Below are 55644 nucleotides of genomic sequence, written 5' to 3' on the forward strand. Positions count from 1 at the left end.
CTCGCGCCCACCAGACGGCTCGCGCTCATGGCGGTCTGGTGATCATCGCCACCTCTCCCCGCTCGTTCCAGACTGGCGAGGTCGCCGCGACCGATTACGGGCCGGTCGACTTCAGCGGTGTTCCTCCCGATCGTCTGCCTCCTCCCGGCCTCTGCCGCGTCTGGTTGGACGGCGTTCCCCCCGACCGGCAGCCTCCTCCCATGTCCTGTCCGGAGGCTTCCGCGTATCAGCGCCACTCCGGCGGACGGGTGCTCTTCATGCCCGCTTCGGACGTCTCACCGTAGGGCTCGTTCCTCGGGTTCTCGATCAGGGGGACGGATACCCTCACCCCGTCCCTCTCCCAGAGGGAGAGGGGAGGTGACTCGATCGGGTGACGGATGGTCCTCCGCGTGTCGTCGCGGCTTTCATGGGGACTCCTCTCGGCTCGGAGTCGCTGACCATGGTGCTGGCAGATCATCCGCGCCCGGCCCTCGGGAGGCTCCATCGCCTATGGCTCGAAGGCCATTCGTGAATGGACGGCCTTCCTCGACGCCAACCAGCGCACCCGGTTGCAGCCAGCGACCCGCCCCGCACCGTGGCCGTGGCTCCTCTTCACCCACGGTGAGAGTGGGTTCAAGCCTCATGCCGCGATGCGCTATACCGGCTCCTCCACGCTTCAACCCAAGAGGGGGACCTCGTGTCGACCGCCATTCAGCAGCGCCCGCGCAGTGATCTGGCCCCTGGCCGCTTCGGCCAGAGCCGCTACATGATCCGCAGGAAGTTCTTCAAGCTCTTCGGCGGCGCCTTCCACATCTACGACGACGCGGGCAACGTGGTCTTCTACTCGAAGATGAAGGCCTTCAAGCTGAAGGAGGACCTGCGCGTCTTCACCGGCGAGGACATGCAGGAGGAGGTCTTCAGCATCAAGGCCCGCAACATCCTCGACATCAGCGCCACCTACGACATCACCGAGTCGGCCACGGGCCAGAAGCTGGGCGCGCTGCGCCGCAAGGGCCTCAAGTCCATCCTGCGCGACGAGTGGCTCATCCTCGACGTGAACGACCAGGAGGTGGGGATGATCCAGGAGGACAGCATGCTGCTGGCGCTGGTTCGGCGCTTCCTGTCCAACCTGGTGCCGCAGACCTTCCAGGCCACGGTGGGCGGCGCGCCGGTCTTCACCTTCCGTCAGCGCTTCAACCCCTTCATCCAGAAGATCGACCTGGACTACTCCATGGACACGGGCGGGAAGCTGGACCGCCGCCTGGGTATCGCCGCGGCGGTGCTCCTGTGCGCCATCGAGGGCCGTCAGCAGGGCGGGTGAGCCCCGCGCGGTTCACGCCGCGGCGGACACGGGGACCGGTGGCTCGTCGAGCACGTGCGCCGGTACCTGGGCGAGGGCGTCCCGGAGGACCTCCATCCCCGCTCCGGCCCGGCACGCGCGCTCGCTCAGCACCCGCCGCCAGCCTCGCGCGCCCTGCTGTCCCGCGAAGAGCCCCAGGATGTGACGCGTGACGCGCGACAGGTGCACGTCGCGCGACAGCAGCCCCTCGACGTAGGGCATCAGCGCCTCCACCACCTGGCGCCGGGTGGGCGCGGGGGCCTCCTCGCCGAACACCCGCGAGTCCGCGAGCGCCAGCATGTAGGGGTTCTGGTACGCCTCGCGGCCGATCATCACGCCGTCAGCCCACTCCAGGTGCGCGCGCGTCTCCGCCAGCGACTTCACGCCGCCGTTGAGCACGATCGTCAGGTGGGGGAAGTCCGTCTTGAGCTGCCGCACCACGTCGTAGCGCAGCGGGGGAACCTCGCGGTTCTCCTTGGGGCTGAGGCCCTGGAGGAACGCCTTGCGCGCGTGCACGATGAAGGTGTCACAGCCCGCTGCGTGCACCGTGCGCACGAAGTGGGTGAGGAGCTCGTACGAGTCCAGGTCGTCGATGCCGAGGCGGTGCTTGACCGTGACGGGGAGGCGGGTGGCGCCGCGCATCGCCTCGACACAGCGGGCCACGAGGTCCGGTTTCGCCATGAGGCACGCGCCGAACATGCCGTTCTGCACCCGGTCCGAGGGGCAGCCGACGTTCAGGTTCACCTCGTCGTAGCCCCACTGCTCCGCGATGCGGGCGCACTCGGCGAGCTGCTCCGGCTCACTGCCTCCGAGCTGCAGGGCGAGCGGATGCTCCTCCGGGGAGTAGTCGAGGTGCCGCGCCTTGTCGCCATGGAGGATGGCGCCGGTGGTGACCATCTCGGTGTAGAGCCGCGTGCGCTTGGAGATGAGGCGCAGGTAGTAGCGGTCGTGGCGATCCGTCCAGTCCATCATCGGAGCGACGGAGAGGCGGTGGCTCGGCACGGGGGTGGGGCGGGGGCTCGAAGTCATCAATGGTTTCCCTACGGACTGCCCTGTCTACGGGCGGCCAGAGGATAACGTTCCCGAGGCCGCACGGCAGGTCCTCCGCGAGGCGGGGGAGCGCATCCTGTCACTTGGAGGAGTCGGGACGGAAGCGCCGCTCGATGCGCGAGCGCAGCAGCTCCAGGACTTCCTTCTCGGAGGTACCGGCCTCGGGCGCCAGCTTCAGCGTGATGGCGCCCCGGCCCACCCGCGTCTCCCCGTCGAGCTCCTTGCCTCCCTGGACGAGCCGCACGTGCGAGGGGTCCAACTCCACGCCATAGGGCTGGAGGTACAGGTCCACGAAACGCTGGCGCAGCTGGGCCACGGTGAGGGCCTCGCGCTCCTCGGGGAGGAGCTGGAAGCCGATGGTGGTGCCCGCGAGCCGCAGGCCCTGCTCGACGATGGTGCCGAGCCGCAGCGCATGGGGCAGCAGCGCCTCCTGGCCCTCGGAGCGGCTGTAGAGCCAGTAGCTCTTCTGCACGTGGGAGCACAGCGGGCACAGCATGCCGTTGAGCTCGTCGAGCCCGCGGGTGCGCAGCAGGTGCTGGAGGAGCACCTCCTCGCCACAGCGCTTGCACTGCTCCTGGGGGCCGATGACGGCGAGCACCGAGCGGCCCCGCTCGGCCACGTCCGCGCGCTGGAGCGCCAGCGGCACGGCGGCGAGCAGCTCGGCCTCGCGCAGTTGGAGGCCGAAGCGGATCTCCTTCTTCATCACGCGCATGCCGAGCTCCAGGTGGCGCGGCAGCCGCGTGAGGGCCTGGTCGAAGGAGGGGGCGTCCGGCATGTCGAGCTCGCGCAGCAGCTCGTAGCGCTCGGCCCAGGCCTCGCTGGTGTCGAGCCCCGGAGGCGGGCGGCCGGCGGCCTCGGCGAAGAAGGCCATGAGGGTGAGGGCGACCTGCCAGGGCTCCTGGGTGACGGCGTCCTCGAGGCGGCGGGCGAGCTCGCGCGCGGCGGGCGTGGCGCGCTGGCGCTCGAGGCGGAGCACGCCCTGGCGCACCAGGGGGCTCTCCTGCACGGGGTCGAAGGCGCGCAGCTTCCGGCCCTTGACGTTCTCGGCGAGCGTGGACATGCGCTTGTTCCTCAGGGAAGTGAGAGTGCGCGCGGCGCGCTCGAGCTGGCGCAGGCGGGCGCGCGCGTCCTGGGCGAGTCCGTGGACCTCTTCCTCCATCTCCGCGCGGGTCTCGGCGAGGTAGTCGCGGCCCTCGGCCTCGCGGCGTTTGGCCTCTTCGTGGAGGCGGGCGGTGGCGGTGGAGCGGAGGCTCTCGCGCTGCTGGCGCAGGGAGTGGGCGGCGGTGGAGAGGATGCGGATGCGGCGCTCGAGGTGCGCCAGGCGCTCCTCGTCGGTGAGCGAGTCCGCGGCGGTGTCGCCCGCGCCCACCCTGGCGGCGATCAGCTCCAGCGTGGTGCGATCTCCCGCCTCGTAGGCCACGTTGACGCGGGCCATGAGGGAGTCGAGCCGCGTGCGCTCCTCGTCCGACTGCGCGAGGTCCGGGTGGAGCAGCCGGGCCAGCCGGCGATGGAGCCGCTTGAGGACCACCGCCTCGTCCTCGCGCTCGGCCAGGACGTCCTCCTCGGAGGGCTCGTCGTCCTCGGGCGGGTCCTCGTCCTCGAAGGCGTCCGCGTCCTCGTCTTCGTCGTCGAAGGAGGCGCGCTTCGAGGAGTCGTCCCTGGCGGCGCTGGTTCGGCGCTCGGAGGCCGGAGCGGGGGCGGTGCGCGAGGACTGCTCGGGCGGAGTGGACGGGGGGAGCGCGGGCTGTTCGAGGAGTCGGGTGAGGGCGGAGGCGGCGTCCTGGAGGTTGCGGAGCCGGCGCAGCAGCCGCTCGGAGCGGCTCACCTCGTCGAAGGAGGCGGAGAGGGTGTCCTCGTAGGCGCGGGCGAATCGCTCCAGGTCCAGGCTGAGCGAGTCGAGCTCCGTGTCGAGCGAGTCGATCTCGGCGAGGAGCTCCTTGAGGCGCAGCTCGGCGCGGCGCACGGGCGACTCCTCGGGGGGAGGCGCGACGCGGAGCAGGGCCGACTCGGGAGCGAGCGGAGCTGTCGACGAGGAGGACATGCGAGGTGGCGGGGGCTTCCTGGTGCAGGGTACCCGATAGCGGGGTGATCGCTCGTAAATGCTCCGAGCGCAAGTGGACGCCCGCCTGCCTTGGGAACGACCTCTCGTCGCGGTTCCCGCTGACTGTCTGCCCGCCTCCCATGGAAGCCCGGGCCGGTCCGGCCTATGATCTCCCCCACACCCTGGAGGAGTGCCATGGCAGGTAGAGACCCTTACCGTCGCGTCTACGGCACCCAGTCCCTGCGTCGCGTGGGCGGTGGACAGGATCGCTTCGACAAGGAGGCCCACGAGGGCCCCATGGAGTCCCCCATCCCCTCGGTGCGCGAGCAGCGTCAGCTGAACGCGCCGCTCAACCCGGGCCGCAAGAGCTTCGCCTCGGCCCTTGAGAAGGTGTCTACGCCACCGAAGAAGTAGCTGCGGTCGTCCTGGCCGAGTCGCCGGCCAGTTGCCGCCACTGCTCCTCGTCGTGGGCGCAGAATACCCGCACCTTGCCGGCCTGCTCCCGCACCAGCTCGCGCAGCCGCTCCTGGTTGTGCAGCCGCTCCTGGCGGTTCATCTGGATGAGGTTCTGGAACAGGCGCAGTCCCGCGGGGCAGCGCGGGTGTTCCGTGTCCACCTCGCCGCGGAAGAAGAAGGCATCTCCCGCGTGCAGCAGCCACGTGTCTCCCCGGTCCACCGCCACCGCGCAGTGTCCTCGCGTGTGCCCCGTCAGCGGCACCAGGAGGATCTCCGGTGGCAGGCCCTCCAGTTGGCGCACGCACTCGAAGCCGAACCACCGCTCGCCCCGCGTTGCCTCGTACAGCTTCCAGTCCGCGCCGTGGGCCCACTGCACCTGCTGGTAGCGTATCCGCTCCGTGAAGGCCCGCCTCTCCGACGCCGCCACGTGCTCCTTCGCGTACACGTGCACCTTCGCTCGCGGGAAGTCCGCCAGGCCCCCCGCGTGGTCCGAGTCCAGGTGCGTCAGCACGATGTGCCGCACGTCCTCGCGCCGGTAGCCCAGCCGCTCCACCTGCCGCGCCATGGTCTCCTCCGGGTCCAGCTTCGGACGCAGCGGCGCCAGGCCCTTGCGCACGCTCCGGTGGGACTCGGCGTGGATGTCCTCCAGCCCCAGCGCCGTGTCCACCAGCACCAGTCCCGCGTTCGTCTCGATGAGCAGGCAGTGGCACACCATGCGCGCACCCGCGTGGCCCAGCACCAGCCCGCTGGCGGGAATGCACATCGTCGCACCGTTCAGATGATGGATTCGCATCGGCTCGCGAGCATGGGCCGCGGCTCGCCGATGTCAACACAGCCCGGTTCGAGAGTCCCGGCCACCCCCGCTGACAGCGGGCACTCGGGTGCGCCATGCTCCTCCGCCGGGAGGGGCCTGTCCTGACATGGGTTCCCACCCACTGGGGGGTGTATGACGAGGCTGTTCCCGCTCCGCGTCCTGCTGCCGCTATCCCTGGCCTCGCTGCTGCTGTTCGCGTGCGCTACCTCTTCGCTCGCCACGCATGCGGACGGGGAGCCGGCGCATGCCTCCGCGTGCGAGGAGCCGGAAGCCGACCAATGTATCGTGCTCGCGTGCGATGAAGGGGAGTGCGGCGTCTTCGGCTGCGAGGACGTGGACCCGGAGGCGGTGGCGCTGGCGCCGCCTCTGTCGCACGGTGTGGAACTGGCGCGTTATCGCCCTCCCTTTCGTAGCCCCGGCTTCCAGCGCAACTGGAGGCGTGCGGGGCTTCGGGATGGCGTCCGGCCCCGGCTGACGTTCCACTTCCAGTACCGCGAAGGCTTCCTCCCAGCCTTCCCGAGGCTTCAAGGCAAGCTGATCAGGCACCACCTGTTTCCCCAGGCCTCGGAGTTCAGGAAGTTCTTCAGGAACAGTGATATCGACATCCACGCGTGGACGATGGTCATTCCTGAGCACGTACACCTGCGCATTCACGGCGGTTCGGGACGCGGTGGCGCGTGGAACGCAGCGTGGCGGCAGTTCATGAATGCCAACCAGCACCGCAAGGTGTCTCAGGCGGAGATGCTCGGCAAAGCCTTCGAGCTGGCCTTTCGCTTCGACATCGTGGGTCCTATTTCACCCTACGGTCGTGCGCTTGTCCCAGAGGGTCCTCAACTCCTCGCCCCCTGAGTACCGAGCAGAACGGAGGAACAAGACACGTGAAGTTTTATCTGATGGAGAGGAACCTGGGGCCGCGTTACACGGGCTACCTGGACGCCGGACACAGATGGGGACTGCCGGGAGTGAAGGAGAAGTGCCCTGCCTGCGGTGCATCGGGTGGTGTGGTGGGGCTCCACTATCCCTGTGTGGACGTGTCGGGTCTCCCGGAGAGCGCGAAGTTCGATGAGGCGTGGCCGGTCTCGCTCGCGGAGTTCGACCGGTTGCGCGAGCTGGTGCGTCCATTGGCCCCCAAGGGGACCCCGTTGGAGCCGGGAACGTCCTTCGGCACGGTGGAGGGGTCGGCAACGGGCTATTTCGGCCAGCTCTACATGCAGAACCCCTGGACGCTCTTCATGCGTCGCGAGGCGTTGGCGCGGCTCCAGGAGGCGGGAATCCGAGGCCTCCTGGGGTGCCCCATCCACGTGCGCTTCCGGCAGAAGAGCCATCCGCAATTGCTCGAGCTTCAACTCGAACTGCACGGGCTCTATCACTCCGACTGCTTGCCTCCCGACTTCAAGCCGCGCTGCCCCACCTGCGGAGACGAGCCCCTCAAACGCCCGGAACGGATGATTCTCGACGCCGCCTCCCTGCCCGTGGATGTCGACGTCTTTCGTCTGAGGCAAGGGTGGACGAACATCCTCGCCAGCGAGCGGTTGGTGGATGCGGTGCACCGCCTGGAGCTGGACGGGGTGGTCTTCCAGGAATTGGAGATCCGTTGACGGTAGGCTTGGCCCATGGTCGGGCTTCTCCTGCTGTGCCTGGGCGCCGCGTCCGTGACCGTCTCCGCGGCGGGTGATCTGCACCTGGGTTCACCCTCCACCGAGGCGCACGTGGCGCCGCTGTCCCGGTTGCTCGAGGGCGACGTGCGCTTCGTGAACCTGGAGGGCCCCATCACGAAGTCCGGCCGCGAGTCCGGAGTCGCGGCCAGGGGCAGGCCCACAGGGCCGCTGCGCTTCAACGCGCCTCCCCTCGCGGCGAAGTGGCTGAAGGGCCGCGTGGACGTGGTCTCCCTGGCCAACAACCATGCCCTGGACCAGGGTGAAAAGGGGCTCGCGGAGACGGTGTCGCGGCTGCGCGAGCGGGGCATCCAGGCGGCCACTTCCTCCACGGACGCGGAGCTGGAGCGCGGAGGCCACAAGCTTCGCCTCATCGCGCGCGAGTTGCCCGAGCACTGGTCTCCGGAAGAGGAGTCCACACTGGAGTCCCGGGTGCGTCAGGCGCGCGAGGCGGGCCAGGTGGTGCTGGTGTCGCTGCACTGGGGCCTCACGGGCTCTCTGCTGCCCACGGAGGAGCAGCGCCGGCTGGCGGGGAAGCTCATCGACGCGGGAGCCACGGCGGTACTGGGACACGGTCCGCACACGCCGCAGGGAATCGAGCGGCACGGGCGAGGCATCATCGCGTACTCGTTGGGCAACCTGGCCTTCGCCTGCGGCTGCACGGACGAGCGTGACGCCTACGTGCTGCGCTTCCGCATCGACGACGCGGGGGCGGCGGTGGACGTGGAGGCCGTGCCCCTCCAGGCTGGTCTGCGCGAGCCTCCCCGGCGCTCGGACGACCTGGGCGTGGCACAGCTCCTCCAGAGCCTCTCCGAGGACCTGGGCAGCGAGGTGCGGCTCCAGGGCGGACGGGTGCTCATCCGCTGACCGGAGCCCGGTGCGGCGCGTGCTGTTCGTCTCTCTCGGTTCCGCCCACCCGGGGCGGTCAGGGGCTCATCAAGCCCCGGAGATGAAGCCGGGGTCGGGCGGGTCCTTGCGGTGCTCGGGGTTGGGGATGAGGAAGTCCTCGTCCTTCAGGGCTCCGCCGAGCTCCTTCTCCACGGACTGGATGAGCTTCACGTTGCGCTGGTCGTTCTTCGTGAGGCGCGCATCCGTGTAGTCCGGGTCCGCCTTGTACCAGGGCATGTGCGCGAAGTGCTTTTGCAGCACCGGCGACTTGAAGGGCCGTCCGCGCCGCGCGTAGAGGGTGTTGCGCAGCAGGCGCAGGTCGCGCAGCGACAGCTCGCGCAGCTCCTTGAGCGAGAGCACCTCGTCCAGGGACTTCTCCAGCTCTCCGCGCGAGGCGTCGTCCGAGGCGAAGCTCCCCATGGCGCGGCTGAGCAGGCCCAGCTCGATGCGCTCCTGGGGCTCGAGCTTCTTGAAGTCCGGCGCACGGGGGGCCGAGGGCTGGGAACTGGCCAGCGAGCGGTGGTACGTGCAGTCCTTGGAGCTGACGATCTCCTTCTCGACCTCGGAGAACTCGTAGCGAATGACCTTCTGCTCGGCGTCCGCCGCCATGAAGTCGTTCGGGTCGCAGGAGGGAAGGTCGCGGCCCTTTGCGTCCTCGTACGTCGGGGCATCGCCCCACCACTTGCCGGCCTTGGCCAGGAGGGTGTCCCGCCTCTCCTCCAGGTCCTGGTAGGTGAGGCTCATCTCGTGGCGGGCGATGGCCTGCACGTTCACGCGATCGACGTCCGAGAGCAGCTTGTAGGAGAAGCTCGGGTTGGGCTTGAACCAGGGCTGCTGTTTGAAGTGCTCGCGCAGCCAGGTCTTGCGGAAGCCCGCCCAGCCATAGCGGGCGAAGATGGTGTTGCGCAGGATGGACAGCTCGCGCAGCGACTTGCCGCGCAGTGCGGGGCAGTCCGGCTCGATCGACTCATCCTCCTCCGTGTCCGGGTCGTCCTCGACGCCCCTCGGGCAGAGGGGCTTCTCCGAGTACCCGGCGATTTCAATGGCCGCGGGGGGAACGTAGGGCTCCGCCGCCACGCCAAGGCCAGGCAGCAGGAGACTCACGAGCAGGGCCACGCGCATGGAAGGACCATACCCCACCACCACGGGGCACGCGGAGGCGCGGGTGTGCCACCATGGCGCCATGCCTTTCGCCGTCACGAATCGCCGGGTTCCGCGCCTCCCGTGCGTGCTGCTCTCCCTCGCGCTCGGAGGTTTCGCCCGGGCCGAGGAGGCTCCTCCTCGGGCGCTGGCGTGCCTGTCGAAGTGGTACCCGGTGGAGCCGGTGAAGGTGGACGGCGCGTGGCACTTCAAGCTCGGGGGGGCCACGTACCCGTGGGACGACGGACGACAGAAGTCCTTCGAGGAGAAGCTGGCCTCACCGGACCTGGAGGACACGTTCTCCATTCCCTACGTCCCCGGGCCCATCACTCCGGTGACGCGCGAGAACGAGGACCCGGGGCGCATCCGGTTCGACGCGCTCTTCCACGCGACCTACGGCGACACCCAGGCGCACGTGGACGTGGTGGACATCGACTTCCTGGGACAGAAGCTGAAGGTGCACCGGAAGGTGGCGCCGGCCTTCGCGCGCGTGGCGAAGCGGCTCGACGAGGCGGTGAAGCGGGAGCCCTCGCTGCGGCCGTACCTGATGAACCTGGGAGGCACCTTCGTGTGGCGGAACATCGCCCAAACCAACCGGCAGAGCGCGCACTCCTACGGCATCTCCATCGACGTGAACGTGAAGCGCTCGCACTACTGGGAGTGGGCGAAGCCGAAGGAGCCGGTGCGCTGGGCCAACCGGATTCCCCAGGCCATCGTGGACGCCTTCGAGGCCGAGGGCTTCATCTGGGGCGGGCGCTGGTACCACTATGACACGATGCACTTCGAGTACCGGCCCGAGCTGTTGGACCCGGCCTGCAGGTAGCTACTTCTCGGGCTCTCCCTTGGCGGGCTCGCGGGACTCGTCCGAGCTGGCGTGCTGGGGACGTCGATGGGCACCCTGCTCTTCGCGGGTGGGCTGCCCCTCCTCCTTCTCGTGCCGCGGATCCGTGGGACGTCCGAACATGTCCTCGGCGGGCTGCGGGGGAGGGGGTCTGTCCTGGTTGGCCATGGTGGAATGCCTCCTGAAGACCAACGGTCATGATGCCCCCGTCCGGCGGCAACGTGGCCCGGGAGTCCGGCAGGAGGGCAGGCGGGAAGGGGAGCCTCTCCCGTCACCCCTGCCTCAAGGCAAGGGGCTGGCGGCGGTGACCAGGACCGGGGGCCAGAAGCGCGCCGCGAGGGCCTTGTCGGCCGAGGCGAGCCACTTGTGCCGCTTCACGTCGTAGAGGCGCGCGGCCTCCTCGCTGGACACGAGGAGCACGTCCTCACGCAGGTAGAGCTGGAAGCAGGCCTCGGCGGGAAGCGCGAGGCGCTCGGGCTCGGTGATCCGGGAGCCCTCGTACCAGCTCAGGGGCATGCAGGAGTCGGGCTGCCCGGCCCGTGCCCTCCACGAGAAGAGCGGACCGCCCGGAGTCCGCGCGAGGACCCACTCGCCATCTCCACCGGAGCGCTTATGGGGAAAGGCGTTGCCGAGCGCGGCGAGGTCATCGCTGCCGCGCTCCACCGTCACCGTCGCGCGGAGGGCCTCGGGGTCGTCGCGCGAGGTGGAAGGCCCGAAGGAGGCCAGCTCCAGCGTCTCGAGCAGCCGCCAGCCATCGCCCTCGTGGAGGAAGGCGCGGGCCACGGGCCGCCCCTCGGCGGTGGTGGGCAACCCCTCGGGGGAGACGAGCGCGACGGGGTGGCCCTCGGGGTCGAAGCCGAGGTCCGTGGTGTGGCCGAGCCAGGGCAGCGCGAGCTCGACGCCCTGGCCCGAGGCGAAGTCCACCACCCACGCGCGCTCGGGGGCCTCGACGTGGGACGCCAGGAGCACGGCGCCCTTGCCTCCGTCATGGCTCCACGAGAGCTGGGCGCGCTCGCATGCCCCCTCGAAGGTGAAGAGCTCCGCGCGGGCGCCCTCCAGTCCGAGCCGGACCCACCGGCAGTGCTCCGGGGGCACGGGCTCGAGGAGGGAGAGGCTGAGGCCGGTGATGCGGACGGGTGCCCCGGAGGCGGCCGGGGCGGGAGTGGGGGCCGGCGCGGCGACCGCGGCGGGGGGCGGGGGCTCGGCGGGCCTCGGCCTGCACGCGCCCAGCAGGAGCGCGGCGCACAAGAGGCTCGGCGGACCGGGTCGGCGTGCCATGGAAGCTCCGGGTGGAAGAAAGGCCACCCGGAACCTTGTCAGACAGTGGACGTCGCGTGAACCCCTTGACGCTCAGCGCGCCACGGCGGTGGCGGCGGCGGGCTCCGAGGGCGCGGTGGGCTCGGGTGCGGGCGGCTCCTCCACGGGGGCGGCGATGCCCTCGGGCAGGAAGCCCAGCAGCACGAGCGCGGGCAGGGCGAGCACCACGGTGAGGCCGAAGAAGCCGGCCCAGCCCATCCACTCGGCCAGGTAGCCGGAGGTGGCGGTGAGCATGCGGCTGCCCAGGTTGGCCAGCGCGGAGAGCAGCGCGAACTGGGTGGCGCTGAAGCGCTTGTTGCACAGCGACATGGTGAAGGCGCCGAAGGCCGTGGTGGCCATGCCGCCGCACAGGTTGTCCGTGCAGATGGCCAGCGCGAGCATGAGGTGGTGCTTGCCCACCAGCGCGAGCGCCAGGTACGTGAGGTTGGTGAGGGCCTGGAGCGCGCCGAAGATGAAGAGGCTGCGGCGCGTGCCCAGCTTCGCCAGCAGCACGCCGCCGAACAGCGCGCCCACGATGGTGGCCCCCATGCCCACGCCCTTGCTGATGGCGCCCACCTCCAGGTTGGAGAAGCCCAGCTTGAGGAAGAAGGGCGTCGTCATTCCGCCCGCGATGGCATCGCCCAGCTTGTAGAGGAGCAGGAAGAGCAGGGCGAGCACGGCGCCGTTGCGGCGGAAGTAGTCGAAGAAGGGGACGACGGCGGCCTCGGTGAGGGTGCGCGGGGGGCGCTGGCCCTGGGGCTCGCGGGCCAGCAGCGTGGCCACCACGCCCACCAGCATGAGGGCGCCCATGAGCCAGTAGGTGCGCGGCCAGCCGATGAACTGCGAGAGGCTGAGGGCCACGGCGCCGGCGGCGATCATCCCGAAGCGGTAGCCCATGACGAAGGTGGCGACGCCGAAGCCGCGCTCCTCCGCGGAGAGGGTGTCGGTGCGCCACGCGTCGGAGACGACGTCCTGGCTGGCGGAGAGGAAGGCCACCAGCAGCGCCAGGCTGGCCATGGCCAGCGGCGAGTCCTTGGGGTTGACGGTGCCCATGGCCGCGATGGCGCCCATGAGGCCCAGCTGCGTGACGAGCATCCACCCGCGCCGCCGGCCCAGGAAGGGCAGCGCCTTGAGGTCCATCAGGGGCGCCCAGATGAACTTGAAGGTGTAGGGCGAGGCCACCAGGGTGAAGACGCCGATCGTCTTCAGGTTGACGCCCTCGTTGGTCATCCACGCGGACAGGGTGCCACCCACGAGCAGCAGGGGCAGACCGGAGGCGAAGCCGAGCGCCACGAGGAGCCATGCACGCGGGCTGGCGAGGACCTGACGAAGGGAGGGCTTGGAGGACATGGGCAGGGGCACAGAATACCGGCCCTGGGGAGGAATCCATCCTCCGCGTCGAGGGCGCGGTCGCCACAGTGTCCGCCCGGCTGCTGAGCGGGCCCGGCGCTTGTCCTCCAGGTGGCGCTTGCCAGCATGCCCGGGGGCCACGAATGCGAACGCCCCCTCCCCGGAACGCGGGGAAGGGGCGTCTGTCACACCACTCGGCGGCCCGCTACGTCCAGGCCGCCGGATGGAGGGCGGTGGCTAGTACTGGTAGCGCACGCCCAGCTGCACGCGCAGCGGCTGCTGACGCGAGGACACGAGGCCGAAGTTGTTCGGGTTGCTCAGACCGTCGTCGCGGCGGATACCGGTGGCGCTCGCCGAGTTGAACAGGTTGAACGCGTCCGCGATGAGGCTGATCTTCTGGCCGGTCAGCTCCGAGAAGTCGTAGGTCGCGCGGGCGTTGACCACCAGGACGTCCGGCAGGCGGAACTCGGTGATCTGCTTCGGGTCGTTGCCAGTGCCCGGGGTGGTGCCCACGGGCGAGCGCAGGATGTAGCCGGTGACGGCGTCGTCCGCGGAGTTGTAGCGCTTGGCCAGCGGCGTGCCCGTGGCGAAGCTGATGCTGGGACCGATGCTCAGGCCCTTCCACGTGTACGAGCCGGTGAACTTGATCTGGTGCCGCGTGTCGCCCAGCGCGTAGCCCGTGTAGAACTGCTTCTGGCGCACGTTGTCGTACTGGCCGATGCCGGTGCCCAGCTGGCCCATCGACTCGTTGCCCGGACCGTAGCGGAAGGACAGCGTGTAGGCCGCGTAGAACTCGATCTCCGGCGTGGGACGGCCGTCCAGGATGAGGTCGACGCTCTGGTACTTCACCCAGTTATCGTCCGGACGGGTGAACTGGTAGACCACGCCCTTGCTCGGATCCCGGTAGCCGATGACGCGCGTACCGGTCGGATCCCACAGCACGTTGGTCTCGACCGCGTCCCAGATGTTCTGCAGGTGCTTGTAGGTGTACTCGACGCCGATGCTGGTGCCCTTGAGCACCTGGCGGCGCAGGCTCACCATGATTTCGTCCGAGTGCGGCGCGGTGTGGTTCTTCGGATCCACCAGGGTGCCGCCCGGACCACCCGTCTCGTACAGCTTGTCGAACGCCTTCGTGGTGGCGTTGTACTGGTAGGTGGTGGAGATCGGACCGGACGAGGAGTTGGCCGCCGAGAGCAGCGACAGCGTCTCGTTGGAGCGCCCGTAGAAGGCCGACAGGACGGTCTTCTGGTCACGCGTCACGTCGAGCGCCGCACCGAGGCGGGGACCGAAGCCGGCCAGCTGCGACACGATGCGGTTGTCCGCGTCCTGGGTCACGCCGTAGTCGAAGCGCAGACCGGGCAGGATGGTGAGCCAGTCGGTCGGCTTGTAGCGGTCCTGCACGTAGAAGCCGAGGCCCAGGCCCTGCTCGACGGTGCTGAAGTCCGGGGTCTCGACGTACTGGTAGCAGCCACCGGAGAACGTGCCGTCGCCGTTGTCGACGCACAGGCCGGCCTCACCCGCGCCACCGCCGCGGTCGGTGTAGTTCCTGCCGCCGGGGAGCGACTGGGAGTAGTCGCGGCGGACCACGCGGCCCTGGAAGCCGACCTCGGCCTCGTGACGCTGGCCGAAGATGGTGGCGCGCTTGGTGGCGGAGAGGTCCGCCATCGCCGTGTAGCGGGCATCGGCCGAGCGCGAGGCGGTGTTGTACCAGGAGCTGCCGTCGTCACGGTTGAGGTGACGCGCACGGTTGGGGTCGTACGTCAGGGTCTGGTCGTTGTAGGCGTTGCGGATGGCCTCGAGGTCGAGGTTGCCCATCTGGCCCTGGGGACCGGACTCGATGGTGTTCTGCTGCGCACCCACCTGGGCCTTGTAGGTCACGTCATCCGTGGGGAAGTACTCCCAGATGAGGGTACCGAAGGCACCACCCTGCTTCTGCAGGCGGCTGGCGAACGGCGTGGTCGAGTTCGCCGTGGCGCTGCTGTTGTCCGCGTAGGCGATGGTGGCCGGGTCGGACGAGGCGGACAGCGTGAGGCGGCTGTGCGAGCCGGGGGCGAACGTCAGCTTACCGCGCAGGTAGTGACCGATGAACTCGCGGTTGGGGGCCTGGAGGTTGAGCGGCGGGCCCGACGGCACGGAGGCCTGGTTGTTGGTGTACTGGTAGGAGACGTTGAACCAGAGCTTCTCCTTGAGGATGGGGCCGCTGACGTTGATGTTGCCCTGGGCGCCCTGGGTCGGCGGGCGGATCGTCGGGTCGAACGGACGGTAGCCCTCGTACAGGTTGGAGCCGTACTGGGCCGGCGCCGCCAGCTTGTAGTGGTTGCCGTAGAACGACGCGTCGACGTGGAACTCATCCGAACCACCGTTCGTGATGAGGTTGATCACGCCGCCCATCGAGTTGTACTTCGCCTCCATACCGCCGGTGAGGACGGCGAAGGAGCCGACGGAGTCGAAGTTGATGTTGGCGGAGAACGTGTTCGTCACCGGATCGGTGATGTCCATGCCGTCCACCAGGTAGCGGTTCATGATGGAGGTGGCGCCGCGCACGTCCGGGTTGGCACCACCGCTCACGCCCGCGACCTGCTGGGCCACGTTCTGGTAGCTGCGGCCCGAGGCGACCTTCGACTGACCGGACGAAGAGAGCACCGTGCCGGACTGGGTGGTGTCGGGGCGGGTCGGAGGAGCCTCGTACTCGACGACGATGGTCTCCTCGGCGGCCGACTCCACGTTCCACTGGAGGTTCAGCGGGCTGGTCTCGCCCTGGCGCACCGTGAGCTTGCGCTTGAGGGGCTTGACGCCCTCCATGCTGAACTCGACGGTGTACTCACCGGGGGGGAGGTTGGCGATCTCGAAGTAACCGTCATTGGCGGTGGCGATCTCCTTGGAGCCGCCGATGAGGGCCGGCGAGGAGATGGTCACCTTGACGCCCGGAAGGGCCGCCTTGGTGCCGGACTCGAGGAGCTTGCCGTTGATGCGGCCGTTCAGCTCGCCGGCGGCGAATGCCGTGCCCGGACCGGTGATGGCGAGGGCGAGGGCGAGGGACAACCACTTCTGATTCTTGAATTTCATGTTCTTTTCTCTCCCGCGCTCTCGTTACTGGTCCTGGTTCTCGGCCTGGAGGCAGTAGACGAGGCTGCTAGCGCCAGTCACGGCCTTGATGGTGGCGGCATAGTCCGCCTCGATCTCGGCCGCGCTCGTGGGCAGCTCCGTCGCCGCGCCCGGGTCGTAGGTGTAGACCTTGCACACCGGCGAGTAGCCGGGCTGGCCGCGCGCGGCCTGCAGCACGTCCTCGCCCGCGCCCAGGGCCCCCGAGACCGGGTAGTACAGCTTCTGCGTCACGATGCTCACGACCTCGGCACCGGCGCTGTTGGTCGTCGTGGTGGTGGGGACCTGGCCACCGTCGATGTAGGCCAGCAGGTACTGGTTGTACCAACCCCACTTCTGGATGCCGACGCCGGTCAGCGGGAGCGACTCGTCATCCGCGGAGACCAGGTCCTCGGCGTGGTAGACGCCCGAGCCCGGATCGATGACGGCATAGGCGTGGTAGGTGCTGTCGGGGATGCCGACCATCTTGCCGTTGACGGGGGCGGTGAGCGGCACCACCACCTCGCGGCTGGCCACCACGGCCTCCTCGCTCTTGAGCTGCTGGCAGGCCACGCCGTTGGACGTCACCTGCACCTTCGAGACGATGGGCACGTAGGAGTATGTCGGCGTGGCACCAGTGGCGTACGTGGCGGTGGGCAGCCGGGTGAAGATGGTGCCCTGCTCGCCCATGTTGATGCCGTCGCGCTCGAGGTCGAACGCATAGTTCGCGGGCGCATCGCAACCGTCGAACACGTAGGCGCTGGGGGTGGCCTGGACCGCCGTGGCGCCCCTGCGCAGCGTGAGCGCGTTGGCCAGGCCCGCCGTCGTGCGCAGGGTGGTCGGCAGCTGGAAGAGGAAGTACTCCACGCGCTGCTCACCGGCCGAGGCCAGCTTGGCCTGGAAGGCGCCGAGGCCCGCGATCTGACGGTTGCCCCCGCTGCCCAGATAGTCGGCCGGGAAGTTCGTCACATCGATCGGACCGGCGTTGAACTCCGTACCGCTCCACCGGTCATACACATTGCACCCGCTCAGGCCCATCAGGGCGAGCGAGAGCGGTAGCACCATCCGCTGCACTCTCATCAACAGCCTCCACTGCGAGTTGACGGCAGGAGCGCGCATGTCGACCCGTGCCCGTCCCATCGCGAGCTTTTCGTATGGCTTCGGGTTTCTTGGATTCGAGAACCGGCCCCCACTGCATCCGGTTCTCGAGCCCACGCCCCCAGGATTCTGAGAGCGCGTTGATGAATTGATACAAGACGGTCATCGCCCTGTAAAGTCGGGTGCCCGACGGACCCGGGGAGGTTGGGAATATCCACCCCCTTGACGGCAGCAGTCGGGACACCGGGTGAAGAAGTACCCCGTGCCTTCTTCCCTCTGGGGACGGGGGGTGGTTCCCTACGTGGAGTGAGGGGGAGGAAGCTCCGCGGCCCTCTGGCTCCGCGCATAAGCGGCGGGAATGGTGGGGGCCCGGACCTTCAGGGAAACGGGGGTCCCCACTCCGCCGGGACACGCGCCCGGGCGATCTGGCATAGGGAGCGCGCCCGTTTCCAGGGCATCCCTACCCCCAGGAGTAGCACCATGAAGCTCTATGAGCACCCGATGTCCAGCGCGGCCTTCAAGGTCCGCGCCCTCGTGTACGAGCTGGGCCTGCCCGTCACGTTCGTCACCGTCGACATGATGAAGGGCGAGCACAAGGCGCCCGACTTCCTCGCCAGGAACCCCAACGGCAAGGTCCCCACCCTCGAGGACGACGGCTTCTGTCTCTGGGAGTCCAACGCCATCCTCTGTTACCTGGCCGCCAAGAAGCCCGAGAGCGGGCTGCTGCCCACCGACGCGCGCGGCGTGGCCCAGGTCCAGCAGTGGCTGCAGTGGCACGCCACCACCTTCGCCCCCTCCACCGGCGAGGTGATGGGTGAGACCCTCTACGCGAAGTTCATGGGTCGCGCGAAGGACGAGGCGAAGTACGCCGCCGGCATGGAGAAGGTCCGCCGCGACCTCGGCGTGCTGGAGAAGACGCTCGCCGGCAGGGAGTACCTCTGCGGCAAGCTCACCATCGCCGACTTCTCCCTCGTCTCCGCCCTGCTGCTGCGCACCCCCATGGGTGTCGACCTCGAGCCCTTCCCCCACGTGAAGGCCTGGGTCGCGCGCATGGAGGCTCGCGAGAGCGTCCGCAAGTCCCTGCCTCCTCTCTAGCGAGCGGCGGGACCCGGGGTGGGGCGCGGAAGACCCTCACCCCGGCCCTCTCCCAGGGGGAGAGGGGGTTCTTCTAGTAGCGGCGCTGGCGCCGGTCCTCGCGCAGCTCCTGCTTGTCCTCGCGCAGCTCCTGCTTGTTCTGCCTCATCTCCTGCCGGCCCAGGTCGATGAGCTGCGTGATGAGCGTGCGCGTGCGGTTCAGGTCCGACGGCCTCCGGCTGCCCACCAGCGTGGACAGCTCCCGGGCGATGCTCATGCGCGCCGACAGCGAGGCCTTCTCCACGCGCACGTCCCGGATGTCGTCCCGCCGATCGCGGCGGTCATCCCTGTACTCTCCCCGGCCCTGCCACCGGTCCGAGCGCGCCTCCCGGCCGTCCCTCCGCACCTCGGCCTTGTCCGCCTCCAGCTCGTTCTGGCTCTCGGCCAGCTCCGCCCTCACCAGCTGGCGCAGCCGGTCTTCCACATCGCGCATGTCGCCCTCGTCCCGGCGCGCATAGGCCCGGTCGAAGCGCGTCAGCACGTTCTCCAGCTCCGCCACGTCGCGACGGTCGTCCCGCATCTCGCGCTTGTCCTGGCGCACTTCCCGGCGGTCCTGCGCGCGCTCGTGCTGGTTGTTCCACCCCTGCGCGTACGCGCCTCCGGAGAAGAGGAGGGAGGCGACCAGGGCGGAAGACAGGCGGTTCATTCGGTTCATGGTGGGTATCCCCTGAAGTTCAAATCACGGTTTCGTGAACGCCGCTTCTGACGGACCCTCGCGGGCTTTATTTCAATCCCCGCGCCCCCGGTGCTCCCTCACTCCGAGTCACAGGGCGTCACCCGGGGAGCGTCTCGCCCTCTGAGAGGCTGCGCGGGGAGGACTGCTCGGGTAGCGTGCGGCGTCCATGGCCCCATGCCTCCTCAACATCGACCTGGGCGAGCTGCCCGACGAGGACGAGCGGCTCTACACGTATGCGCAGGTGGCGAACATCGCCTGTGGCGGGCACGCGGGGGACGAGCGCTCCATGCGTCGGGCGCTCCACGCGTGCGCGCGCCATGGGACGCGGGTCGGAGCGCATCCTTCCTTCGTGGACCGTGAGCACTTCGGGCGGCGGGAGTTGTCGGTGGCTCCCGAGGTGCTGAGTGCCCAGGTGGCCGCCCAGTGCGCCGAGCTGACGATGCTGGCCTCCGAGGTGGGCGTGCCCGTGCGCTACGCCAAGCCGCACGGGGCCCTGTACCACGCGGCCAACCGCGAGCCCGCGCTCGCGCGCGCGGTGGTGGACGGCATCGTCAAGTCCCTGGGCCCGGGGGTCACCTTCATCGGTCCGGGCGCGGGTGCGCTGCGCGAGGCGGCCCGGGCGGTGGGGCTGGCCTACGCGCGCGAGGGGTTCGCGGACCGGGGGACGCTTCCAGATGGCTCGCTGATTCCACGCGGGCAGCCGGGCGCGGTGCTGAGCGAGCCCTCCCTGGCGCGGGAGAACGCGCTGCGCCTGGTGCTGGAGGGGACGGTGGACACGCTGTGCGTGCACGGGGACTCGCCGGGCGCGGTGGAGATGGCCCGCGAGGTGCGCGAGGTGCTGGACGTGCTCTCCCTGCGCACCGAGTCGCTCGGGGAGGCCGCGCTGCGGCTCGTGCTGCCCGCGCGGCTGGAGCGGCGCGCCGTGCTGGAGGCGTTGAAGGCCCATCCCCGGGTGGTGGATGTGGTGGTGGGCGAGGCGCACGCCTGCGTGTACTTCGACCCCGCGGCTCCGCCCGAGGATCCGCGGCACGTGCTGGGCCGGCTGACCGCGAGTCCGGCGGTGGTGGAGAAGCGGCCGCTCGTCACCGTGCGCGTGCGCTACGACGGACCGGACCTGGAGGCGGTGGCCGAGAACGTGGGCCTGTCGGTGGACGACGTGGCGCTGCTGCACGCCTCGCGCGAGTACACGGTGCGCAGCGTGGGCTTCCTCCCGGGCTTCGCCTACCTGGGCGAGGTGGATGCGCGCATCGCCGTGCCCCGGCTCTCCACGCCGAGGACGCGTGTGCCGGCGCTCTCGGTGGGGCTCGCCGGACAGCGCACGGGCATCTACCCGTTCGCCTCGCCGGGCGGGTGGAACCTCATCGCCACCGCCGTGGACTTCACCGCCTTCCGGCCCGACTCCGGCGCGCTGCTGGGACTCGGTGACCGGGTGCTCTTCGAGCGGGTGGACTGACATGGACGCAACGTGGGAGGTGCTCGACGTCGGCGGGGCGGTGCTGGTGCAGGACGGGGGACGCGCGGGCAGCATGCACCAGGGGGTGCCACCCGGCGGCGCGCTGGTGCCCGAGTGGCTGGCCGCGGCCAATCGCGCGGTGGGCAACGTGTGGAGCGCGGCGGCGCTGGAGTGTTACGGGCGGCTGGAGCTGCGGCTGCACGGGCGGAGCGCGTGGGTGTCGGTGGACGGCCGGGCCTTCCAGGTGGAGGACGGCGGGCGCGTCTCGGTGCCGGCGCCCGATGGGGCGGTGGTGCGCTACGTGGCCGTGGAGGGCGGGCTCGCCGTGCCCGAGGTGCTCGGCGGGCGGGGCACGCTGCCGGTGGCGCGGTTCGGCGGTCTCGAGGGCCGCTTGCTCAAGCGCGGGGACGTGCTGCCGCTCGGGCCTGGAGGTGGCGCCCGGGTGGAGACGACGGGCACGGCGCCGTCGCTGGAGTCCGAGGTGCGCGTGGTGCTCGGGCCGGACCTGGGCTTCTTCGGCGCGGGCGCGGCGGAGGTGCTGCTGGATGGCACCTTCACCGTGTCGGACTCGAGCGACCGTGTGGGCATGCGGCTGCACGGGCCGAGGTTGCCGCAGGCCGACGCGGGCTCGGGACTGTCCGGACCGATGGTGCGCGGCGCCATCCAGGTGCCATCCTCGGGAGAGGCCATCGTGCTCGGGCCGGACCATCCCACCATGGGCGGCTACCCGGTGCTCGCGGTGGTCATCCGCGCGGACTGGGGCAGTCTGGCCGCTCGCAGGCCGGGAGCGCCGGTGAGGTTCCGCGCGGTGGACCTGGACGAGGCGCGCGACCTCTGGAGCCGGCTCGCTCCCGCGTAGGGAGCCTACGGCCGCGGCTGCTGAGACGTGCCGTCCTCCCCGCTCTCGGGATTGTCATTGATGGGCTGCGGGGACTGGGAGCCCGGGTTGTTCGGCTCCTCGCCGGTCTCGTTGCTCAGGTCGCGCTCCTCGCCCAGGGGGCCCGGCTCGAGACCCGGGTTGCCCGCGGGGGCATGGGTGTCCCCCTGGTGCACGCCCGGCTCCCGCTCGCGCGTGCCCTCGTCGGGCAGCGGGTTCACGTCCTGGCCGCGCTCCGGGTTGTCGTAGCCCGAGCCGCCGGTGTCGGTGTCGGTACTCGGAGGCGGTGGGGGGGTCTGATTCGGGGCGGTGGTGGTGTCCGTGCCGGTGGTGGCGCCCTGGTCCGTCTTGCAGGCGGTACCGAAGGCCACCGCGCCCGCGAGGAGCCCCGTCAGCAGAAGCTTCGTCTTCGTCATGGCGTCTTCCCCTTGTCTCGTGTGTGCCGCTGTGGCCGGAAGCTGAGGCGTGTCCCCGTTGCGTGCAGCGGCGGCTCGCCGGGCAGGTCGCTCGGCGGCATGGCGACTTGCCTGCCCTCCGGCCGTCCGGGCGTTACAGTGGCGCCCCATGACACCCGATTTCCGCCTGGTCCCCGCCCTGCCCGAGCACGTGGACGTGTGGATGGCCATGCGAGATGAGCCCGTCTCGCGTGCCCTGATGCCGCTGGAGCCCGCCACGCGCGAGTCGCTGCTCGAGCGCCTCCGCTCGTCGACCAGCGACCTGTCCGACCCGAAGGCCACGAGCTTCCGGTGGATGGTGGAGCTCGACGGACGCATCATCGGCACGGTGGCCGCGCGGGAGCTGTCGCGCTTCCAGGGGCGGGTGGAGATCGGCTACATGCTCTCGAGCGCGTACCACGGCCGGGGCATCGGCACGCGGGCGGTGGCCAGGGTGCTGGAGCGCCTCTTCGAGTGGCCCTTCCTCCACCGCGTCTGGCTCACCACGGCGGCGGACAACCTCGCCTCGCAGGGCGTGGCGCGGAAGCTGGGTTTCAAACTGGAGGGCGTGATGCGCGAGCACTACCTCATTGACGGCAAGCGCAAGGACCAGCAGGTGTGGGGATTGCTGCGTTCGGAGTGGGAACAGGCCTCGAGCAGGAGGGTGATGTGACGGCACTGTGGGGTGGCATCGAAGCGGGAGGGACGAAGTTCGTGTGCGCGGTGGGGACGGGACCGGACGACATCCGGGCCGAGGTGCGCATCCCCACCACGACGCCCGAGGCGACGGTCGGTCAGGCCCTGGCGTTCTTCCAGGCGCAGACGCGCGAGCGGGGCCCCCTGGCCGCCATCGGCATCGCGTCCTTCGGTCCGGTGGACCTCCACCCGGACTCACCGACGTACGGCTTCATCACCTCCACGCCCAAGCCGGGCTGGAGGAACGCGGACGTGGCCGGACCGTTCCGGCGCGCCCTGAACGTCCCGGTCGGCTTCGACACCGACGTGAATGGCGCGGCGCTCGGAGAGAACCGCTGGGGCGCGGCCCGGGGGCTCGACACGTTCGTCTACCTGACGATCGGCACCGGCATCGGCGGGGGCGGGCTGATCAACGGCCGGTTGATGCGCGGCCTCCTCCATCCGGAGATGGGCCACTTCCGCCTGCCTCACGACCTCCAGGCGGATCCCTTCCCCGGGGGCTGTCCCTTCCACGGCGACTGCTTCGAGGGGCTGGCGTCCGGCCCGGCCCTGGAGAAGCGCTGGGGCCAGCGCGCGGAGACCCTGCCGGCCGAGCATCCCGCCTGGGCGCTCGAGGCGCACTACATCGCGCTCGCCCTGATGAACTACATCTGCACGCTCTCGCCCCAGCGCCTCATCGTCGGCGGAGGGGTGATGGCGCAGCGGCACCTCTTCCCACTGGTGCGCTCCGAGGTGGTGCGACTGCTCAACGGCTACATCCAGTCGCCCGCCATCCTCGAGCACATCGACGCGTACATCGTCCCGCCCGGCTTGGGAGATCGCGCCGGGGTGCTGGGCGCCCTCGCCCTGGCCCGCGAGGCCAGGTAGGAGGGCGCGCCAGCGGTGGACCTCAGGGCGTGAGCTGCGCCGAGGCGCAAGCGCTCGCGTAGGAGCCCTCGCAGATCTGCGCGGTCGTCCAGAACCCGTCGGCGACGACGGTGCTCTTCACGTTGTCCTTCGTGACGACCTGCGCGGGCAGGAGGATGGAGGGCACGTCCTTGGCGCCGTTGTTCACCTTGCCGTTCACCCGGCCGGGGGGCAGGGGGTTGCCGCGCGCCAGCGCCACGGCGACCTCGGCGGCGATCTCCCCCTCCGCCTTGATGGCCTTGTAGACGGTCATGAACTGCTCACCCGAGAGGATGCGCTGGATGGCGGCCAGCTCGGCGTCCTGCCCGGTGACGGGCGGGAGCGGCGACACACCGGCCGCCTTCATCGCGGCGATGGCACCACCGGCCGTGCCGTCGTTGGCCGCGTACACGCCGACGATCTTGTCCTTGCCGAGCGAGGTGATGGCCTGCTCCATCTGCTGCTGGGCCTTGTCCGGGCTCCAGTCCGGGGTGTCGTACTCGGCACCCACCTGCAGGCCGCTGCCGTCGAGCACCGAGTGCGCGCCCGCCTTGAAGAGCTTGGCGTTGTTGTCGGTGGGCGAGCCGTTGATGATGACGATGGAGCCGCTGCCCTTGCCATCCGCCTTGAGCTTGTCGAGCAGCGCCTGGGCCTGGAGCTTGCCCACCTTCTCGTTGTCGAAGGAGATGTAGTAGTCCACGTCCGCGTTGAGGATGAGGCGCTCGTAGCTGAGGACGGGCACCTTGGACTGCCGGGCGCGCGTCACGATGGCGGCGGCCGAGGCCGAGTCCACGGGGTCCAACACCAGCACCTTGGCCCCGTTGGTCAGCGCCGCCTCGGCCTGGTTCTGCTGCTTGGAGGCGTCCTGGTCCGCGTTGCTGTAGAGAATCTCACAGTTCGCGCACAGCTCCTTCACCTTGCGCTCGAAGTGCGGACGGTCATGGGTCTCGTAGCGGGCGGTCTTCGACTCCGGCAGCAGCAGGGCGATCTTCACGCCCGAGGCGGCTCCACCCGCCGGGGGGGCCTCGGGGCCCTTGGCCTCCGTGCTGTCACGCTTGCAGGCCGGCGCGAGGAACATCAGCGCGGCGAGCACACCCACGGTGCGAATCCGAGACGTCGAACGCATGACCACCCGTCCTTCTCCAATGAGACGGTCCCTTCATGAGACCGGGGTGCATCCTGTGTTTCTCCCGGGGGCCGCCACAAGTTTCTCTTCTTCCGGAGTGGACACTCCTCACTTCGCCGAGGTGAACACGGCTCCCATGGCGGCGCCGACCAGTCCCTGGAAGGGCCCGAGGAAGAGGCTGCTCTTGGTCAGGTAGCCGATGATGCTCTCGGAGCCCTGCAGCTGCCTGAGCAGGGGCATGGCGAACAGGACGACGTTCACCACGAAGAGGTAGGAGACGGAGAGCCAGAAGGCCAGACGGAAGTAGTAACGCTCGACGGTCTGCTCCTGGGAATGGGGCTTGCGTGCCTCCTTGGCCACGACGCCGGTCACCAGGAGCAGGGTCGGCATCAAGGTGGGCAGGAACCAGCCCCATACCTCGTTCGGGCTCTGCCCATGACCTTCGTAGAAGCTCGTGAGCGTCTGGATGATCAGCACGAGGAAGGCGGGGGCCGCGCCCATGTACCAGACGAGGAGCAGGCGGCGTTGGCAGCGGGTGAGGCTCATCCTGCGTCCGGAGCGCCGCTGCTCGGGGAGAGAGGGGAAGGGGGTACTGCCGTGGGTGGTCGAGGCGGTGCTGCTCATGGTGCACCTTGGAGCGCGTTGGTGATTCCCGCGGCCTTCAGGTGTTCCAACGCCGTGAGTGCACTGGGTTTGACGAGGTTCGCCTGGGCCGAGGTGGAGGGCTTCTCGAACTCATAGATAAGCACCTGCGCTTTGTGATTCGACGTATAGGGTTGCGCTCCCGTGGTGCGATCCAGGACGAGCGAGCCCGAGGACAACCAGGCCATGGCCTTCTCGCGCTCGGCTGGCTCTCCGAGGGACACGGTGGCGCTGGTGACCAGGAAGACGATGAGCCGGAACCGGCCCTCGGGCGCCACGAACAGGCCGCGCAGATAGTCCCTCAGGCTGCGAATCCTCGCGGGTTTGAGCCTGTCCCCCCATCGATCGGGAGGAGGAACGGGGGTTCCGTCCTCCCGGATGTGCTCGAGCTGGGTGACGAGCGCGAAGCCCTGGGGAACCCGGAACCAGGCCATCTCGACGTACCCCTGGGCCTGGAGGGCCTTCGAGAGGTGATCGGCGACCTGCCCGAGCGTGCTCTCCGGGGTGGGCGATGGCAGGAGGTTGCCTGGAATGACGGTGGAGGTGCTGGGGGCGGGTGGGGGCCAGGGAAACTCCGGGCTGGCGTCGGTGGCTCCGTTGGCCTTCTTGGCTGCCCGCCGTGGCGTTTTCTTCCCAGACGTGCCGCCTTGAGACTCGGCGGTGTCCCCGGTCCCTCCCGTCTCTTCCGAGACGTCGGCGCTCCTCTGCTCCGTGCGCTCATCCGGCGGGAGCTCCCCCTCCGGCGCCGTGTGCGACGGGGGTTCCCCGGAATCGCGAGGCTCGGGCTGCCGCGAGCGGGGGCAGGCGACCAACAGCAGGAGCATGAGGAGGGGCAGTGCATGGCGCATGCACCGATTTCTCCTGCTCGTCAGGGGAAACGTCACGTCGGGGCCCGGGCACCCGTTCCGGAGCCGACGTTTCATCTGGACTGTGTTCGAGAGGAGGCCGACCGCTCGTACCCTGGCCCGCCACTCCACACAGGAGCCGTGACTTTCGGTTTCCGGATGCGCGTTGAAGTCCTGGGCGAGCTAAAACGGGGGCGCTGGGTCTCCGTCGCTCACTTCGCCCCGCTTGCTCACATGGCCCGCTCCATCGAATCCGACGTCGAGGCGATCTCCCGGTTGGAGGCCGTCCCCACCATCCTGCGGGTCGTGACGGAGACGACGGGCCTTCGCTTCTCGCTCGTCGCGCGCGTCACCCGGGACACCTGGACCGCGTGCGCGGTGCACGATGAGATCGCCTTTGGCTTGAAGCCCGGCGACAGCCTCGAGGTCGCGACCACGCTGTGCAGCGAGGTTCGCGACTCCCTCACCCCCATCATCATCAACCACGCCAGCCAGGATCCTCATTACCGCGACCATCGGACTCCCAAGATGTACCGCTTCGAGAGCTACATCGCGGTGCCCATCTTCCTGAAGAACGGGGCGTACTTCGGGAACGTCTGTGCGCTCGATCCGCTGCCCGCGAAGCTCACGGAACCGAGAATCCTGGCGATGATGAAGCTCTTCGCGGACCTCATCGCCCACCAGCTCGACGCGGAGGAACGCCAGAGCGCGACGCGCGAGCAGCTGCTGAGCGAGCAGCAGACCGCGGAGCTGCGCGAACAGTTCATCGCCGTGCTCGGCCATGACCTGCGCAATCCGCTCTCCTCCGTGACCCTGGGCGCGGACACGCTGCTGCGCGCTCAGCTCTCCGAGCGGGAGCACAAGGTCGTCCGGCGGATCCGCGAGAGCAGCCGGCGCATGTCGAGGCTCGTCGACGACGTGATGGACTTCGCCCGGGCGAAGCTGGGAGGTGGAATCAGCCTCTCGATGTCACCCGTGGACGACCTGGCGGTCTCGCTCCGGCACATCGTCTCCGAGCTGGAGAGCGCGCACCCCGAACGCACCATCCGGTTCGTCGCCGACGAGTGCATGGGAGTCCTCTGCGACTGTGAGCGCGTGGGCCAGCTGCTGTCGAACCTGGTGGCGAACGCGCTCGAGCACGGCGAGCCCGGCGAGCCCGTGGACGTCTGGCTGCGGCGCACGGAGGACGGCGTGGTGCTGACGGTCACCAACCGCGGCACGCCCATCCCTCCCGAGATGGTTCCGTTGCTCTTCCGCCCCTACCGGCGGGGGCCCGCCGGCCATCCGCGCACCGGCCTGGGGCTCGGGCTGTACATCGTGTCGGAGATCGCCCGAGCCCATGGCGGGACGATCGACGTGTCCTCATCGAGGGAGCAGGGGACGGCCTTCACGTTCACCCTGAAGTCGAGCGCGCGGAGCGAACACGCGCCGCGCAAGCTCAACGCCCTCTGACGAGGTCCGCCCCCTCCCCGAGGGGAGAGGGCGCTCGCGGGGCGACTACTTCTTCGCCTGCTCCATCACCTCGTGGGCCACCTTCACCACGTTGTCCACGGTGAAGCCGAACTTCTGCTGCAGGGCCTTGAGGGGCGCGGACGCGCCGAAGCTGCGCATGCCCACCACCGCGCCGCGCAGCCCCACCCAGCGCTCCCAGCCGAACGTCGCCGCCTTCTCCACCGCCACCCTCGCCCGCACCGACGACGGGAGCACCTGCTCGCGGTAGGCCTCGTCCTGCCGCTCGAACAGCTCCCACGAGGGCATGCTCACCACGCGCGTCTTCACGCCCTGGCCCTCGAGCTGCTCACGGGCTTGCAGGCACAGCGACACCTCGCTGCCCGTGCCGATGAGGATGACGTCGGGCGTGCCCTGGCTGTCCACCAGCACGTAGGCGCCCTTGGCCAGCCCCGAGGCCGGCGCGTACTTCGTCCGGTCCAGCGTCGGCACCGCCTGCCGCGTCAGCACCAGCACCACCGGCTCGTGCCGCAGCGGGGCGATGACCCGCCAGGCCTCCGTCACCTCGTTGGCGTCCGCCGGACGCAGCACGATGACGCCGGGAATGGCGCGCAGACTGGCCAGGTGCTCCACCGGCTGGTGCGTGGGGCCGTCCTCGCCCAGACCGATGGAGTCATGGGTGAAGATGTGGATGCTCGGCACCTCCATGATGGCCGACAGACGGATGGCGGGCCGCTCGTAGTCGCTGAAGATGAGGAAGGTGGCGCTGTAGGGGCGCACCTTGCACAGCGCCATGCCGTTGACGATGGAGCCCATGGCGTGCTCGCGCACACCGAAGTGGATGTTGCGCCCGGCGTGGTCCCCCGGCTTCATCGCCCCGGAAAAGGACAGGTACGTCTTGGTGGACGGGTTGAGGTCCGCCGAGCCACCCACCAGCCAGGGGTAGTTCTTCGCCAGCGCGTTGAGCACCTTGCCGCTCGTCTCGCGCGTGGCCGCGCCCTTGGCGTCCGCGGGGAACGTGGGCAGCTCCTTGTCCCAGCCCGCGGGCAGCTCGCGCCGCTGCATCCGCTGCAGGTGGTCCGCCAGCTCGGGGAACTGCTTCTGGTACTCGGCGAACTTCGCCTCCCACTCGGAGCGCAGACGCTTGCCGCGCTCGCCCACGCGCTGGGAGAAGCGCTCGCGCACGCCGTCGGGCACGAGGAACCTGGCGTCCTCGGGCCAGCCGTACTTGCGCTTGGCGCCCTTGAGCTCCTCCTCCCCCAGCGGCTCGCCATGGGCGCTGGCGCTGCCCTGCTTCTTGGGGGCGCCGTAGCCAATCTGGCTGCGCACGATGATGAGGGTGGGAAGGCCCCGGTCCTGCTTGAAGGTGCGGAAGGCCTGGGAGAGCGCGTCCAGGTCGTTGGCGTCGGCCACGTGGAGCACCCGCCAGCCGTAGGCCTCGAAGCGCTTGCCCACGTCCTCGGTGAAGGCCAGCTCGGTGCTGCCGTCGATGCTGATGTGGTTGCTGTCGTAGACCCAGCAGAGGTTGGGCAGCTTGAGGTGGCCGGCGAGGGAGGCGGCCTCGCTGGCCACGCCCTCCATCAGGTCGCCGTCACCGCAGATGGCCCAGACGTCGTAGTCGAAGAGCTCGAAGCCGGGGCGGTTGAAGTAGCCGGCGAGCCAGCGGGAGGCCATGGCCATGCCGACGGAGTTGGAGACGCCCTGGCCGAGGGGGCCGGTGGTGGTCTCCACGCCGCTGGTCCAGCGGTACTCGGGGTGACCGGGGGTGGAGCTGTCCAGCTGGCGGAACTTCTTGATGTCGTCCAGGGACACGGCCACCTCGTCCTCGACGGAGTAGGTCGAGGTGACGCGGCGCACGCCGGTCAGGTGGAGCAGGGAGTAGAGCAGCATGGAGGCGTGCCCGTTGGAGAGCACGAAGCGGTCGCGGTTGGGCCAGACGGGGCTGGTGGGGTCGTAGCGCAGCTCCTGCTGCCAGAGCTGGTAGGCGACGGGGGCGAGCGCCATGGGCGCGCCCGGGTGGCCCGAGTGGGCCTGTTCCACCGCGTCCATGGAGAGGGTGCGGATGGTGTTGATGCAAAGCCAGTCGGTCGGATCATGGATCATGTCTGGGATTCCTCAGTGCCGGGCGGGCCGAACCATGCCCGAAGAGGGGCGCGGACGCCGCAGCATTCGGCATGGGATGAGCGGGGGTGGACGGTGGGGGGAGTGGCCGGGTCGACAGAGCGGGGTGGGGAGGGTGTTGGTCGGACTGGCGGGAGGACCCCCTGAGTGGCATATGGTGCGCGCATGTCGATCGAGAAACCGTTGCTGGAGATGGTGCAGGCGGAGCTCCGGACCCGGCTGGGGCCCATGCACAAGGCCGTTGCACGCATGGGAGAGCGGCTGGATGTCATCGAGGAGCTGTCGGACATCGTCCTGCGGCTGGCACCGTTGGCCACGCGGATGCAGTCATTGCAGCTGGCGCTGCCGGGAATCGAGTTGCCGCCTGCGGGCCGAGGCCGTGGGGGAGGCAGGCCGCCGGCGGTAGCGGCGCTGGTGCCGGCGCCCCGGGGGAAGGTAGCGGCGGCGGTGGAGCCGGAGAGGAGGAGGGGCCGTCCGGTGGAGGCGGCGGGACGGCGGTGCGCGGTCATCGGGTGCAAGAGGCCGGCGCGTTCGAAGGGGTACTGCTCTGCGCACTACCAGAAGCTGAGGTTGCTGGTGAAGTCGAACCGGCGGCCGGCCAGCTGGGTGGACGACGCGGCGCCGCAGTCGGTGCAGGAAGTGGTGTTGCCGAGGGGCCGGGCTGCGTCGAAGGCATTGGCGGAGGCGGCGGCGCCGCAGAGGCAGGAGCCGCAGACGCCGCCGAAGCCGAAGGCCTGGGTGCGGAAGAAGGGTGGGCAGGAGCGGATCTCACTGCACTGAGGCACCCAACCCACCCCTCTCCCGCCGGGAGAGGGACGGGGTGAGGGTAACGCGAGCCCCGGGTTCCAGCCCGAGTCAATCCCCTCTCCCTCTGGGAGAGGGTCAGGGTGAGGGTCTGCCCATGGACGAGAGAAGCCCGCCTGCGGCACGAGCGGGTTGGGACGTGGACCCCTGCCCCGAGGAGTCGTTGACACACCGTGCCGGGAGTGATTTCCGGCGGGCATGAGCGATCAGTATCCGGTGACGGTGGCAGTGAAGCGCCCGGACGGGCGAGTGGAGCAGGTGCGAGTGGGGACGGCGACCCGGAATGGGGACGGGTTCACGCTGAAGCTGGGAGACATGACGATTGGAGCGACGCCGGACGCGGCGGCGGCGGCGCCGAGGAGGTCGGCCTCGTACGGAGGAGGCGGCGGAGGGGGAGGAGGCGGAGGAGGAGGTGGCGCGGCGGGAGAGATCTCGGTGTTCCCGAACTACGGGCGGAGCAAGGGCGGGCCCATCCGAGGCGCGAGCATGGGGGACCTGGAGTACTACGCGAACGGCGCGAGGCGCTCGCTGGGGGACCCGAGCAAGTCCCGCTGGCACGACCGGGAGCGGGCGTTGCTGGCGTCCATCGAGGCGGAGATCGCCCGGCAGCGCGGAGGCGAGGGCGGAGGAGGCGACGAGCCGCCGCCGCACGGGGACGACGACTACAGCGGCGGCGGGGGCAACGACGACGACAGTGGCATCCCGTTCTGAGCCGACTCAGGCGGCCGAAGCGGTTCCCGGCGCCTCACCGAGGGGCAGGTGGACGATGAAGGTCGTCCCCTGGCCCACGGAGCTGCGCACCTCGAGGCAGCCGTGGTGCGCGTCGACGATGCGGCGCACGATGGCGAGGCCGAGGCCGGTGCCGGCGGCCTTGGTGGTGTAGAAGGGCTCGAACATGCGGGCCATGACCTCGGGGGGGATGCCCGGGCCCGTGTCGGTGATGGTGAGCGAGGCCATGGTGCGGCCGCCGCACTGTTCGCGGCCCAGCTCCACGCGCAGCTCGCCGCCCTGGGGCATGGCCTGCAGGGCGTTGGTGAAGAGGTTGCTGAGGGCGAGGTGAAGCAGCTGCGGGTCCAGGAGCGTCTGGGGCAGCTGCGGGTCCAGCGCGCGTGTCACCCGCACCTGTCTGGCGCCGGGCTCCGAGCGCAGCGAGGACTCCAGAGCGCCTTCCACGACCGAGTCGAGTGCCTGGGGGAAGAGGCGGGGCTCGACGGGACGGGCGAAATCCAGCAGGCCGGTGACGAGGTGGTCCAGCCGGGCGATCTCCTCGCTCATGACGCCGAGCAGCTCCCAGGCGGTGCTGTTCTCCTCGGGGGTGGCCATGCGGGTGAGGGCGGCGACGGAGTTGGAGATGGCGGCCAGGGGGTTGCGCACCTCGTGGGCGACGCTGGCGGACAGCTCGCCGAGGGCGGCCATGCGCTCGCGGTGCACGAGGGCCCGCTGGGCGTGGGCCAGCTCCTCCAGGGACAGGTGGAGCTCGCGGTTGAGGTGGGTGGCCTTCTCCTGGGCGGCGCGGCGCTCGCGCAGGGCGGCGGCGAGCAGCAGCCCCGAGACGCCCATGGCGGCCAGGAAGGTCTGGAGGAAGACGACGCTGCGGGTGGTGGAGTGGGGCGACACGAGCGCCGGGGAGAAGGGCCCGTTGCCGGCGAGGGTATGCAGGAGGGACAGGCCGGCGAGGATGGCGAGGGCGGCCGTGGTGCCCCGGGCCTCGAAGCGAAGGGCGGCCCAGAGGATGAAGGGGAAGGCGAGGTAGGTGACGGGGTGGTAGTCGCTGGAGTCGAAGGGGGCCCAGGAGAAGACGAGCTGCACGGTGAGGCCCAGCAGCAGCAGCAGCGCCACCAGCTCCGCCTGGCGCGCGCGGCTCCAGCCGTCGAGTCCGCGCGTGGCCCAGGTGAGCAGCGCGGGTGTCACCAGCAGCACGCCCATGGAATCGCCGACGAAGAAGACCCACCACTGACTCTTCCAGGCCGACCAGGGAATCTTCCCCAGCGACGCCAGCAGGGGGACGTTCCAGGAGGCGCTGAGCAGGGTGGTCAGCAGGGCGGCTCCCAGCAGCGCGAGCACGTCCCGCACCCGCTCCAGGGTGGGGCGGATGCCGACGTAGCGGCGCAGGAGGAAGGCCCCGAGGAGCGCCTCCAGGAGGTTGCCGGTGGAGAGGACGAAGGAGGAGAGGTGGGGCAGGCGCCCCGGCGTATAGGCGAAGGGCTCCACGATGATGGCCACCAGCAGGAGCGCGGGCCAGGAGCGGAAGCGCGACAGCAGGAGGGCGGCGAGCGCCACGCCACTGGAGGGCCACAGGGCGGAGACGTGCTCGTCCGGGGGGACGATGCTCATGCCCAGGCGCGTGCTGGCGAAGTACACGAGCGCGAACAGCCCCACCCTCGCGAGGGGATGCCAGCGTTGGAGGATGTGCTTGGTGTCAGGCACGAAGGGGGGGTCAACGCGCGGGGCCTTCCACGCTGACATGAAGACAGGGATGAGGCAAACACCCCCACCCCCCGGACGGTGGGGGCCGGTGTCGATGATATGACAGAGGGCCATGTTCTTCCTGCGAGCGGATGGATGGCCAGCCCTGGCCCTGGCTCTCGTGCTGTGCGTGGTGCCCCTGACGTCGCGTGCGGCGCCGGAGTCGGCGCGCTTGCTGCCGGAGCAACCGGCGTCGGCGATGATTGTGGACAACCCGGTGAAGTGGATGGCGCTGGAGCTGGCGACGGGAGCGGGCGCGGCGGTGGTGTCGGTGCCGGCGACGCTGGCGCTGAGCGCGTGGGTGGGCTCGCTGTCGAGCAACCTGGTGCTGGCGGCCGCGCCGGCGATGCTGTTGTTGGTGGCGCTGCCGCCGCTGGCGGTGGCGGGGGCGCAGTGGTTCGTCGGCAACCTGTTGCAGCCGGGCAGCGTGCGTCTGCAGCCGGCGGTGTGGGTGGCGCTCGGGGTGCACGTGTTGGCGGTGACGGGCGCGGTGCTGCTGGGGGCCACGGTGCACGACCTGGGCAACGCGGCGCTCTTCACGCTGGTGGAGGCGGTGCTGCTGCCCACGGCGGTGACGCTGACGATGCGCGCGACGTCTCCGGCCCCGCTGCCCTCGGCGCCCCGCGTTCCCGAGCCGCCGCGCTCCGTGGTGGAAGCCACCGCCTCGCGCGCGCTGGTGGTGCCCCTGCTGCGTCACACGTTCTGAATCCCACCCGAGCTCCCATGCATCGACACCCCTCCCGCGACAAGTTCTGGCTGCCCGCGCTGGCGGCCCTGGCGCTGTCTTCCGCGTTGCCCGCGAGGGCCGCCGAGTGTCCCACCGGTCTCACGTGGCCCACGGAGGGCTGGCCCGATGGCCGGGCCGAGGTGGCCTCGGCGAGGGCGGCTCAGATCCAGGCCCTGGAGGACTATGCCTTCACGCTCCAGGGTGAGGACGAGGAGCGCAAGGGCGTGCGCACGGATGGGCTGCTCCTCATCCACAAGGGACGGGTGGTGTACGAGCGCTACGGGCGTGGCTTCGACGCGAGCAAGAGGCACCTGTCCTGGTCGGTGTCGAAGAGCTTCACCAGCGCGCTCGCGGGTATCGCGGTGAAGCGGGGCGCGGTGGCGCTGGACGACTCCATCTGCGAGTACGTGAAGGCGAGGCGGCAGGAGAGCTGCGCCATCACCGTGCGCAACCTGCTGGAGTTCTCCTCGGGGCTGGACTGGCGGGAGGACTACGAGAACGGCGGCAGCTACCAGACGTCCTCGGTGCTGGCGATGCTGTACGGCGAGGGCCGCCAGGACATGGCGTCCTTCGTCACCGGGCACGAGCTGAGTGACAAGCCGGGCACGTCGTGGAGGTACTCGTCCGGGGATGCGACGCTGCTCGCCGGGGTGTTGGACGCGGCGCTGCGGCCCTCGCTGGGCAAGGACTGGGCGTGGACGCTGCTGCTCGACGTGCTGGGGATGAAGAGCGCCACCTGGGAGCGGGACGGCAAGGGCGTGGTGGTGGGCTCCTCGTACTTGCATGCCACGCCGCGAGACCTGGCGAAGCTGGGCTTCCTCTACCTCCATGACGGGTGCTGGGCGGGTGGGCGGGTGTTGCCGGCGAACTGGGTGACTCAGTCCACGCAGGTGTCCGAGCCCATCCGCCTGAAGTCCTACGAGCGCGGCTCCGATGACGTGCAGGGCTGGCAGTGGTGGCTCAACCGTCCCATTCCCGGCGTACAGGCGGAGCTGCCCTGGCCGAGCGTGCCCGAGGGCGCCTACGCGGCACGTGGACACTGGGGGCAGTCCATCACCGTCATCCCCTCGAAGGAGCTGATCGTGGTCCGGACCGCGGACGACCGGGACGGGAGCTTCTCCCTGGACACGTTGCTGAAGCTGTCCCTCGCGGTGGTGGAGGAACTGCCATGAAGACCTGGAGCCGGGTGACGGGGTTGCTCGCGTGTGGCGCGATCCTCTCCTGCGGGGAGAGCGACACGGTGCGGCGTCCCTACGACAACAATGACCTGCAGCTCGTGACTTCGTACACGGCGAAGGACTTCTGCTCCTGCGTCTTCGTGATGGAGATGAGCGAGGAGTATTGCCGGCGCTGGACGAAGGCGAGCCCCGCGGTGGCCACGGTGCACGTGGACTACAAGGAGCGCACGGTGCGGACGGCCGCGGCGCTGCTGTGGGGCGAGAAGGCCCGCTTCGTCAGCGAGCGCGACGGCTGCGTGCTGGAGTAGGTGTCCGTCTTCGAGCCTGGGTGGACAGATGGAGCGGGAGGTGCCCGTGAGTGCCGGTCTATCCAGGTCTCGAGTCGTGCGGTGTTGGGTGGCCCTGTTCGCAGTAAGTGAATCACCCGCGCAGCGAGGCCTTCTACAACAAGGAGACGCTCTTCGGCATCCTGGCGAAGGCGGCTCTCGGAGAGCCCGCCCTCCTGCTTCCGAATGAGCGCAATCTGCGTCCCGACATCACCGACATCACCGTCTGGGTCGTCTTCGAGATCAAACCCTCGGGTGAACAGGGCCTCCAGGAAGGGCGGCAGGATGTGCGGACCTATCTGGCCGCGCTGAACCGGGTCGTGGCTCCAGAAATGAGCTTCTCGGGAGGGACGGATTTCCGAGGACAGATCCTGATCCGTTTCGCTCAGGGGCAATATATCTGGCGCTTGGAGTGGCAGACCACCGAACCCGGAGTGGTCCAGTATCGGTGGAACCGAAGTCAGCAACGCTTCGAATCAGAAGCAGCCGCGTATCAGGCCGGGCAGTGGGTGGAGCTCACCGTTCAGGAGATGCAGCAATACGGTGGGTGGGTGGGACAGGCCGTTGAAGGCATGGTCACCCGACGCGAGCAACTCGCCACGTTCAGCGGAAGCGTGGGCCTGGTCATCCACGTCATCGGCGATGTCGCGACGGCCGTTTTCTCGAGTGTGACCTTCGGCGGGATGGGCTCGGGCTCCGGGGCTCGGCAGCCCCCTACCCAGGGGGGTGGACAGGTCATCCCCTTTCCCGCGCGGCCTCCACCCACCGCGCCTCCTGCGAAGATGCCCGCCGCCGCGGGCATGTGACATTTGATAGGACGTGCCTCCATATGGCGCCTGGGCAGTCTCCCTCTCTTCAGATGCCGTCCTTCCTCCATGGCCTCTACCCCGAGGTCCATCGGAAGACGCGAACGGAGGGACTCCGGTGTGGCGAGCAGTACCGGAAGGACGGTTCCTTTCCTCCTCCCCGAGAGCTGTTGGAGGTGCCACCGGGTGAGGTCGTGGTCGCACACGACGTCGTTGATTTTCAGCGAGAGCGCCCCGTCTGGCGGCTGCACCTGATCTCTCGCGTCATGGAAGGACTGTACGAGGCCCTGGATTGGCAGAGCCCAATCCCCGTGAGGGATGCCTACGAGGAGTTCTGTCGCGAAACGGCCTGGGGTGCGTTGTACTTCGCCATCTCGCCCACGGCACCGAAGAGCGCGGAACGTACGGCACTGCGCCTCCAGGCCGTCCTGCGTTTCTGGGAGCCGCTCCAGTCCGCGCGCTACCTCTTCAGCTCCCCACGGGCCGCGCTCACCTTGGAAGAACTGATGAGGGCCTCCTGCGACTGGGCCATGGATGCGTGGTGCCCCGAGGGCGAGGATTCGGTACGTGCACGTCTGGAGTCGGCGGCGGCCCGGATGGCCCGAGCGACGCGGGAGGACAGCATCGAGGCCATTCTTCGCGAGATGCCGCGGGCGCTCGTACATGCCCGCGATTTGAAGCACCGGGACGTGGTGGGTGATCCCCTTCTCCTGCGCGAGCGTCTCGCGGCGCTCGACCCACGCGCGTTCGACCGGGTGTCCGGTGCCTGCACGTCGGATGTGCTCGCGCTGCTGTATGCCTGGGATCGGCAGCTCGGAAAGCACTAGTCCTCAGGAGTCCTTGCTGATGAGCCCGTGCCGCCGCACCCGGCGGCCGAGCGTCACCGGATCCATCTCCAGCGCGGCGGCCGCGCGTCGCACCACGCCTCCGTGGCGCTCCAGGGCCTCGCGGATGATCTCCTTCTCCATCTGCTCCAGCCGCTCCTTCAGCGAGCCCGAGCCGCTCGCGCGCACCTGCTGCCGCGAGGCACTCTGCGCGCCCGACACCAGGCTCGGAGGCAGGTGGCGCCGCGTCACGCACTCGGCGCCCGTGGACAGCAGCACCGCGCGCTCCATGCAGTTGCGCAGCTCGCGCACGTTGCCCGGCCACTTCGCCGCCATCAGTATCTGCTCGGCTTCCGGAGACAGCCCGCTGGCCGTGCGCCTCAGGGTGCGGTTGAAGTGGGCCATGAAGTAGTGCGCCAGGTCCAGGATGTCCTCGGGGCGCTCGCGCAGCGGGGGCAGGTCGATGGTGAAGCTGTTGAGTCGGTAGAAGAGGTCGCTGCGGAAGCGCCCGGCGCGCACCTCCTCGGACAGGTCCCTGTTGCTGGCGGCGATGATGCGCACGTCCACCCGGCGCACCTGCGTGCCTCCCACCGGCCGCACGTCCCCGCTCTCCAACACCCGCAGCAGCTTGGACTGGAGGTTGGGCGTGGTGTTCTCGATCTCATCCAGGAAGATGGTGCCCCCGTCGGCGAGCACGAAGAGCCCGGGGTGGTCCGCCACGGCGCCGGTGAAGGAGCCCTTCGCGTGGCCGAAGAGCTCGCTCTCCAGCAGCGTCTCGGTGAGGGCACCGCAGTCCTGCACCACCAGCGGCAGGTCACTCCGCCCGCTCAGCCGGTGGATGACGCGCGCGAGCACCTCCTTGCCGGTACCCGTCTCGCCCTGCAGCAGCACGGCCACCCGGTGGGGCGCGGCCAGGCGCACCATCTCCACCACCTCCCGCATGGCGGGGCTGCGGAAGCCGGGCTCCTCGGCCACGTCCGCCTGGGGCGAGAGCCGCGGGGCTTCGCGCGCGCGCTCGCGCAGCAGGTTGCGCTCCAGCTCCAGCGCGGCCCGCCGCTGCTCGGTGCGCATCCCCAGCTCGCGGCTCGCCTGGAGCACCGCCTGTCTCAACGCGAGCGGCTCCAGGGGCGGGGTGAGCGCCCGGAAGATCTTCCCCTGGTTGAACAGCTCCACCAGCCGCGTGGGCACCGCCGGGGCGCAATACAGGACGCGCGGCGACAGGTCGCTCGCGGGTCCGGCGCCGGTGGGGTCCGCCTCCGAGCGCCTCGAGGCCAGCCGCTCCACCAGGGCCACGGCGCGCGCCTCGTCCCGCCCGCACACCATCAGCGCGCTGATGTCCCCGCGTCCCAGCAGCAGGTCCACGTCCTCGGGCGAGCCCGCGAAGCGCAGCCGTACGTGGCCCTCCAGCGCGTCGCGCAGGCCGCGCAGCTCCGCCTCCTCCGCGAACACCACCGCCACGTACAGCTGATGGTCCAGCAGGTAGCGCTTGAGCGTCACCCCGTCCGAGCCCTCGAAGGACTGGAAGCTGATGCCCAGCGCCGTCACCGCGCTCTCGTCCCGCTCCAGCGGATCATGCCGCCAGCGCACCACGCCCCGCCCCCGGATGCGCGCGCGCGAGTCCGGCAGCGTGAAGGCCATCTCCAACTCCTCGCCCTCGCGCGGCCCCTCCTTGGGCCCCTTCGGGGTGGCGATCAACCCGATGCCCGTATCACTGATGTTCACCGCCCAACACCCGTGGAGGGCGGGCTGGGTCACCACCTGCACGTACAGGGGCTTGCGTTCGCTGCGAAGGGGGGTGGGGTTTTCGCTCGTGGCCGTCATCTCTGATGCGCTCCCGCGTCAACGGTGAAGCCAGGGCGGAATTCCAGAGAAATCAAGAGAATGGCTTTTCGTCCAGAGGGGGCGACCGCGGGCGAGGGTGCTGGCTCGGTGGGCGTCGGGGCGCCCTGCTTCAATTCCGAAGCACCTCTCGGGCTGGTGGTGGAGGGGAGACGATTCGCGCCATTGCGTACAGATACAGCCATTGTATGCGCGGGTGTCGCGGAGGCTGACAGGGGGGGTCGAGCCAGTGTGAGGGAGCGCGCACTCGGGGAGGGGGAGTCGTCGGCCAGGAGACGCGAGAAGAGGAGGGAGAGCGGTGCCGGCTGCGAGAGGCGTGGTTAGGGTGGACCATGAGCGCTTCGCGGCGGGCGGAGCCCGGGGTCCGGCGCACCTGGAGGGAGAGGGATGGTGCCAATGAGCACGAGCATCTGTGAGGTCGGGGTGGACCGGGGCACGCAGGATTTGCGCGGGGACCTGGAGCGGAAGCTCTCGCTGGCGACGCCCATGGACACGGTGCGGGGCATGTTCTGCCTGGGCACGCTGGATGCGGTGAGGTCGCTGGCGGGCGAGGCGGCCATGCGCCTGTGCGTGGAGGCGGGAGGCGAGCCGCGCTTCGTGGAGTTCTTCAACTACCCGGTGAGCACCTACCTGAGGGTGAACGACGCGGCGGCGCGGGTGCTGGAGCCGAGGTGCGGCGGGTGGGAGGAGGCGCAGCGGCAGCTGGGGCGGCGCGCCACGGCGGACATGCTGCGCTCGGCGGCGGGCAAGGCGTTGATGATGCTCTGCAAGGGCGAGTCGCGGCGGCTGATGGGGATATTGCCCTCGGCGTACCGGTCGGCGGTGAGCTACGGGGACCGCTCGGTGGTGTGGGATGGGGCCTCGCGTGGCCGCATCCTGATGAGGCGCGACTTCATGCCGAGCGCGTACCACGAGGGCGTGCTGATGGCGGCGCTGGAGCAGGTGAACGCGCGCTCGGTGTCGGTGCGGGCCTGGAGGATGGGGGTGCTCGACTGTGAGTACCTCGTCTGCTGGCAGTAGCGCGGGCGCAAGCTTTGCGCCTCGGTGAGGCGCGGGCGCGTGCAGGATTTTCGTCCCGTGGGCCAGGTGGGTGTCGGCCAATGGACTCACGATGGGACGGGGGGTGCTGGGGGGCCACGAAGTGTGGAATGGCGGACGGAATGGGTCCGCATGGACCCTCACGGCACATGGGATGCAGCGGGAAGCGCCTCACGCGTGGCGGAGATGGGCCGCGCATCCTCCAGCTCCGGGGTAACGGCCAATGTGCATCGAGGCGGTGACGCTGTCGGAAGCGGCGTGCGGTTGGGAGCGGGACCTGGAGTGGAGGATGTCCAGGGCGGCACCGGAGGACACGGTGCGGGGACTGTTCTTCAACAGCGTGCTGACGGCGGTGAGGAAGCTGGGGTGCGAGGCGGCGGTGAGGAGCTGCCATGAGGCGGGTGGAGAGGGGCGGTTCCTCGACTTCTATAGCTACCCGCTGAGGACGTTCCTGCGGCTGTTGGGGTGCGCGGCGCGGGAGCTGGGAGCGAGGATGGGAGGAGGCGAGGCGGTGCTGCGCGAGCTGGGGCGGCACGCGAACGCGGGCTTCCTGGCCTCGCCGGTGGGGCGGATGGCGGTGCTGATGTCCTACGGCAGCCCGAGACGGATGATGGAGAGCATGCCGGACATGTACCGGCACTCGCTGAGCTTCGGGGAGCAGTGGGTGGTGTGGACGGGGCAGAGCCGGGGCCGCTTCGTGTTGAGGGGAGACTTCCTGCCGTCGGCGTGCCACGAGGGCGTGCTGGAGGCGATGTTGGAGTCATCGGGCGGACGCCGGGTGCGGGTGTCGCGCGAGTGGACGCACGAGTTGGATGGGGAGTACGCGTTCAGCTGGGGGTAGGATGGAGGGCCTCGCATGTCCCTACCCCTGGTCCACATCTATTGTGATGGCGCGTGCTCACCGAACCCTGGCATTGGAGGCTGGGGTTCCATCCTGATTTCGCCGGCGCACGGCAACGCGAGGCGGGAGCTGAGCGGGGGGGAGCCGGAGACGACGAACAACCGGATGGAGCTGACGGCGGCGCTGATGGCGCTGAGGGCGTTGAAGGCGCCGTGCCGGGTGGAGCTCTTCACGGATTCAAAGTACGTGCGCAACGCCTTCGAGGAGAAGTGGCTGGAGAAGTGGCAGCGCACGGGTTGGAAGACCTCGAGCAAGCAGCCGGTGCAGAACGAGGACCTGTGGAGGGCGCTGTTGGAGCAGACGAAGGTGCACCAGGTTCGATGGAACTGGGTGCGAGGGCACGCGGGGCACGAGGAGAACGAGAGAGCGGACGCGTTGGCGGTGGCGGCGAGGCTGGCCCTGGCGGCGAAATACCCCTCTCCCTCTGGGAGAGGGACGGGGTGAGGGTATACAGACCCGTATTCCCCCCTCGAGACGCCAGAGGAGAACAGGGAGGACCCCGAGATGGATCCGCGAACCGCGGGTGACGACGAATTCCTGGAGTCAGTGGAGACCACGAAGTGGCCAGGGGAGCACTTCGGGCACCGGGAGCACGTGAGACTGGGGTGGCTGTACCTGCGCCGTGAAGGACCGGAAGCGGGCTACGAACGGCTCCGGAGCACCATCCAGCGATACGCGGCGGCGCTAGGTGCCGCGGGCAAGTACCACGAGACGGTGACGAGGGCGTGGAGCGCGCACGTCTACGGCGCGCTGAAGGAAACGCCGACGCTCGAGCCGTTCGAGGCCTTCCTGAAAGCACACCCGGAACTGCTGAACGGCAGACTCCTGGAGCGCCACTACCGCAAGGAGACGCTGGACTCGGAGGCCGCGCGGCGAGAGTGGGTAACGCCAGACGTCTCGCCGCTGCCCGGGTTCCCGTGAGGCACGGCGGAGAGGACCTGCCATCCAGAGCAGGCCCTCTCCAGGAGCACGGCCGTCAGTCCTTGGCCACCTCGAGCACGAGCTTGCCGGTGTTCTCGCCCTTGAAGAGCTTGAGGAAGGTCTCGGGGAAGGTCTGGAAGCCCTGGGCGATGTCCTCGCGGGACTTGAGCTTGCCGGCGGTCAACCAGCCGGCCATTTCGCGAGCGGCCTCGGGGTAGCGGTCGGCGTAGTCGAAGACGATCATGCCGGTCATGCTGGCGCGGTTGACGAGCAGGGACATGTAGTTGGAGGGGCCCTTGGCGGGGCCGGTGGCGTTGTACTGGGAGATGGCGCCGCAGATGATGATGCGGGCGCGGAGGTTGATCTGGGTGAGGACGGCATCGAGGATGTCGCCGCCGACGTTGTCGAAGTAGACATCCACGCCCTTGGGGCAGTGGGTGCGCAGGGCCTTCTTGACGTCGTCGGACTTGTAGTCGATGGCGGCGTCGAAGCCGAGCTCCTCGACGATGAACCTGCACTTGTCGGGGCCGCCGGCGATGCCGACGACGCGGCAGCCCTTGAGCTTGGCGATCTGCCCGACGACGGTGCCCACGGCGCCGGCGGCGCCGGAGACGACGACGGTTTCACCGGCCTTGGGCTGGCCGATGTCGAGCAGCCCGAAGTAGGCGGTGAAGCCGGGCATGCCGAGGGTGCCGAGGTAGACGGGAAGGGGAGCGATGCGCGGGTCCACCTGGACGACGCCCTTGCCGTTGGAGAGGGCGTACTCCTGGACGCCGAAGGTGCCCATGACGAAGTCACCGGCCTTGAAGCCGGGGTGCTTGCTGGAGACGACCTTGCCCACGCCGCCGGCGCGCATGACCTCGCCGAGGCCCACGGGGGGGATATAGGACTTGCCCTCGTTCATCCAGCCGCGCATGGCGGGGTCCAGGGAGAGATAGAGGACCTTGACGAGCAGCTCGCCGTCGGCGGGCTCGCGGACGGGCTCCTCGGTGTAGCTCCAGTCCTCGCGCTTGGGGAGGCCAACGGGGCGGGCGGCGAGGCGGAACTGGTGATTGGTGACGGTCATGGTGCTCCTGTCGGGTGGGGGACGAAAGACCTCGTCCCACGTGAAAGCCAGGGTACGGAGAGGATGCCGGAGGAGGCGTTTCGATTCAGAGAGAACTGGCCAGGGAGCGTACGAGACAGCACGATGAGGTGGTGAGTACTCGTCATGTCGCAGGCAGCGGGCGGGAGGAGATCCTCGTGGCGGCGATCCGGGAGTTCGCGGACCACGGCTACGCGGGCGCGACGACGGCGGGCATCGCGCGGCGGGCGGGGGTGACGCAGCCGCTGGTGCACCACCACTTCGGCTCGAAGAAGGGCCTGTGGAACGCCGTGCTCGAGGACCTCTTCCTCGAGCTGCGCACCGTGATGGGGGAGGCCCTGCGCAAGGTGGAGGGAGCGGACCGGTCCACCCGGCTGACGCACCTGCTGCGCGCCTTCGTGTGCTTCAGTGGACGGCGCCCGGAGCTCTCCCGCCTCATCCGCACCGAGAGCAGCACGGGGGGCGAGGGCTTCGAGGACCTCTTCGAGAGCCGGCTCTCGGTGGCGCTGTCCTTCCTGCTGAAGGAGCTGTCCGCGGCGGTGGAGGAAGGGACGATCCGTCCGGTGGACTCGCGCTTCGCCTACTTCGCCATCATCGGCGCGAGCACCCAGGCCTTCGCGCAGCCCGAGCTGGCCCGGCGCGCCTTCGGGCTGGACGTGAAGGATGAGCAGTCCATCGAGCGCTACGCGGACCTGGTGGTGGAGCTGGTGACCCAGGGACTTCGCGTCACCCCGGAGAGGAAACGCCCGGTGGCCCGGAAGGGCCCGGCCTCCCGCTCCAAACAGCGCCGACATTCCTCCTCCTCCTGACCACAGGGGCCTGCCTGGCGGCACACGGACCCTCCTGACACCTGCCCGCGACACGGGCGGGCCGGGTTGACGCGGCGCGCCCAGGTGCTTATAGCTCAATAAGGCTGATTGCCCTATAAGTCCCCAGGGACAGGAGTCCTCGAATGAGCACCGCCACGGTTCACGCCCCCATCCCCCAGCCCCGCAAGCGCCCCCTGGTGGGCAACATCCCGGACCTGGAGGGGGAGACGCCCATCCAGTCGATGATGAGGCTGAGCCAGGAGTACGGGCCCATCTTCCGGCTGAGCTTTCCGGGCCGCTCCATTCTCGTCGTCAGCTCGCACGCGCTGGTGGACGAGGTGTGCGACGAGAAGCGCTTCGACAAGTCGGTGGGCGGGGCGCTGAAGAACATCCGCGACTTCGCGGGGGACGGGCTCTTCACGGCGTACACGGACGAGCCCAACTGGGCGCTGGCGCACCGCATCCTGATGCCGGCCTTCGGGCCGCAGGCGATGAGGGGCTACTTCGACTTCATGCTCGACATCGCCGAGCAGATGCTCACGAAGTGGGAGAGGCTCGGGCCGGACGCGGACCTGGACGTCACGGACAACATGACGCGGTTGACGCTCGACACCATCGCGCTGTGCGGGTTCGGGTACCGCTTCAACAGCTTCTACCAGCGGGAGATGCACCCCTTCGTGGACGCCATGGTGCGCAGCCTCGCCGAGGCGGGTGATCGGGCGCGGCGGCTGCCCTTGCAGACGCGGCTGATGCTGATGACGCAGCAGCAGTACCAGCGGGACATCGAGTACATGCACCAGGTGGTCGACGAGGTCATCCGCGAGCGGCGCCGCAACGGGGACGCGGCCACGCGCAAGGACCTGCTCAGCCTGATGCTCCAGGGGGTGGACCCGGTGAGCGGGCAGGGGCTGGACGATCTCAACATCCGCTACCAGGTGGTGACGTTCCTCATCGCCGGCCACGAGACGACGAGCGGGCTGCTGTCCTTCACGCTCTACGAGCTGCTCAAGCACCCGGAGGTGCTGACGCGAGCCACCGAGGAGGTGGATCGGGTGCTCGGGAGGGACTCATCGCGGCGCCCCACCTTCGAGCAGATGGGCAGGCTCACCTACCTGGACCAGGTGCTGCGCGAGTCGCTGCGCCTGTGGCCCACGGCGCCGGCCATGGGGCTGCTGGCGAGGGAGAACACGATGCTCGGGGGCACATGGCCGGTGCGCAAGGGCGAGCCGGTGATGGTGCTCACGCCGACGCTGCACAGGGATCCGGAGGTGTGGGCGGACCCGGAGCGTTTCGATCCGGAGCGCTTCAGCCCGGAGGCCGTCGCGGCGCGCCCGCCCAACGCGTGGAAGCCCTTCGGAAACGGGCAGCGCGGGTGCATCGGCCGGCCGTTCGCGATGCAGGAGGCGGTGCTGGTGCTGGCGATGCTGTTGCAGCGCTTCAAGCTCATCGACCACACGCGGTACCAGCTGCACATCAAGGAGACGCTGACGCTCAAGCCGGAGGGCTTCCGGATGCGCGTGCGGGTGCGAGACGACGCGGAGCGGACGGTGGTGGACCTGCGGCCGGTGACCCCGGTGACGGCGCCGGAGAAGCCGACGTGGACGTCCGGGCCGGTGGCGCGGCACGGCACGCCGCTGCTGGTGCTGTACGGCTCGAACACGGGCTCGTCGGAGGCGTTCGCCCAGCGCATCGCGAGTGACGCGGCGGTGCAGGGGTACGCGCCCACGGTGGGGACGATGGATGCGTACGCCGGGCGGCTGCCGCGCGAGGGAGGCGTGGTCATCGTGACGGCCTCGTACAACGGCCACCCGCCGGACAACGCGAAGGCGTTCTGCCGGTGGTTGGAGGAGCTCCAGCCGGGGGCGCTCGAGGGGGTGCACTACACGGTGTTCGGCTGCGGCAACCGGGACTGGGCGGCGACGTGGCAGGCGGTGCCGAGGCTGGTGGACGAGCGGCTGGCCGCGGCCGGTGCGAGCCGGATGCTCACCCGGGGCGAGGCGGACGCGCGTGGCGACTTCTTCGGCGACTTCGATGGCTGGTTCCAGGGCGTGTGGCCGACGCTGGGCGAGACGTTCGGGGTGGAGGCGGCGGAGACGAGCCAGGCGCCGCGCTACGAGGTGGAGCGGCTGGACCAGGTGGCGGATCCGCTGGAGCTGGCCCATGGAGTGGTGCCGATGGAGGTGCTGGCCAACCGCGAGCTGGTGGACATGACGTCACCGTTCGGCCGCTCGAAGCGGCACGTGGAGGTGAAGCTGCCGGAGGGGATGACGTATCGGACGGGAGACCACCTGGCGGTGCTGCCGGAGAACGCGCCCGAGCAGGTGGAGCGGGTGGCACGGCGGTTCCGGTTGGATCCGGAGGAGACGGTGCTCATCCGGCGCACGCGGGAGGAGCAGAGCACGCTGCCATTGGACAGGCCGGTGACGGTGCGCGCGTTGCTGGGCCTCTACGTGGAGTTGTCGATGCCTGCCACGCGGAGCGACCTGCGGCTGCTGGCGAAATACACGGCGTGCCCGCCGGAGAAGAAGCAGCTGCTCGCGCTCGCGGAGGGGGGAGTAGGGCAGGAGGACTACCGCACGCAGGTGCTCGAGAAGCGGGTGAGCGTGCTGGACCTGCTGGAGGACTTCCCCGCGTGCGAGCTGCCGTTCGGGGTGTTCCTGGAGATGTTGCCGTCGATGAAGCCGCGCCGGTACTCCATCTCGTCCTCGCCGCTGGAGGCGCCGGACCGGTGCACCCTCACGCTGGCGGTGGTGGACGCGCCGGCGCTGTCGGGGCGGGGACGGTACCGGGGCACGTGCTCGAACTACCTGGCGCGCATCGAGCCGGGCTCACGGATTCCAGCCGTCGTCCGGGAACCGCACTCGCCGTTCCGGCCGCCCGAGGACCCGAGCGTGCCGGTGGTGATGATTGGAGCGGGCACGGGGCTGGCACCGTTCCGCGGGTTCATCCAGGAGCGGGCGAAGCTGGCCGAGGAGGGGAGGAAGCTCGGGAGGGCGCTGCTGTTCTTCGGGTGCGACCACCCGGAGGTGGACTTCCTCTACCGGGGCGAGCTCGAGGGCTGGGAGAAGCAGGGGGTGGTGGAGGTGTACCCCGCGTTCTTCCGGCAGGAGCGCGAGGAGGTGAAGTTCGTGCAGCACCGGCTGTGGGAGGAGCGGGAGCGGGTGGGGGCGCTGCTGGAGGCGGGGGCTTGCGTGTACGTGTGCGGTGATGGCCGCTACATGGCCCCCGCGGTCCGGGAGACGGTGGCGCGCATCCACCAGGAGCGGACCGGCTGCACGCCGGAGCGGGCCGCCGACTGGATGCGCGAGCTGGAGAAGCAGGGGCGCTACCTGGCCGACGTGTTCGGCGGGTAGTGGCCGGCGCTTCACTGGCGCGGGATCAACTCCACCGGCAGCGCGGCGGGGCCCCGCACGGCGAGGGAGTACACCCAGTCGATCTCCCGCCGCTTCATGACGAGGGCCTGGATGCGGGGAAGGAGCGCCTCCAGGCCGATTCGTGCCTCCAGGCGCGCGAGCTGCGCGCCCAGGCAGTAGTGGATGCCATGGCCGAACGTGAGGTGCTGCGTCTGCTTGTCGCGGCCGGGCAGGAAGCGCTCCGGCTCGGAGAACTGCCGCTCGTCGCGGTTGGCCGAGGCGGCGGACAGGAAGACCATGGAGCCCTGGGGGAGGGTGGTATCGCCGATGCGCACGTCGGTGCTCGTCAGACGGTAGCCCAGGGGGATGGGGCACTCGATGCGGAGCACCTCCTCGATGAAGTTGACCCGGTGGGCCTTGTCCTCGCGGGCCTTCTCCAGATGCTCCGGGTAGCGGGAGAGGTACACGGTCATGTTGCCGATCAGGTTCGTCGTCGTCTCCAGACCGGCGGGTAGCAGGAGGTAGAGGAAGCTGACGAGGTCCTCGCGCGAGAGCCGCTGACCGTCCACCTCGGCGCGGAGCAGATCGCTCACCATGTCCTCGCGAGGCTGGCGGCGCCGGTCCTCGAGGACCTCGTCGAGGTAGCGCCCCATCTCGCCGAGCGCGTCGCGGATCTCGTGCTGCTTCTCGGGCGTGTCCGCGCCGGTGACGGTGGCCATGGCCATGCCCCAGCGCTGGAGCTTGGGGTAGACGGAGCGGTCCACGCCAATCATGTGCCCGATGACGGCGCGAGGCAGGAGGAAGGCGAACTCCTGGACGAAGTCCACGTCGCGGCGGCGAACGGCCTCGGTGGCGAGCTCCTCGGCGGTCTGGCGGACGAAGGCCTCGAGCCGGGCCATGCCGGTGACGCCGAAGGCGCGGTTGATGAGGGCGCGGAGCTTGCCGTGGCGCACGGGCTCTGCGGTGACGAGGGATTGCGCGAAGGGGTTGGGCTTGAGCCAGGGCGGCTCGGCGAGGAGGGCGAGTCCCTCGGACGAGAAGCGCTGCGGGTCCTTGAGGGCGGCCATGACGTCGTCATAGCGGGTGACGAACCAGACGCCGTTGGGGTCCACCTGGCACACGGGCGAGCGGTTCCGCAGCTCGGCGAGGAAGGGATAGGGGTCGGCCTGGTACTCGGGGGCGAGCAGGTTGAGTCGCGTCATGGCTCCTCGGCGGAAGGTGGTGGAAGGAGGCCAGAGGCTACTCCAGGCCGCTGACCCCTTTCGGTGCCGCACGGGAAGTCGCGAGGCCCTCACTCGTAGCGGTAGCCGAGCGCGAAGCTGTCCTCGAGGTCTCGTGGGGTGACCATGATGCCCGCCTCATGGAAGGGCATCAGCATGGAGTCGATGTCATTGCCGGGGTGACCGGAGACGGGGAGGTAGGAAGGGATGCCGTGGAGGTGTTGCCACTGGTCCCAGATGCGGTCGACGTTGGCGTGGTGGAGGAAGAAGACGGGGTCATTGGGCGAGGTGGAGAGGCCCATGGTGCCGAAGACGTAGCGGCCGTCGGAGGTGACGGAGAGCAGGCCGCTGACCCAGCCGTGCACGACGTTGTGCATGGTGGGGGTATTGAGGGGCAGGAGGACCATGAAGCCATCGGGGGCGCAGACCATGCTGAGCTGACCGGGAGGGTCCCTGAAGCCCTCGAGGTAGTTGCGGAAGCTCAGACGCGAGTCGCTGGTGGTGTCGTAGGGATGCACGTCGTAGAGCGGGACGGAGAGCGAGGCCTGGACCTCCTGGGGCGAGGGGAGGGCGGTGGCGGTGGGCAGGGTGCGGAAGGCGCGGACGAGCCAGGGCGAGACGGAAGGCTGCTCGTTCCAGCCGAGGGGCTGGAGGGTGAGAGGCCAGCGACCCTTGCGGAAGGGGCCGGAGTGGACGGTGTACCCATCGGAGGGGTCGCCATCGCCGCCCATGAAGTCATCCTGGAAGACGGAGGCGGTGCTGTCGGGGCGGGTCCAATCCCAATAGGGGACGGTGAGGTTCTTGTCGCCGCTGACCTCGCGCAGAGCGTCTTCGAAGAGGAGGAGGAACTGGCGGTGCCAGGGGAGGAAGAGGGGACCGGCGTGAGCCATGGGCATGGAGCCATGAGGCATGCTGGGGTCGCACACGTAGAGGGAGCGGTGCCAGTCGACGAACTGGTCGTAGTAGCTGAGGCCGGGCGAGTATGGAGAGGGCACCTTCTTCAGCTTGAGGATGGCTTTGACGAGCTCCTTGCGCTCCTTGGGCGAGAGCGTGCGGACGTCCCTGCGAACGCGGATGGCCCGAGGCCTGAATGAGACCTGAGCTGGAGGAGCCTCCGCGTGGGCCTCCGAGCCAGGGCCCGTGAGGAACAGGTACAAGAGGACGGACAGGGTAATGGCGTGAATCGGGCTTCTCTGTGAATACATGTTTCCCCCCTTCTGAGGGGAGAGGTAGCACGAGAGAGGCAGGGAGGAGTGAGGACGGAGGGGCCGAGGGGTGAACCATCCACCACGAGACAAAGAGATCCACGAAGCCGCTGAACAAATTCAATGTGCCCGTGGAAGTCCCCTCTCCCTCTGGGAGAGGGCTAGGGTGAGGGTATAGGTCCTACCCGGGAGAATCCATGCCGCGCTCACCTGCAGTTGCCGTCTGGATGCTGTTCACCGCGCTGGCGGTGGGCTGTACGACATCATCAACCGAGAGGCGCGAGCCGCCCGCGACGACGACAACTGGAGCGGGAGTGACGGAGGCCTGCCGGGCACCGGATGAGGCGGGGTGCAATCCCTGCTGTGAGCCGCTGGTGGAAGGTGGGTGCGTCATCAAGCGCTGGAGCCCGGGGCCCGCGAGCTCCGCGGACGAGGATCGATCCAACGTGGTCGAGCCCTGGTACAACGAAAACGGCTTCGCGGATCGTTGCCCTGACCAGTGCCGGACCTGCGCGAAGTGCTCGAAGCGGGACGAGCAGGAGCTGAAGCAACTCGGTACGAGACCCGAATGCGATTGCAGCAAGGAGCCAGGGATCGACCCGTGCTTCACGCCGGGGTCCTGTGGCTGCTTCTGTGATCGGCTGCGCAAGCTTGGCCGATCCTGTCCCGAGCTCATGCCACGCCGGTAGAGGAAGAGGGAGCGCCAGTCGCCCCGGAATCCTCACGGAGCGGGGGAGGACTCACCCTGCTCTTCGTTCGGGTTGTGCATGCGCGTGTCGCTGAACATGGGTGCGGGGAGAGTGGCTGGCACGGGATGTGGGGAGGGAAGGCCGCCTGCCTGGGGTGCCGCCAGATTTGGACGGAGCACGGCTTGACGCCATGAGGGAGGGGTGTGAAGGGGGAGGCGAGCACGAGCCCGCCATGATGAAGACGACTATCTGCCTCCTCGCGGTTCTGATGTTCCTCCCGGCCTGCCAGACGACGCGCACGGTGACGGTGGTGGGGATGACGGACTACCACTCGCACGCGGTGCCCTTCTATTCGGAGGGAGAGCGGGGACAGGGGGGACTGGCGAGAGCGCTGGCGTACCTGCGGGAGGCGAAGTCACGGCCGGACACGCTGGTGGTGTCTGGCGGGGACATGCTGAACAAGGGGGTGCCCACGTGGAGTGACGAGTACGAGTGCGTGGAGTGGCCGTGGTTGAACGGGGTGGTGGACGTGATGGCGTTGGGGAACCACGACCTGGACTACGGGGCGGAGAAGTTCGAGCGATGCCGTGAGGGGCTCGAGTACCCGCTGTTGAGCGCGAACCTGGTGAGAGGGGACGGAGCGGCGTACTTCCAGGTGGAGGGGCGGCCGTACGTGGTGAAGACGGTAGGGGGAGTGCGGTTGGGGCTCTTCGCGGTGGGGGGGCCGGACATGCAGCGGCTGGTGAAGGCGGAGAACCTGCCGGCGGGGACGAGGTGGACGGACGCGAAGGAGGTGGCGAGGAAGGTGGTGAGGGCGCTGCGGGACGAGGAGCACGTGGACGCGGTGGTGTTCATCGGTCACCAGCTGAGCGAGGACGATGAGGCACTGGCGCGAGAGGTGCCGGGGATCGACCTGATCATGGGCTCGCACTCGCACCAGAAGGTGGAACTGAGGGTGCTGCCGGGAACGCGGACGTACTACGTGTCGCCGTACCAATACCTGGCCTACCTGGCGGAGGTGCGGATGCACTTCCGGGGGAAGAAGCTGGAGCGGGTGGAGGGAGGGCTGGTGAAGCTGGACGGGACGAAGAAGGAGGACGCGGAGACGGCGGCGAAGGTAGCGGAGCTGCAGCGGGTGCTGGTGGCGAAGAGGCCGGAGCGCTTCGAGGTGCTGGGCCGTCTGACGAAACCACTGAGCGACGAGGGCGTGTCGACGGGGGCGGCGGAGGTGGGCACGTGGGCGACGGAGGTGTGGCGGCGAGCGGCGGGGGTGCGGGCCTTCTTCGCGACGTCGGCGGGATTCCGTGCGGGGTTGCCGGCGGGGGAAGTCACGGTGGAGGACTTCTACGGGGCGATTCCATACCGGAACGTGGTGGTGACGGCGGAGCTGACGGGGGAGCAGCTGCTGGAGTGGGTGTCGCTGATCGAATCGAAGAAGGGGACGGACGGCTACAGCCAGAGGAGCGGGGTGCGTTACGAGGTGAAGGACGGGCGGGTGGAAGGACTGGAGGTGTTGAAGGATGCGAGCGAGCCGGGGGAGGGCTACGAGCGGGTGAAGCCGGAGGGGGTGTACCGGGTGGGGACGACGGATTTCCAGGCGTACGTGGCGGCCGGGTACAAGGAGGCGCTGTCGAAGGCGAGACAGGTGGAGCGTACGGGGCTGGACGTGCACGAGCTGCTGAAGGAAGCGCTGAGGAAGGGGAGTCCGCGAGGTTGACAGTTGGAAGGGGGGTCAGCGAGGAAGGGAGACATGATCAAACTCCCCGAAGGCGCGACGATGAAGGACTACCAGAGCTACATCCACGAGCTGGAGACGCTGCATGGGTGGCTGAAGGTGGACCTGGTGCACAACTGTTTCCTGATGGGGGAGGAGATGGGGGAGTTGTTCAAGGCGGTGCGCCGCTACAACAAGCTCTTCGACGAGGGGGCGGGAACGCCGACGGAGGAGGCGCGAGCCAACCTGGCGGAGGAGTTGGTGGATGTCTTCAACTACCTGTTGGCGATTTCGAACCGGGTGGGAGTGGATCTGGAGAAGGCATTCCGGGAGAAGAACGAGCGAAACCAGCAGCGCAAGTGGAGTTGAGTGTATTTCGCATGCACCCTCTCCCTCTGGGAGAGGGCGGGGGGTGAGGGTAGTGGCATCGGTATTCTCGCCTGTGGATGCTCAGGAGCGGTGGACCACGAGCACCTGTCGGCTGCGCTCTGGAACCGAGCAATAAAGCCGTAGGACGTCGGGAGTCTCCAGGGGTTCAGCCAGGGATTGACACCAGCGAAGCAGCTCGAGGAGGGAGTCGTCGTCCTGGAGGAGCCAGCGCTCCTCGGTCGAGACGCGGTGGCGGATGCGAGCAAGCGCCGAGGCGGAGACTCCGGAGAGAGTGCCAGGCCGGGTGATGAAGTACAGGCGGCGGAGGAACGGACCGAGGCCGGGCTCGCGCCGGAAGAGCCGGAAGGAGCCGCGAGCGAAGACGAACCGTTGGCCGTCCTGTTCATGCACGGCCTCACGGTCGAAGTGACCGGAGCGGAAGTAGCGGGTCCGATACTGCGAGGGGTCGTAGTGCCCGCTCTCGCCGGTGAACCAGGCGAGGTTTTCCTGACGGCGACGGAAGCCATGGGCCAGGTCATTGAGGTTGCGCTTCACCTCGATGAGGGCCAGCACCTCCACGGGCTGCTCGGGGCGGCGTGGCAGGCGGATGAGCAGTTGGTCGAGCTCGGTCCGAGCGGCACCGAGACCGACACCGGTGAGGACCCGGAGGCGCGTCGCGTCCGCGGTCCGCGCTCTCCCGAGCAGCTCGGGAACGATGAAGCGCCAGGTGAGGGTGAGGGCCTGTTGCTCGAAGGAGCCACCCGAGTGCCCGGAACGCTGGCCCTGGTGCAGCAAGAGCTCGGCGAGGTCACCCTCCGCGCGCTCGAGCCCGAGGCGCGAGCGGAGCTGTTGTAACTCCGCGCGGAGCCGGAGCAGCTCCTGGCGTGGAGGGCTCTCTCGGGTCAGCAGGGCCTGCTCACGTTGGAGTTCCCGCTGTCTGTCCTGAAAGGCATCCAGCTTCCGCCGCAGGTCGGGCTGCTTTGCTGGCTCGGCCCGGACCAACGCGGCGCTCAATCCGGCGAGGGCCTTGCCGGTCCTGGCGAGTTCCTCTTCCACCTGGAGGAGGCGTGCGCCCTGGGGAGAGGCCTCATCCGCGGCGGTGGCGCGACGGTACATCCGCTCCAGGGCACGGAGCTCGGGATGGGCGCGCCGCAGGTCGCGGATCCTGGCGCGCTGAATGAAGGCGGGGTCCGACTCCCAGAAGGGCAGTTGCTGGGTGAGCCAGTGGCGGAAGCCCTCCAGGTCGAGGCCGCGGAGATCGACGGCCTGTTGGAGCAAGCGCTTCAGCTCGCGAGTCCCTCGGCTGACTGTCATCGTGCCTGTCTCTCGGAGTCCCCTGGAGGGCTCAGGCGGGGAACTCCATATAGGTGTCCCCCGCCCTCCATGCGTCGGAGGGCGGCGGGAGGCGCCTTGCGCGTCGGGCGATGGGCTCAGTACAGCAACGAGCGAACGGGGCTGGTCGCGATGGCGGGAGGCGCATTGCCGAGCTGGCCCAGGGAGGTGCTCCCCCAGGACCAGACGGTGCCATCGGAGCTGCGCGCCATCGAGTGGTTGACGCCGGCGGCCACGGTCGCCACTCCGCTCAACCCCGGCACGCGCGCGGGCGTGGAGTAGTTGCCCGAGACGTCCGTGGTTCCCAACTGCCGCTCGTTGTTGGCGCCCCAGGCCCACGCGGTGCCGTCCGAGTGCGCCGCCAGGGAGTGGGTGCTGCCCGCGGCCACGGAGACGATTCCGCTCAGCGCCTGGACCTGCACGGGGGTGGAGCGGCGGGTGGTGGTGCCATCGCCCAGCTGGGCGTACGCGTTGGAGCCCCAGGCCCACACGGTGCCGCCAGAGCGCACGGCCAGGGAGTGGTTGGCGCCCGCGGCCACGGAGCTGACTCCACTGAGTCCTGACACCTGCGCGGGGGTGGAGCGGCTGGTGGTGGTGCCGTTGCCCAGCTGGCCGGAGGAGTTGTCGCCCCAGGCCCACACGGTGCCGTCGGAGCGCAGGGCCAGCGAGTGGTAGTAGCCGGCGGACACGGCGACGACATCGCTGAGTCCTGGCACCTGCACGGGGGTGGAGCGGCGGGTGTTGGTGCCGTCTCCCAACTGGCCGTACGCGTTGTCGCCCCAGGCCCACACGGTGCCGTCGAAACGAACCGCCAGGGAATGGAAGGAGCCGGCGGCGATGGCGACGATGCCGCTGAGCCCTGTCACCTGCACCGGCGCGGAGCGGTTGAGCTGGGTGCCGTCACCCAGCGCACCATCGGAGTTGTAGCCCCAGGCCCACACGGTGCCGTCGTAGCGCATCGCCAGGGAATGGGAGGAGCCCGTGGCGCTGGCGACGGCTCCACTCATCCCTGGCACCTGCACCGGCGCGGAGCGGTTGATCTGGGTGCCATCGCCCAGCTGACCCCAGGAGTTGTTTCCCCAGGCCGCCAGGGAGCCATCGGAGCGCATGGCCAGCGAGTACTCGTTGCCGGCGGCCACGGTCTTGACTCCACTCAGGGCGGGCACCTGCAGGGGCGAGGAGCGATAGGACCTGCTCCCGTCTCCACGCACGCCGCCTCCGTTGCCGCCCCAGGCCCACAGGGAGCCGTCGGCGCACACCGCCAACGAGTGGTACATGCCCGCGGCCACGGCCTGGGCCCCACTCAACTCCAGGACCTGCACGGGCGTGGTGCGCGTGTACCGGGTGCCATCTCCCAACTCGCCGTACATGTTGTCGCCCCAGGCCCACACGGTGCCGTCGGAGTGCACGGCCAGGGAGTGGTTGGGGCTCGCGGACACGGCGATGACTCCGCTCTGCCCTGGCACCTGCACCGGCGTGAGGCGCTTGAGCCCGGTTCCATCACCCAGCAAACCCCAGGAGTTGCTGCCCCAGGCCCACACGGTGCCGTCGGAGCGTACGGCCAGGGAGTGGTAGGAGCCCGCGGACACGTCGGTGGCGCCGCTCAAGCCCTGGACCTGTACCGGCGCGAGGCGCTGGGTGGTGGTGCCATCGCCCAGCTGGCCATCCGAGTTGGAGCCCCAGGCCCACACGGTGCCGTTGGAGCGCACGGCCAGCGAGTGGTACCTGCCACCGGAGATGGCGACGACGCCGCTCAGGCCCGGCACCTGCACCGGCGTGTAACGAGTCGTCGTGGTGCCATCGCCCAGCTGGCCGTACGCGTTGGAGCCCCAGACCCACACGGTGCCATCGGAGCGCAGGGCCAGCGAGTGACTCCGGCCCGCGGCGATGGCGACGATGCTGCTCAGTCCTGGCACCTGCATCGGTTGGGACTGCCAGTTCGGGGCGCCATACCCCAGCTCGCCCTGGGCGTTCTCGCCCCAGGCCCACACGGTGCCGTCGTAGCGCACGGCCAGCGAGTGGTTGGCGCCCGCGGCCACGGCCACGGCACCGCTCAGGCCGGTCACCTGCACCGGCGTGTAACGAGTCGTCGTGGTGCCATCGCCCAGCTGGCCGGAGATGTTGTAGCCCGAGGCCCAGACGGTGCCGTCCGGGCGTACGGCCAGGGAGTGGTCCGTCGACGTGGCGAGCCGTGCCTGCGCCGACCAGGCCCGCACGGGCGCGCTCCGTGAGCCTTGCTCCTCCGTGACCCCCGGCGACTGTCCGCAGCCGGCCGCCAGCCAGACTCCGAGCCAGACTCCCAGCACCCTGCTCGTCCATCTCCATGTGCTGCTGTACATCGAATCCTCGCTTTCCCGCGTTTACGCGGATACGCGGCGAAGTTCTCACGACAGGTGCGAGGATCGCCAACGGAATAGGAGCGGTTGTCAGGCCGGGACATGCTGGAACGTCGCACCGGCCAGACAACGCAGCTCGAGGTGAATGTCATGTCCAGACTCGAAAGTCCCGGGGGCGGGGTGGAGCGCGGAACGGTTCGTTCCGGAAGCTTCGAGCTCCACTACTCCATGGAAGGAAGTGGCAGGCCGGCGATCGTGATTGGCAGCGCGCTCTACTACCCGAGGACCTTCTCGGACGAGCTGCGGCGGTCCCTGCGGCTCGTCTTCGTCGATCATC

General features: G+C 69.4%; 51 protein-coding genes (2 of these 51 running past the window's edge). 29 read left to right on the top strand and 22 right to left on the bottom strand.

Annotated features, from left to right (window positions below; all coding sequences use genetic code 11):
* Positions 1 to 284, top strand: partial view of a hypothetical protein gene (locus tag JRI60_RS02210; protein ID WP_204224145.1) — the 3' portion only. Its footprint begins 103 nt before the window's first position; only the last 284 of its 387 coding nucleotides appear in the window; its start codon lies beyond the left edge, outside the window; it ends in the stop codon at positions 282 to 284.
* 392 nt (positions 285 to 676) lie between these two features.
* Entirely contained in the window at positions 677 to 1300 is a 624-nt protein-coding gene (locus tag JRI60_RS02215) for a hypothetical protein (protein ID WP_204224146.1), read from the top strand.
* Positions 1301 to 1312: 12 nt separating this feature from the next.
* Here the strand turns inward: JRI60_RS02215 and dusA are convergent, their stop codons facing one another.
* Both dusA and JRI60_RS02225 read right to left on the bottom strand, forming a co-directional pair.
* Complete coding sequence (gene dusA, locus JRI60_RS02220) at positions 1313 to 2347, bottom strand: tRNA dihydrouridine(20/20a) synthase DusA (protein WP_204224147.1); 1035 nt, start codon at positions 2345 to 2347, stop codon at positions 1313 to 1315.
* A 100-nt stretch (positions 2348 to 2447) separates the two neighbouring features.
* Positions 2448 to 4409, bottom strand: a complete 1962-nt coding sequence (locus tag JRI60_RS02225; RefSeq protein ID WP_204224148.1) for a molecular chaperone DnaJ — start codon at positions 4407 to 4409, stop codon at positions 2448 to 2450.
* Between the two features lie 195 nt (positions 4410 to 4604).
* Between JRI60_RS02225 and JRI60_RS02230 the strand changes: the two genes are divergently transcribed.
* Positions 4605 to 4823 (top strand): hypothetical protein, encoded by a 219-nt coding sequence (locus tag JRI60_RS02230; protein ID WP_204224149.1) that lies wholly within the window; start codon positions 4605 to 4607, stop codon positions 4821 to 4823.
* On the opposite strand, the gene JRI60_RS02235 is transcribed toward JRI60_RS02230, so the two are convergent.
* Positions 4804 to 5658, bottom strand: coding sequence for an MBL fold metallo-hydrolase (locus tag JRI60_RS02235; RefSeq protein ID WP_204224150.1), 855 nt, complete (start codon positions 5656 to 5658; stop codon positions 4804 to 4806). The two genes, JRI60_RS02230 and JRI60_RS02235, sit on opposite strands and share 20 nt — an antisense overlap.
* 153 nt (positions 5659 to 5811) lie before the next feature.
* Between JRI60_RS02235 and sitA6 the strand changes: the two genes are divergently transcribed.
* From sitA6 to JRI60_RS02250, 3 genes are read left to right on the top strand one after another with little or no spacing between them, the layout of a single operon-like run.
* Positions 5812 to 6528: a SitA6 family polymorphic toxin lipoprotein gene (gene sitA6 / locus JRI60_RS02240; RefSeq protein ID WP_204224151.1), complete on the top strand. Its 717-nt coding sequence runs from the start codon at positions 5812 to 5814 to the stop codon at positions 6526 to 6528.
* Between the two features lie 29 nt (positions 6529 to 6557).
* Positions 6558 to 7277 (top strand): SitI6 family double-CXXCG motif immunity protein, encoded by a 720-nt coding sequence (sitI6, locus tag JRI60_RS02245; protein ID WP_239470301.1) that lies wholly within the window; start codon positions 6558 to 6560, stop codon positions 7275 to 7277.
* Positions 7278 to 7292: 15 nt separating this feature from the next.
* The gene (locus JRI60_RS02250; protein ID WP_204224152.1) at positions 7293 to 8201 is read left to right on the top strand and encodes a CapA family protein; all 909 of its coding nucleotides are present in this window, start codon (positions 7293 to 7295) and stop codon (positions 8199 to 8201) included.
* A gap of 69 nt (positions 8202 to 8270) precedes the next feature.
* On the opposite strand, the gene JRI60_RS02255 is transcribed toward JRI60_RS02250, so the two are convergent.
* Positions 8271 to 9344: a YARHG domain-containing protein gene (locus JRI60_RS02255; protein WP_204224153.1), complete on the bottom strand. Its 1074-nt coding sequence runs from the start codon at positions 9342 to 9344 to the stop codon at positions 8271 to 8273.
* A gap of 61 nt (positions 9345 to 9405) precedes the next feature.
* Here JRI60_RS02255 and JRI60_RS02260 point away from each other — a divergent pair, with 61 nt between their 5' ends.
* Positions 9406 to 10185, top strand: coding sequence for a M15 family metallopeptidase (locus tag JRI60_RS02260; RefSeq protein WP_239470302.1), 780 nt, complete (start codon positions 9406 to 9408; stop codon positions 10183 to 10185).
* Here JRI60_RS02260 and JRI60_RS02265 read toward each other — a convergent pair whose 3' ends face one another.
* From JRI60_RS02265 to JRI60_RS02285, 5 genes are all read right to left on the bottom strand, one after another.
* Positions 10186 to 10371: a hypothetical protein gene (locus JRI60_RS02265; RefSeq protein ID WP_204224154.1), complete on the bottom strand. Its 186-nt coding sequence runs from the start codon at positions 10369 to 10371 to the stop codon at positions 10186 to 10188.
* Positions 10372 to 10485: 114 nt separating this feature from the next.
* On the bottom strand, positions 10486 to 11481 hold the full coding sequence (locus JRI60_RS02270) for a hypothetical protein (RefSeq protein ID WP_204224155.1): 996 nt from the start codon (positions 11479 to 11481) through the stop codon (positions 10486 to 10488).
* 72 nt (positions 11482 to 11553) lie between these two features.
* The gene (locus JRI60_RS02275; protein WP_204224156.1) at positions 11554 to 12849 is read right to left on the bottom strand and encodes an AmpG family muropeptide MFS transporter; all 1296 of its coding nucleotides are present in this window, start codon (positions 12847 to 12849) and stop codon (positions 11554 to 11556) included.
* Between the two features lie 237 nt (positions 12850 to 13086).
* On the bottom strand, positions 13087 to 15915 hold the full coding sequence (locus JRI60_RS02280; RefSeq protein WP_204224157.1) for a carboxypeptidase regulatory-like domain-containing protein: 2829 nt from the start codon (positions 15913 to 15915) through the stop codon (positions 13087 to 13089).
* A gap of 24 nt (positions 15916 to 15939) precedes the next feature.
* Entirely contained in the window at positions 15940 to 17010 is a 1071-nt protein-coding gene (locus tag JRI60_RS02285) for a hypothetical protein (RefSeq protein WP_204224158.1), read from the bottom strand.
* Between the two features lie 498 nt (positions 17011 to 17508).
* On the opposite strand from JRI60_RS02285, the gene JRI60_RS02290 reads away from it, so the two are divergent.
* Entirely contained in the window at positions 17509 to 18123 is a 615-nt protein-coding gene (locus JRI60_RS02290) for a glutathione S-transferase family protein (protein WP_204224159.1), read from the top strand.
* Between the two features lie 73 nt (positions 18124 to 18196).
* On the opposite strand, the gene JRI60_RS02295 is transcribed toward JRI60_RS02290, so the two are convergent.
* The gene (locus tag JRI60_RS02295; RefSeq protein ID WP_204224160.1) at positions 18197 to 18817 is read right to left on the bottom strand and encodes a hypothetical protein; all 621 of its coding nucleotides are present in this window, start codon (positions 18815 to 18817) and stop codon (positions 18197 to 18199) included.
* Positions 18818 to 19004: 187 nt separating this feature from the next.
* Here JRI60_RS02295 and JRI60_RS02300 point away from each other — a divergent pair, with 187 nt between their 5' ends.
* Positions 19005 to 20291: a LamB/YcsF family protein gene (locus JRI60_RS02300; RefSeq protein ID WP_204224161.1), complete on the top strand. Its 1287-nt coding sequence runs from the start codon at positions 19005 to 19007 to the stop codon at positions 20289 to 20291.
* Position 20292: 1 nt separating this feature from the next.
* A complete protein-coding gene (locus tag JRI60_RS02305; protein WP_204224162.1) occupies positions 20293 to 21150 on the top strand; it encodes a biotin-dependent carboxyltransferase family protein in 858 nt (285 codons plus the stop codon).
* Between the two features lie 5 nt (positions 21151 to 21155).
* On the opposite strand, the gene JRI60_RS02310 is transcribed toward JRI60_RS02305, so the two are convergent.
* The gene (locus tag JRI60_RS02310; protein ID WP_204224164.1) at positions 21156 to 21584 is read right to left on the bottom strand and encodes a hypothetical protein; all 429 of its coding nucleotides are present in this window, start codon (positions 21582 to 21584) and stop codon (positions 21156 to 21158) included.
* A 148-nt stretch (positions 21585 to 21732) separates the two neighbouring features.
* Here JRI60_RS02310 and JRI60_RS02315 point away from each other — a divergent pair, with 148 nt between their 5' ends.
* Positions 21733 to 22275, top strand: coding sequence for a GNAT family N-acetyltransferase (locus JRI60_RS02315; RefSeq protein ID WP_204224166.1), 543 nt, complete (start codon positions 21733 to 21735; stop codon positions 22273 to 22275).
* Positions 22272 to 23165, top strand: a complete 894-nt coding sequence (locus tag JRI60_RS02320; protein WP_204224168.1) for an ROK family protein — start codon at positions 22272 to 22274, stop codon at positions 23163 to 23165. Before JRI60_RS02315 ends, JRI60_RS02320 begins: the two co-directional genes overlap by 4 nt.
* A 22-nt stretch (positions 23166 to 23187) precedes the next feature.
* On the opposite strand, the gene JRI60_RS02325 is transcribed toward JRI60_RS02320, so the two are convergent.
* The 3 genes from JRI60_RS02325 to JRI60_RS02335 all read right to left on the bottom strand — a co-directional run bounded on the left by JRI60_RS02325 (position 23188) and on the right by JRI60_RS02335 (position 25799).
* Positions 23188 to 24309: an ABC transporter substrate-binding protein gene (locus tag JRI60_RS02325; protein WP_204224170.1), complete on the bottom strand. Its 1122-nt coding sequence runs from the start codon at positions 24307 to 24309 to the stop codon at positions 23188 to 23190.
* 108 nt (positions 24310 to 24417) lie between these two features.
* Positions 24418 to 24933 carry a hypothetical protein gene (locus JRI60_RS02330; protein WP_204224172.1) on the bottom strand — a complete coding sequence of 172 codons (516 nt, stop codon included), beginning with the start codon at positions 24931 to 24933 and terminating at the stop codon, positions 24418 to 24420.
* Positions 24930 to 25799: a hypothetical protein gene (locus JRI60_RS02335; protein WP_204224174.1), complete on the bottom strand. Its 870-nt coding sequence runs from the start codon at positions 25797 to 25799 to the stop codon at positions 24930 to 24932. Before JRI60_RS02335 ends, JRI60_RS02330 begins: the two co-directional genes overlap by 4 nt.
* Before the next feature lie 231 nt (positions 25800 to 26030).
* On the opposite strand from JRI60_RS02335, the gene JRI60_RS02340 reads away from it, so the two are divergent.
* Positions 26031 to 27248 (top strand): GAF domain-containing sensor histidine kinase, encoded by a 1218-nt coding sequence (locus JRI60_RS02340; protein ID WP_204224177.1) that lies wholly within the window; start codon positions 26031 to 26033, stop codon positions 27246 to 27248.
* A 45-nt stretch (positions 27249 to 27293) separates the two neighbouring features.
* Here JRI60_RS02340 and tkt read toward each other — a convergent pair whose 3' ends face one another.
* Positions 27294 to 29348 (bottom strand): transketolase, encoded by a 2055-nt coding sequence (gene tkt / locus JRI60_RS02345; protein WP_204224179.1) that lies wholly within the window; start codon positions 29346 to 29348, stop codon positions 27294 to 27296.
* 183 nt (positions 29349 to 29531) lie between these two features.
* Here tkt and JRI60_RS02350 point away from each other — a divergent pair, with 183 nt between their 5' ends.
* On the top strand, positions 29532 to 30146 hold the full coding sequence (locus tag JRI60_RS02350) for a hypothetical protein (protein WP_204224181.1): 615 nt from the start codon (positions 29532 to 29534) through the stop codon (positions 30144 to 30146).
* A gap of 222 nt (positions 30147 to 30368) precedes the next feature.
* Complete coding sequence (locus JRI60_RS02355) at positions 30369 to 30881, top strand: hypothetical protein (protein ID WP_204224183.1); 513 nt, start codon at positions 30369 to 30371, stop codon at positions 30879 to 30881.
* Positions 30882 to 30887: 6 nt separating this feature from the next.
* On the opposite strand, the gene JRI60_RS54300 is transcribed toward JRI60_RS02355, so the two are convergent.
* Complete coding sequence (locus tag JRI60_RS54300) at positions 30888 to 32597, bottom strand: MASE1 domain-containing protein (RefSeq protein ID WP_204224185.1); 1710 nt, start codon at positions 32595 to 32597, stop codon at positions 30888 to 30890.
* Positions 32598 to 32709: 112 nt separating this feature from the next.
* Here JRI60_RS54300 and JRI60_RS02365 point away from each other — a divergent pair, with 112 nt between their 5' ends.
* The 5 genes from JRI60_RS02365 (at position 32710) to JRI60_RS02385 (ending at position 36500) form a co-directional block, all read left to right on the top strand.
* Positions 32710 to 33342: a hypothetical protein gene (locus JRI60_RS02365; RefSeq protein ID WP_204224187.1), complete on the top strand. Its 633-nt coding sequence runs from the start codon at positions 32710 to 32712 to the stop codon at positions 33340 to 33342.
* A gap of 17 nt (positions 33343 to 33359) precedes the next feature.
* The gene (locus JRI60_RS02370) at positions 33360 to 34535 is read left to right on the top strand and encodes a serine hydrolase domain-containing protein (RefSeq protein ID WP_204224189.1); all 1176 of its coding nucleotides are present in this window, start codon (positions 33360 to 33362) and stop codon (positions 34533 to 34535) included.
* Entirely contained in the window at positions 34532 to 34849 is a 318-nt protein-coding gene (locus JRI60_RS02375; RefSeq protein WP_204224191.1) for a hypothetical protein, read from the top strand. The genes JRI60_RS02370 and JRI60_RS02375 overlap by 4 nt, the downstream gene beginning before the upstream one ends.
* A gap of 107 nt (positions 34850 to 34956) precedes the next feature.
* Positions 34957 to 35673: a hypothetical protein gene (locus JRI60_RS02380; RefSeq protein WP_204224193.1), complete on the top strand. Its 717-nt coding sequence runs from the start codon at positions 34957 to 34959 to the stop codon at positions 35671 to 35673.
* Between the two features lie 53 nt (positions 35674 to 35726).
* Positions 35727 to 36500 (top strand): hypothetical protein, encoded by a 774-nt coding sequence (locus tag JRI60_RS02385; RefSeq protein ID WP_239470303.1) that lies wholly within the window; start codon positions 35727 to 35729, stop codon positions 36498 to 36500.
* A gap of 3 nt (positions 36501 to 36503) precedes the next feature.
* Here the strand turns inward: JRI60_RS02385 and JRI60_RS02390 are convergent, their stop codons facing one another.
* Entirely contained in the window at positions 36504 to 38318 is a 1815-nt protein-coding gene (locus JRI60_RS02390; RefSeq protein ID WP_204224197.1) for a sigma 54-interacting transcriptional regulator, read from the bottom strand.
* 414 nt (positions 38319 to 38732) lie between these two features.
* On the opposite strand from JRI60_RS02390, the gene JRI60_RS02395 reads away from it, so the two are divergent.
* The 4 genes from JRI60_RS02395 to JRI60_RS02410 all read left to right on the top strand — a co-directional run bounded on the left by JRI60_RS02395 (position 38733) and on the right by JRI60_RS02410 (position 41196).
* Positions 38733 to 39356, top strand: coding sequence for a DUF2378 family protein (locus JRI60_RS02395; RefSeq protein ID WP_204224199.1), 624 nt, complete (start codon positions 38733 to 38735; stop codon positions 39354 to 39356).
* A 307-nt stretch (positions 39357 to 39663) separates the two neighbouring features.
* Positions 39664 to 40215, top strand: a complete 552-nt coding sequence (locus JRI60_RS02400; RefSeq protein ID WP_204224201.1) for a TIGR02265 family protein — start codon at positions 39664 to 39666, stop codon at positions 40213 to 40215.
* A 15-nt stretch (positions 40216 to 40230) separates the two neighbouring features.
* Positions 40231 to 40719: a ribonuclease HI gene (rnhA, locus tag JRI60_RS02405; RefSeq protein WP_204224203.1), complete on the top strand. Its 489-nt coding sequence runs from the start codon at positions 40231 to 40233 to the stop codon at positions 40717 to 40719.
* A 60-nt stretch (positions 40720 to 40779) separates the two neighbouring features.
* The gene (locus JRI60_RS02410) at positions 40780 to 41196 is read left to right on the top strand and encodes a hypothetical protein (RefSeq protein WP_204224204.1); all 417 of its coding nucleotides are present in this window, start codon (positions 40780 to 40782) and stop codon (positions 41194 to 41196) included.
* Positions 41197 to 41251: 55 nt separating this feature from the next.
* Here the strand turns inward: JRI60_RS02410 and JRI60_RS02415 are convergent, their stop codons facing one another.
* Positions 41252 to 42262 (bottom strand): NADP-dependent oxidoreductase, encoded by a 1011-nt coding sequence (locus tag JRI60_RS02415; RefSeq protein ID WP_204224205.1) that lies wholly within the window; start codon positions 42260 to 42262, stop codon positions 41252 to 41254.
* 176 nt (positions 42263 to 42438) lie between these two features.
* Between JRI60_RS02415 and JRI60_RS02420 the strand changes: the two genes are divergently transcribed.
* Positions 42439 to 43089, top strand: coding sequence for a TetR/AcrR family transcriptional regulator (locus JRI60_RS02420; protein ID WP_204224206.1), 651 nt, complete (start codon positions 42439 to 42441; stop codon positions 43087 to 43089).
* Between the two features lie 143 nt (positions 43090 to 43232).
* A complete protein-coding gene (locus tag JRI60_RS02425; RefSeq protein ID WP_204224207.1) occupies positions 43233 to 46442 on the top strand; it encodes a bifunctional cytochrome P450/NADPH--P450 reductase in 3210 nt (1069 codons plus the stop codon).
* 11 nt (positions 46443 to 46453) lie between these two features.
* Here JRI60_RS02425 and JRI60_RS02430 read toward each other — a convergent pair whose 3' ends face one another.
* Both JRI60_RS02430 and JRI60_RS02435 read right to left on the bottom strand, forming a co-directional pair.
* Positions 46454 to 47644 (bottom strand): cytochrome P450, encoded by a 1191-nt coding sequence (locus tag JRI60_RS02430; protein ID WP_204224209.1) that lies wholly within the window; start codon positions 47642 to 47644, stop codon positions 46454 to 46456.
* An 89-nt stretch (positions 47645 to 47733) separates the two neighbouring features.
* Positions 47734 to 48867, bottom strand: coding sequence for a tyrosinase family protein (locus tag JRI60_RS02435; protein ID WP_204224211.1), 1134 nt, complete (start codon positions 48865 to 48867; stop codon positions 47734 to 47736).
* A 921-nt stretch (positions 48868 to 49788) separates the two neighbouring features.
* Here JRI60_RS02435 and JRI60_RS54305 point away from each other — a divergent pair.
* Entirely contained in the window at positions 49789 to 51273 is a 1485-nt protein-coding gene (locus tag JRI60_RS54305) for a bifunctional metallophosphatase/5'-nucleotidase (RefSeq protein ID WP_275439094.1), read from the top strand.
* Positions 51274 to 51306: 33 nt separating this feature from the next.
* Positions 51307 to 51639 carry a MazG nucleotide pyrophosphohydrolase domain-containing protein gene (locus JRI60_RS02445; RefSeq protein WP_204224212.1) on the top strand — a complete coding sequence of 111 codons (333 nt, stop codon included), beginning with the start codon at positions 51307 to 51309 and terminating at the stop codon, positions 51637 to 51639.
* Positions 51640 to 51720: 81 nt separating this feature from the next.
* Here JRI60_RS02445 and JRI60_RS02450 read toward each other — a convergent pair whose 3' ends face one another.
* Positions 51721 to 52953, bottom strand: coding sequence for a hypothetical protein (locus tag JRI60_RS02450; protein WP_204224214.1), 1233 nt, complete (start codon positions 52951 to 52953; stop codon positions 51721 to 51723).
* 116 nt (positions 52954 to 53069) lie between these two features.
* Complete coding sequence (locus JRI60_RS02455) at positions 53070 to 55310, bottom strand: RCC1 repeat-containing protein (RefSeq protein ID WP_204224216.1); 2241 nt, start codon at positions 55308 to 55310, stop codon at positions 53070 to 53072.
* Between the two features lie 147 nt (positions 55311 to 55457).
* Here JRI60_RS02455 and JRI60_RS02460 point away from each other — a divergent pair, with 147 nt between their 5' ends.
* A protein-coding gene (locus JRI60_RS02460) for an alpha/beta fold hydrolase (protein ID WP_204224218.1) crosses the window boundary here: on the top strand, positions 55458 to 55644 show its 5' portion. Its footprint extends 701 nt past the window's final position; only the first 187 of its 888 coding nucleotides appear in the window; its start codon is at positions 55458 to 55460; its stop codon lies beyond the right edge, outside the window.

The organism is Archangium violaceum (assembly GCF_016887565.1).
Taxonomy (GTDB): Bacteria; Myxococcota; Myxococcia; order Myxococcales; family Myxococcaceae; genus Archangium; species Archangium violaceum_B.

Excerpts from the sequence above, each read along its gene's own strand:
- dusA (WP_204224147.1), bottom strand. The coding sequence starts at position 2,347 with ATGACTTCGAGCCCCCGCCCCACCCCCGTGCCGAGCCACCGCCTCTCC.
- JRI60_RS02225 (WP_204224148.1), bottom strand. The coding sequence starts at position 4,409 with ATGTCCTCCTCGTCGACAGCTCCGCTCGCTCCCGAGTCGGCCCTGCTC.
- JRI60_RS02230 (WP_204224149.1), top strand. The coding sequence starts at position 4,605 with ATGGCAGGTAGAGACCCTTACCGTCGCGTCTACGGCACCCAGTCCCTG.
- JRI60_RS02235 (WP_204224150.1), bottom strand. The coding sequence starts at position 5,658 with ATGCGAATCCATCATCTGAACGGTGCGACGATGTGCATTCCCGCCAGC.
- sitA6 (WP_204224151.1), top strand. The coding sequence starts at position 5,812 with ATGACGAGGCTGTTCCCGCTCCGCGTCCTGCTGCCGCTATCCCTGGCC.
- JRI60_RS02250 (WP_204224152.1), top strand. The coding sequence starts at position 7,293 with ATGGTCGGGCTTCTCCTGCTGTGCCTGGGCGCCGCGTCCGTGACCGTC.
- JRI60_RS02255 (WP_204224153.1), bottom strand. The coding sequence starts at position 9,344 with ATGCGCGTGGCCCTGCTCGTGAGTCTCCTGCTGCCTGGCCTTGGCGTG.
- JRI60_RS02260 (WP_239470302.1), top strand. The coding sequence starts at position 9,406 with ATGCCTTTCGCCGTCACGAATCGCCGGGTTCCGCGCCTCCCGTGCGTG.
- JRI60_RS02265 (WP_204224154.1), bottom strand. The coding sequence starts at position 10,371 with ATGGCCAACCAGGACAGACCCCCTCCCCCGCAGCCCGCCGAGGACATG.
- JRI60_RS02270 (WP_204224155.1), bottom strand. The coding sequence starts at position 11,481 with ATGGCACGCCGACCCGGTCCGCCGAGCCTCTTGTGCGCCGCGCTCCTG.
- JRI60_RS02275 (WP_204224156.1), bottom strand. The coding sequence starts at position 12,849 with ATGTCCTCCAAGCCCTCCCTTCGTCAGGTCCTCGCCAGCCCGCGTGCA.
- JRI60_RS02280 (WP_204224157.1), bottom strand. The coding sequence starts at position 15,915 with ATGAAATTCAAGAATCAGAAGTGGTTGTCCCTCGCCCTCGCCCTCGCC.
- JRI60_RS02285 (WP_204224158.1), bottom strand. The coding sequence starts at position 17,010 with ATGAGAGTGCAGCGGATGGTGCTACCGCTCTCGCTCGCCCTGATGGGC.
- JRI60_RS02290 (WP_204224159.1), top strand. The coding sequence starts at position 17,509 with ATGAAGCTCTATGAGCACCCGATGTCCAGCGCGGCCTTCAAGGTCCGC.
- JRI60_RS02295 (WP_204224160.1), bottom strand. The coding sequence starts at position 18,817 with ATGAACCGAATGAACCGCCTGTCTTCCGCCCTGGTCGCCTCCCTCCTC.
- JRI60_RS02300 (WP_204224161.1), top strand. The coding sequence starts at position 19,005 with ATGGCCCCATGCCTCCTCAACATCGACCTGGGCGAGCTGCCCGACGAG.
- JRI60_RS02305 (WP_204224162.1), top strand. The coding sequence starts at position 20,293 with ATGGACGCAACGTGGGAGGTGCTCGACGTCGGCGGGGCGGTGCTGGTG.
- JRI60_RS02310 (WP_204224164.1), bottom strand. The coding sequence starts at position 21,584 with ATGACGAAGACGAAGCTTCTGCTGACGGGGCTCCTCGCGGGCGCGGTG.
- JRI60_RS02315 (WP_204224166.1), top strand. The coding sequence starts at position 21,733 with ATGACACCCGATTTCCGCCTGGTCCCCGCCCTGCCCGAGCACGTGGAC.
- JRI60_RS02325 (WP_204224170.1), bottom strand. The coding sequence starts at position 24,309 with ATGCGTTCGACGTCTCGGATTCGCACCGTGGGTGTGCTCGCCGCGCTG.
- JRI60_RS02330 (WP_204224172.1), bottom strand. The coding sequence starts at position 24,933 with ATGAGCAGCACCGCCTCGACCACCCACGGCAGTACCCCCTTCCCCTCT.
- JRI60_RS02335 (WP_204224174.1), bottom strand. The coding sequence starts at position 25,799 with ATGCGCCATGCACTGCCCCTCCTCATGCTCCTGCTGTTGGTCGCCTGC.
- JRI60_RS02340 (WP_204224177.1), top strand. The coding sequence starts at position 26,031 with ATGGCCCGCTCCATCGAATCCGACGTCGAGGCGATCTCCCGGTTGGAG.
- tkt (WP_204224179.1), bottom strand. The coding sequence starts at position 29,348 with ATGATCCATGATCCGACCGACTGGCTTTGCATCAACACCATCCGCACC.
- JRI60_RS02350 (WP_204224181.1), top strand. The coding sequence starts at position 29,532 with ATGTCGATCGAGAAACCGTTGCTGGAGATGGTGCAGGCGGAGCTCCGG.
- JRI60_RS02355 (WP_204224183.1), top strand. The coding sequence starts at position 30,369 with ATGAGCGATCAGTATCCGGTGACGGTGGCAGTGAAGCGCCCGGACGGG.
- JRI60_RS02365 (WP_204224187.1), top strand. The coding sequence starts at position 32,710 with ATGTTCTTCCTGCGAGCGGATGGATGGCCAGCCCTGGCCCTGGCTCTC.
- JRI60_RS02370 (WP_204224189.1), top strand. The coding sequence starts at position 33,360 with ATGCATCGACACCCCTCCCGCGACAAGTTCTGGCTGCCCGCGCTGGCG.
- JRI60_RS02375 (WP_204224191.1), top strand. The coding sequence starts at position 34,532 with ATGAAGACCTGGAGCCGGGTGACGGGGTTGCTCGCGTGTGGCGCGATC.
- JRI60_RS02385 (WP_239470303.1), top strand. The coding sequence starts at position 35,727 with ATGCCGTCCTTCCTCCATGGCCTCTACCCCGAGGTCCATCGGAAGACG.
- JRI60_RS02390 (WP_204224197.1), bottom strand. The coding sequence starts at position 38,318 with ATGACGGCCACGAGCGAAAACCCCACCCCCCTTCGCAGCGAACGCAAG.
- JRI60_RS02395 (WP_204224199.1), top strand. The coding sequence starts at position 38,733 with ATGAGCACGAGCATCTGTGAGGTCGGGGTGGACCGGGGCACGCAGGAT.
- JRI60_RS02400 (WP_204224201.1), top strand. The coding sequence starts at position 39,664 with ATGTCCAGGGCGGCACCGGAGGACACGGTGCGGGGACTGTTCTTCAAC.
- rnhA (WP_204224203.1), top strand. The coding sequence starts at position 40,231 with ATGTCCCTACCCCTGGTCCACATCTATTGTGATGGCGCGTGCTCACCG.
- JRI60_RS02410 (WP_204224204.1), top strand. The coding sequence starts at position 40,780 with ATGGATCCGCGAACCGCGGGTGACGACGAATTCCTGGAGTCAGTGGAG.
- JRI60_RS02415 (WP_204224205.1), bottom strand. The coding sequence starts at position 42,262 with ATGACCGTCACCAATCACCAGTTCCGCCTCGCCGCCCGCCCCGTTGGC.
- JRI60_RS02425 (WP_204224207.1), top strand. The coding sequence starts at position 43,233 with ATGAGCACCGCCACGGTTCACGCCCCCATCCCCCAGCCCCGCAAGCGC.
- JRI60_RS02430 (WP_204224209.1), bottom strand. The coding sequence starts at position 47,644 with ATGACGCGACTCAACCTGCTCGCCCCCGAGTACCAGGCCGACCCCTAT.
- JRI60_RS02435 (WP_204224211.1), bottom strand. The coding sequence starts at position 48,867 with ATGTATTCACAGAGAAGCCCGATTCACGCCATTACCCTGTCCGTCCTC.
- JRI60_RS54305 (WP_275439094.1), top strand. The coding sequence starts at position 49,789 with ATGATGAAGACGACTATCTGCCTCCTCGCGGTTCTGATGTTCCTCCCG.
- JRI60_RS02445 (WP_204224212.1), top strand. The coding sequence starts at position 51,307 with ATGATCAAACTCCCCGAAGGCGCGACGATGAAGGACTACCAGAGCTAC.
- JRI60_RS02450 (WP_204224214.1), bottom strand. The coding sequence starts at position 52,953 with ATGACAGTCAGCCGAGGGACTCGCGAGCTGAAGCGCTTGCTCCAACAG.
- JRI60_RS02455 (WP_204224216.1), bottom strand. The coding sequence starts at position 55,310 with ATGTACAGCAGCACATGGAGATGGACGAGCAGGGTGCTGGGAGTCTGG.